Below are 55386 nucleotides of genomic sequence, written 5' to 3'. Positions count from 1 at the left end.
ATATCACCGTGCCCGATGCACCCGGTCTGGGGATCGAAGTGGACGAAGAATTGGCCCGCGCCAACCCGTTCACCGGATATGGTCTCCACCTCGAGGCGCAGCAGGCCCCGGTCAGCTATCACGAGGAAAACGTGTTCGAAGGGGGGGCACCGGTCAAAGCCTGACCGGCGCCTATTCCCTTTTCTCGGCGCGGACCCTAGAATTGAACGCAGTTCAAAATCAGGGGCAGCCATGGCACGCAAGACCGAAGAACGCCGCGCGGCGCTGCGCGAGACGCTGATCGACATCGCCGAGCGGGTGATCCGTCAGGACGGGATCGGGGCGCTGAAGGCCCGTGACCTTGCGAAAGAAGCGGGTTGCGCCCTTGGCGCGATCTATAACGTCTTTGGCGATCTCAATGACCTTGTGCTGGAGGTGAACGCCCGCACCTTCCGCCGCCTTGGCCTCACCGTGTCCGAGGCTCTGGCAGAGGCCCCTGCCGAACCTGTGGCGCAGCTGATCGCCATGTCGCGGGGATATCACCGGTTTGCCGAGGCCAATCGCCCGGCCTGGCGCGCGATGTTCGATATCGACCGCCCCGCCGGACAAAGCGCGCCGGACTGGTATCTGGCCGAAATGGCGCGGCTGTTTGCCTATATCGACGCGCCGCTGGCCGTGCTGTTCACCGATCTGGCCGTGGACGACCGGCACCTTCTGGCCCGCGCGCTGTTTTCATCCGTCCACGGGATCGTCGCCCTTGGACTGGACGAAGCCAGCGCCGGGGTGCCCCCGGAACAGATCGACCGGATGATCACGCTGATCCTAGAACGGATGACGGCCTGACGGACCGAGCGGCTTTCGCTGCAAGCGTACTAATGGCGGCTTTGAAGTCTCCGTCTCCCTTACCTTTCACTTGCTTTGGAGTGAGCGACAATGCCATTTTCAATCAGATGAAATTGCTTATTTGAGCGATGTGAGATGTACATTTTTTCAAACGTTTTTGCTGGGAGTGTGCGTATCGTTGATCGGCTCGTGTTCGGTAAGAAAAATTTGACCACGATGCAGATAGACCTAAGAACACTCGCATGTTTTGTCGGCTTTGTGATTGCTCTACTTGCTGGCCTAGGTGCGGTGAGTGATATGCAATCCGATGCAGCCTCATTCTTCGTTTGGCTTGCCATTAGCTATCCTTTGGCTTGCTTGTTCATCGCGAGACACCAAAGAAGTGGCCGCTGAGTTTCTTTTCTTGCCGCGCTCAATAAGTAGACTTTGGTGTGCAGCGCAGCATCCCGCATTGTGGGCTCGTAGCCGCTGATCGCTACTTTCACATAGAAAGCTTGGTTTAAGATGCGATCGGGCTATCCGACGGGTTACACTCTCCCGCTGACACTGTGAACGCTGTTCAATTTTCTCTTGAACGAATCGCACAACGCTCTTATTTCCGCATTATGAACGATGTTCACGAAAGGACGCGACGATGTTCAAGACACTTGCAACCCTGATCAACGGGGCGAATGCACGGGCCGAAGACCGGGTCCGCGATGCCTTTGCCATCGAATTGATCGACCAGAAGATCCGCGAGGCCGAGGCCAGCTTGAAGGCCGCCAAGGCAACGCTGGCCACCCTGATCCAGCGCCAGCGCTCGGAACAGAAACAGCGCGACACGCTGAACGGCCGGATCAAGGATCTGACCCGCCGCGCTGAAGAAGCGCTTGAGGCCGGGCGTGACGACATGGCCGAGGAAGCCGCCCGCGCCATCGCCACGATGGAAAACGAACGCAGCATCCGCGATGGCACGCTCGACCGGCTGGATCACAAGATCCTGCGCCTGCGATCGTCGATCGAAGCCGGGCACCGCCGCATCATCGACCTGAAGCAGGGTGCAATTCAGGCCCGCGCGGTCCGCCGCGAACAGCAGATCCAGACCCGGCTGAACACCACTATCGGCCAATCGGCCGCCGTGGACGAGGCAGAGGAACTGATTTCCCGCGTACTGGGCCGCGACGACCCGTTCGAACAGTCCGAGATCCTGCGCGAGATCGACCGAGACCTGTCGAGCGATACCTTGGTCGACCGGATGGCCGACGAAGGGTTTGGCCCGTCCGACAGGACCACGGCCAGCGACGTTCTGAACCGCCTCAAGGCGAAAACGAAGAAGTAAGGAGCACATCCCATGTTCAACGCAACCCGCAACGAAAATTCCGTCATCATGAACTTCAACCTTTTCGGCGTCATCATCGCCTACGGCATGCTGGGCCTGTCCCTCTACATGTCGCCGGACGTGCCGCTGTCGACCAAGGGTTACTGGGGGATCGGTATCCTTCTTCTGACCCTCAGCCTTGTGAACTTCGTGAAATACCGGTTTGACGAGCGCCTGTCCGAAGACCGCCTGCAGCGGCTGGAAGACGCCCGCAACGAGAAACTGCTGTCCGACTATGTCGGCCGCGACGAGGACGTCTGAACCAAGACAGGGGGCTGGACATTTCCGGCCCCTTTTCCCTTTTCTTGGCGGCCCAGTCAGGCCAAGGTTTCCCCATGATCACCAGCAACCCCACCCTTCGCCGGATCGCGGCCCGCTTTGTCGGCCACTCCATCCGACTGTTCGCGCGTTTCACCACCGCCGTCCGGGCGGATTGGAAAGGGATTGAACCGGTCCAGCGCCAAAGGGTCTATTTCGCCAATCACGTGTCGAACGGGGACATGCCGATGATCTGGTCGGTCCTGCCCCCGGCCCTGCGCCGCCAGACCCGCCCCGTGGCGGCCGCCGACTACTGGCTGAAGACCCCGCTGCGCGCCTTCATCGGGCCAGAGGTGTTCAACTGTGTCCTGATCGACCGGCGGCCAGAGGTGGATGACAAGCCAATGGACAAGATCATCGCCGCCATCGACGAGGGCGCCAGCCTGATCATCTTTCCCGAAGGCAACCGCAACATGGGCGACGATCCCCTGCTGCCGTTCAAGGCGGGGCTGTATAACATCGGGCGGCTGCGCCCTGATGTGGACCTTGTGCCCACATGGGTCGCCAACCTGAACCACATCATGCCGAAGGGAGAGGTCGTGCCCCTGCCGCTGATCTGCACGGTCACTTTCGGCACCCCGATTCATGTGGGCCCCGGGGAAGACAAGGACGCCTTTCTTGACCGGGCGGCGCAGGCGCTTTTGGAGACGCGGCCGGAGGATCGGGTATGAGCACCACCGGTGAACTGATCCTTCTGACACTCGGCGCCTTCGGAGTGCTGATCGTGATGACCGTGATTGGCGATGCGGCCCGCCTGCGCATGCCGCAGGGGCGTACCAGCGTCATGGTCGAAACCTATATGACCCGGGTCCAAAGCTGGTGGGCCATGGTGATCCTTTTGTCGCTGGCCCTGCTGTTGGGCGTGGCGGGGGTCAGCCTTCTGTTCGCCGTCGCGGGCTTTGCCGCCCTGCGCGAATTCCTGACGCTGACCACGAAATCGCGGGCGGATCATTGGGCGCTGGCGCTTGGGTTCTTCGTGGTGCTGCCCTTGCAGTTCATCTTCGTCGGCTTTGGCTGGGCCGGGCTGTTCACGGTGTTTGTGCCGGTCTATGCCTTCCTTCTGTTGCCCGTCATCTCGGCCCTGCGGGGCAATTCCGACAGGTTCCTGATGCGGGTGGCCGAAACCCAATGGGGGCTGATGATCGCCGTCTATTGCCTGAGCCACGTTCCGGCGCTGATGACGCTGAACATTGACGGCTATGGCGGGCGCGAGGTGTTGCTGATCGCCTTTCTGGTGATCGTGGTGCAGGCGGGCGATCTGGTCGATCTCTACTTTGGACGGCGGTTCGGAAGGCGCAAGATCGCGCCCGGCATCAGCCCCAAGACGGTCGAAGGGGTGCTGGCCGGACTGGCCGCCGCTGTTGCCATCGGTGCGGTCCTCAACTGGATCACGCCCTTCGGGCTTTGGGGGGCCATCGGCATGGCGGCTGCCGCTTCGACCTCGGGCATGGCGGGCAATATCGTCTTTGCGGCGATCAAGCGGGACCGGGGCGTGAGGGATTGGTCGCATCTGATCCCGGGTCAGGGCGGGCTGATCGACCAGCTGGACAGCGTCATCTTCGCCGCGCCGATCTTCTACCACCTGTCGCATCTGGTCTGGACCTGAGCCACGGGTTGCCGGGGCACCGCCCTTGACTTATCGCCGCTTTCGGCCTGTTTTGCGCTAACACTGACATCCCGGAGGCCCGCATGACCCATATCCTTGCCATCGACCAGGGGACCACATCCAGCCGTGCGATCGTGTTCGACAAGGACATGCGGATCAGCGCCAGCGCGCAAGAGGAATTCGCCCAGCATTTCCCCGACAGCGGCTGGGTCGAACACGACCCCGAGGAGATCTGGGCCAGCACCGCGGGCACCTGCCGCGCGGCGATTGAAAAGGCCGGGCTGGCCCCGGCGGACATCGCCGCCATCGGCATTACCAACCAACGCGAAACCACGCTCGTCTGGGACCGGGCGACCGGCAAACCGGTCTACCGCGCGATCGTCTGGCAGGACCGGCGCACGTCGGCGTTCTGCGCCGAGTTGCGGGCGGCGGGCCATGACAAGACGATCACCGCCAAGACCGGGCTTCTGGCCGATCCCTATTTCTCGGGGACGAAGCTGAAGTGGATCCTCGATCATGTCGAGGGCGCACGCGACAGGGCGCGTCGGGGCGAACTCCTGTTCGGCACCGTCGACACCTGGCTGATCTGGAAGCTGACCGGTGGGGCGGCCCATGTGACCGACGCGACCAACGCCGCACGCACGATGCTGTATGATATCCACAATGGCCGCTGGTCCCGCACCATCTGCGACCTGTTCGATATCCCGATGGACATGCTGCCCGAGGTCAAGGACTGTGCCGCCGATTTCGGCGTGACCCGGCCCGACCTGTTCGGGCGCGAAATTCCGATCCTTGGGGTCGCCGGCGACCAGCAGGCCGCCACGGTCGGGCAGGCCTGTTTTGAACCGGGGATGCTGAAGTCTACCTATGGCACCGGCTGTTTCGCGCTGCTGAACACCGGCGACACGCCGGTGACTTCGAACAACCGCCTCCTGACGACCATCGCCTATCAGTTGGACGGCAAGTCGACCTATGCGCTGGAAGGGTCGATTTTCATCGCGGGCGCGGTGGTGCAGTGGCTGCGCGACGGGATCAAGATCATCCGCGAAGCGAAGGAAACCCAGCCACTGGCCGAAAGCGCAGATCCCCATCAGGAGGTGATCCTTGTGCCTGCTTTCGTGGGCCTTGGCGCGCCCTATTGGAACCCCGATTGCCGGGGCGCGATTTACGGGCTGACCCGTGGGTCCGGCCCGGCCGAATTCGCACGCGCGGCGCTGGAAAGCGTGGGTTACCAGACCCGCGACCTGCTGGAGGCGATGCAGGCCGATTGGAAGGCAGAAGGCGCACAGCCGACCCTGCGGGTCGATGGCGGCATGACGGCAAGCGATTGGGCAATGCAGTTCCTGTCGGATATCATCGACGCGCCGGTCGATAGGCCCGAAGTTCTGGAAACCACCGCGCTTGGCGCCGCATGGCTGGCCGGACAGCGGGCGGGCGTCTATCCGGGGATGGAAGAATTCGCCAGCGGGTGGATGCTGGACCGGACCTTCACGCCGACGATGGATGATGCCACCCGCGACCGGAAATACGCAGGCTGGAAACGGGCGGTTCAGGCCACGTTGTCGGTGTGATCTGACCCGGCGGCGTGGCCCGCCGCCCCGTCCAGAAGCGCCCGGTTGTCGCGGATGAAATCGCCGATCACGCTGGTCAGCCGCCCGGTTTCATGCCCCTTGGCATAGGCAAAGCCTGCGCTGGCCCCGATCAGCCCGCCGACGCTGTCGACGATCAGGTCCCACATCGTGTCCACGAGGCCCGATTTCTGCATGTTCAGCCCGAACATCTGGTCCATCGCGAATTCAAAGATTTCCCAGACCGCACCGATGGCGATGGCGAAGGACAGGGAAAAGATAAAGATGAAGAATGGTGTCGCCGCCAACCTGCGCCCCTGCGCCATCATCAGAACGATGACGGTTCCGATCAGCCCGAACCCGACGGCCGAGCCAGAGTGCAACATCACGTCCCACCACCAGAACCGTTCGTAGAAATCCCCGACCTCGCCCAGAAACAGCGTCCCGACGAGGAAGAAGATGATCGCGGCGACGAAACCCGGCGGAATGCGAATACCCGACCAGCGCTGAAACAGGATCGGCACCTGTGTCACGCCCAGTGTGACCAGTGACACGAAGGCCACGCTCCACCGTCCGGTCAGAAGCGCCGCGAGGGCGGTCAGCCCAAGCAGCCCCCAAAGGATCAAGGTCAGCCAATGGTGTTCACGCCGCATATCGGGCCTCCAGTCAGGTTCCGCAGAAGGTTGTATAGGGGCCGAAACTGTCGGGGGCGGGTGCGGCAAAAGCCTCAAGCCCCGGTCGTTCGGTATAGGGTTCGGCCAAAACCTCAAGCAGGGTTCTGAAGGGTCCGAAATCGCCCCCCGTGGCGGCGCTCAGCGCCTCTTCAACCTTGTGGTTGCGGGGGATGTAGATCGGGTTGGCCCGGTTCATCGCCGCGATCCGTTGGGCAGGGTCGGCGCGGTCGGCATCGAACCGCGCCTGCCAATGCTCCAGCCACCCGTCGAAGGGGGCGGGATCAAGGAACAGGGCGCGGGCGTTGTCGGGCTGCCCGCCTGCCGCCGCAGCCAACCGCCGAAACGCCTGCGTAAAATCGACCTGCTGGCCCTCCATCGCCGCGAAGAACCCGTTGGCCAGATCAAGGTCGGCCAGTTCGTCGCCGGTCAGCCCCAGTTTGGGCCGGACGCGGTTCAGCCATTTTTCCTGATAGATCGCGGGAAACTGTTCCAGCACCTCGGTCGCCTGCGCGACACCCCGGTCAAGGTCATCCGGCGCGATCAGCGGCACAAGGCACTCTGCCAATCGCGCAAGGTTCCATTGGGCGATCTTGGGCTGGCTGGCGTAGGCATAGCGCCCGTGGTGGTCGATCGAACTGAAGACCGCGTTCGGGTCGTAGATGTCGATAAAGGCGCAGGGGCCGTAGTCGATGGTTTCGCCCGAAATTGTCATGTTGTCGGTGTTCATCACGCCGTGGACAAAGCCCACCAGCACCCATTGCGCCAAAAGGTCCGCCTGACGGTCCTGCACCCGTTCGAAGAACCGCAGATAGCGGTCGGGCGCGCCGGTCAGATCCGGATCATGCCGGGCAATCGCGTAATCGGCCAGTTGCCGCAGCTTGTCCATCTCGCGCCGGGCCGCGAAAAACTGGAACGTTCCGACCCGCAGGTGCGAGGCGGCGACCCGCGCCAGGACCGCGCCAGGCTGCGGCCCATCCTGCCGGACGATGGTTTCGCCGGTGGTGACGGCGGCCAGCGCCCGAATGGTCGGGATACCCAGCGCATGCATCGCCTCGCCGATCAGAAATTCGCGCAGAACCGGGCCAAGCACCGCCTTGCCGTCGCCGCCGCGGGAAAACGGGGTGCGCCCCGACCCTTTAAGGTGGATATCGCGCCGCTTGCCGTTCCGGTCGATCACCTCGCCCAGAAGCAGCGCCCGGCCATCGCCCAGCTGCGGGGAAAAGCCGCCGAACTGATGCCCGGCATAGGCCATCGCAAGGGGGTGCGCCCCCAGCGGCGCGGTGCTGCCCGACAGGATCGCAGCCCCCTCAGACGTGTCCAGCGTGGCACCGTCCAGCCCCAGTTCCCCGGCCAGCCCGTGGTTGAACGCCACGATCTCCGGCCCGGGAACCTTGGCCCCCTCCCACGGGACATAAAGCCCGTCAAGATCGCGGGCATATGAGTTGTCGAAAGGGAACCGAATGGCCATCGCCGCCTATTCCGCCGCGTCGCGTTTCGGCAGGACCCATCCCGCGCGGGGGAAGTGGCAGGTATATCCACCCGGATGCCGGATCAGGTAATCCTGATGCTCTGGCTCGGCCTCCCAGAAATCACCGACAGGCTCCACCTCTGTCACCACCTTGCCGGGCCAGAGACCGGATGCGTCCACATCGGCAATGGTGTCCAGCGCGACGGCCTTCTGCGTATCGTCCACATAATAGATCGCCGACCGGTAGGACATGCCAAGGTCGTTGCCCTGACGGTTGCGGGTCGTCGGGTCATGGATCTGGAAGAAGTATTCCAGAATCTGCCGGTAGCTGGTCTGGTCGGGGTCGAAGACAATCTCGATCCCCTCGGCATGGGTGCCGTGGTTGCGATAGGTCGCGTTCGGGACATCCCCGCCGGTATAGCCGACGCGGGTGTGCACGACCCCCGGCTGTCGCCGGATCAGATCCTGCATCCCCCAGAAACAGCCGCCCGCAAGAACCGCGCGTTCTTCTGCCATGATCTAGCCCTCCACCTGGTCAAGATAGTCGCCATAGCCCTCGGCCTCCATCTCCTCTTTCGGGATAAAGCGCAGGGAGGCGGAATTGATGCAATAGCGCAGCCCGCCCATGTCGGACGGTCCGTCGGGGAAGACGTGGCCAAGGTGGCTGTCACCGTGTTTCGATCGGACCTCGACCCGGACCATCCCGTGCGAGGTGTCCCGCACTTCGATGATATTGTCATCGACGATGGGTTTGGCAAAGGCGGGCCAGCCGCATCCGGAATTGTATTTCATGGACGAAGCGAACAGAGGTTCCCCGGACACGATATCGACGTAAAGTCCGGGTTCGAAATGGTGGTCATATTCACCTGTGAACGGGCGTTCGGTGCCGTTTTCCTGGGTGACGCGATACTGTTCCGGCGTCAGGCGGGCGATGGCGTCGTCGGTCTTGGCAAATCGGCTGGTCAAGGACACCTCCTCTTGGGCTTTGTGACAGGACCCAGATGTGGGGGCGACCTTGGCTAATGTCCACAAATGTTTCAGCGGGCAGCGGCCCGGTCACATCCGGGTGATCCAAGCCCGGCAGCACAAGGGAAATGGCGATCCCTCGAGGACTCGAACCCCGAACCTGCTGATTAGAAGTTGGGGTCAGGCGGTTTCTCTGGCCTTCGCCAAATTTCGCTGAACTACGAAAAATGTCATTGATTCATATATTTACGTTGACGCGCGCTGCGCCCGACGCGCACAAACTACTCCAGATTTTGCTGCACGGTGCTTCCGTATTGCTTCCGGCAGAAACCCCCGATCTGGAGATGTTCTCGAATGTTCCGCCTGACAAAACGCTCCGTCGAAGCCCTCGCGATCCGCGACCGGGATTACCTGCTCTGGGACGGTGACGTTCCCGGCTTCGGTGTCCGGGTCTATCCCTCGGGCAAGAAGACCTACCTTGTTCAATATCGGAACGGGCGACGAACCCGGCGCTATACCATCGGCTCGCACGGCGTTCTGACCGCTGACCAAGCCCGCGCGGAGGCAAAGCGGCTTCTGGGCGATGTGCTGCGCGGAGAGGACCCTTCCGCCACCAGACAGGAGCGAAGGCAGGCCCCGACCGTCACGGCGCTCTGCGAGCGGTTTCTGCGCGACTACGCAGCGATCCATTGCAAGCCTTCAACCAATCGCTCTTACGAAATGCTGATCCGGCTGCACATCCGGCCCGCGCTTGGCCCGATGTTGATCAATGACGTGACCCGCGCCGATGTGGCCGCACTTCACCTGAAACTGAGCACCGACGCGCCCTATCAGGCCAACCGGGTGCTGGCATTGATCTCGAAGCTGTTCAACACGGCGCAGGATTGGGGGCTTCGCGCGGAAGGGTCCAACCCCGCGCACCGGATCAAGAAGAACCGCGAAGAGGAGAAGAAGCGCTATCTCTCGGAGGAAGAGCAAACCCGCCTTGGCCGCGTCTTGAACGAATGCCTCCAAGACGAAAGCGAAACCGTGTTCGTGATATCCGCGATCATGCTCTTGATGCTGACCGGGTGTCGCAGGAATGAGATAACCACCCTTCGGTGGGACTATATCCACTACACCCACCTCGACCTTCCCGACAGCAAGACCGGGCGGCGGCGTATCCCCCTGCCCCGCGATGCATACGATATCCTGATGAGTCTGCCCCGGCGTGACGGAAACCCCTACGTGATCCAAGGCATCACCCCGGACGGTTATCTAACGGATCTGGAACGGCCTTGGCGACGCATTCGGGAACGGGCCGGTCTGGAAGACGTGAGGCTTCACGACCTAAGGCACACCTACGCCAGTGTTGCCATGCAAAGCGGGATCGACCCGTTCACACTTAAAGAGATCATGGGGCATCGGAACCTGCAAACGACCCTGCGCTATGCCCACCTTGCGGACGACGCGGTTCAACGGGCGGCGGGGTCTGTCGCGGCGCGGCTTGCCGCCTCTATCGGCAGACAGGGCGGCGAAAGCAGGAAGCTACGTATCGTTACGTAGGGGGCCAGTCGCCCTATGTAACGTTATATAAGGGGCCGGTTGGCTCCAGCCGTTTCCTATATAATCTATATAAAGCCACCCCGACGATTAAGGCCCGAAGGATTTCAGAGTTGAGAAAGTTTCCGAAAGTGCAAAACGACCCTACCCGCGCAATCAGTTTGAACGAAGCGTTCTGGCGAACCGGGTGCTTCATGTTCCCGGATGAATGGGAAGGGATCGAAGCGTCCTATTATGATAAGTCCGTCACGGAATCCGCTGACTTGATTGCCGAGAAAGACCGCCTTGAGAGGACCCTCCGTCGCCTTTCAGATCAGGGACTGAATCTTGTCACCATGGGTACTTCGGAGATGTCAGAGGACGCAAAACAAGTCCACCAAGAGACCTTGGAGAACGTCCAAGACGCGATACGGAAGGCTCGAGCTGAACGTGACAGGTTTGGTGAGACCTTCGACTGTCGTTTGATCGACGCAAAACGGTACGAGCGGCGCGTTGCGGTTGAGGAGAAGCTCACAACAGGCCTCCTTAATGGTGAACTCAAATTGGTCTCCCTCAATTCATCCAGCGCCATGATCGACGACAAATCTCTCTGCTTGAATCCCGATTTCGAACTTTCCTTCGCGTTCTCTTGGGTAAAGTTCCCTGACAGGGACGGAGGGCTACGTTGTGCAGTTGGGTTTGACAGAGATGAATTCGATATATGGGCGGCACCCTTTGAACTGCCCTTGATCCCGAAAAGGGAGGATTCCATTCAACAAAGGACAGTGGATTGGCTCCGCTGCTATCAGCTTGAACTTGCCAAGACGACCAAGGTGTCAACCAGAGGAGACGTCAAAGAGGCTCATTCGGTAGCGTTCTCTGGTGAAGGTCGAAGCCACTTTGATTGCGCTTGGACACTCTTTACTCTTGAGAAAGCAAAGGCTCCCGGCAGGAAGAAATCGGCCGATACCAAAACCTCATGAGGTTTTCCCGACGAAAGGCTAGGTTCAAATTCTTCTTCCGCCCAACCAGTTGAAATTCAACAACTAAAGAAACCACCCCAAGATTTCGAAGCAAGTTTTCTTGCCCTTGGGAAGTTTTTCTGCGGGCAACGCTCTTCTACTTTGGCTGCACAGGCACGACGCCAGAACAGCCAAGAGAGGGCAGAGGAATGACCGACCAAACCACCCATCATGACCCTGACGACTTGGATCGTCTGATGACCGAAGTCGAGGCCGCAGATGTGCTTTGCTACACCGTCCGCGCCCTCCAGAACTGGCGGCATCGCGGGGGCGGCCCGAAGTTCGTGAAGGTTTCGGCCAGGTCGGTTCGCTACCGTCGGCGCGACCTCCTCGCGTGGATCAATGACCGGACGGTTCAACACACGTCCGAGGCCGCTCACTAACAGGTTTTGCCCCTGAGGGCTTGGCAGCACCTCAGGGGATTTTGGGGCCGAAAGGCTTTCAAACGGGCGCGGGGTTTCGCGACCTCGCGCCCTTTCTTTGTCTGCCGCCAACCAAAGTTGAAAGGAAACACCATGCCGAAACTTCCGGCTCACAAGTTCCGTATCGGAGCGATCACCGCGACGATCTGGGACAATGACGGGTTCTACACCGTCGATATGTCCCGGTCCTACAAGGACTCCGCTGGCCAATGGCAGACCACGTCAAGCTTTGCCCAAGCCGACCTTCTCAACCTCTCCAAACTCGCCCAACGGGCCGAAAGCTGGATCGCGGGGCAGTCAAATGCAGCCTAAGAAGACAACAAACCCCGCCCCCATTCGGCCCCAAAACAAAAGCTGCCCCGCCGGAGGCACAAATTCCCCCTGTTATGGTGAAGCCTCCCCGCCCGATCCGGCCCAAAGGGGGGTGTGTGTAGCACCCCCCTCATCAAATACATCCCACACCGAATGGCCCGTCCTGCACCGTGGCTTTGACACCGTCACGCTGTCGATCAAGGCGACCCTCCCGGCGGAGCTTTATCAGCACCTCCAAACGGACAAGGCGCGGGCCGAAGAGCTTCGTGACGACGTTCTGACAGAATACAACGGGGTCAAACTTCTCCTGCAAGCTCACGGCGGCGGCGGCTACGCCTTCCTCGCGAAAGGTGGGCCACAAGGCGCAAACTGGGCCTTCAAGAAACCCAACCCCAAGGACCCTTGGGGCATCCGGGTGACTCTGGGGTCGGAACTCCTCGCCACATTTGGTTTGGGTGGCGCAAGGGGGCGCATGGAAGCAGTCTTGGACAAGCTGGGTATCCACTACCAGCCAACCGATGTCAGCATTGCCCGCGTGGATGTCTGCGTTGACATTCTGGCCCCGGATTTCGGGCTGGTGCCAGAAAACTTTATCATGCCTGCCGCAACCAATCGGCGCGACTACCTGAGCGAAGAGCCTATGAAGGTCATTGGCAAGTCGGGTCGGGTCACGTCTGTGACCGTGGGCAGTCCGAAGAACCGACAGGTCATCATCTACGACAAGCGGGCGGAGGTGATCAAAAAGCACAAAGAACATTGGTGGACGATTTGGCAAAAGCGCTTGGACGATTTGGCGGGCATGGAGATCGACCTTCCAGCTCTCAAGCTTGAAAAGAACGATCCGGCCAACAGCCGCATTTGGAGGGTGGAAATGCGGGCCGGGAAAACGCTCCTGAAGGACCGATGGAACATTCGAACTTGGGAAGACCTGTTCGACCGCTTCGGCGACCTCTGCCGCCAAACCTGCGAAACGATCCGCTATTGCGACCCCACACCCGGCGACAGCAACCGCGCCCGGTGGCCGAACCACCTCCTATGGGAAATCGCCTGCGCGGAAATCAACGACGACCTGACAGAACTACGAAGCGGCGTTGCCCCGCAAGCAATGAAAGAAGTGCACCGGGAAACGCATATCGGCATCCTGACAAGGAACATCTTTGGGACTGTGGTGACATTGGCGGCATTGGAGGGGCGGCAGGTTGAGGAGCTAGATGCATTCCTACCGGAACTGTCCGACAAACTTCGCAATCACGCCAAAAGCGACCCTCACAGGGTGAATTCACAGATGAAGGCGGCAAAGGAAAGGTACATCTTTATAGTCGAAAATGGCTCCCACTAGATCTGCCCAAAGAGGAGTAGGGCGGGCGGGAAGTGTGAATTCGCGGCGCTGCACTCAAGGTTGTGGTGAGCATACCAAGCCGGACATTCATCATAAAATGTCTAGTCCGTGCCGTCTCAGCATCGATCTTCGGGCCGGGTTCGTGGCGAATATCTCTGAAAGTTGGGGATTCCTATCGACGTGACTAGGCGGCTGATCTAGAGTTGAGGTTGATTTGTTCCTCAAATGTTCCTATCTGGGCGGACAGGAGGTGGTAATTGGGCAAGCTAGTCGCGGCGATACTAGGGGCGATAATCGGTGGGTTTGCCGCCGTCGCCGCAGTCGTGTTCTGGTTCGGATGGGGGCTCCCGGCGGAGGGCCAAGCTGCCCACATCGACCCAACGAGGGCAGACTACGTTGACCTGCTGCTGACCGTGGCGACGATATTCCTTGGTGCTGTTGGCCTCGCGGTAACGGTCGGTGCGTTGGTGATTGGTCTGGTCGCACTCAAGACCTTGCGCGAGATAAAGGACGAGGCGGCAAGCGAGGCAAAGACCGCCGCCGCCACTAAGATCACCGAGACCATGGAAGCGGACCTTGACCCAAAGGTGGACAAAAAAGTCCGCGAGATTTTGCCTTTGGGTTTGCAGGTGGTGCTTGCTGACGATGAACACAGAGACGAAATCCTCAAGGCACTCGTGCGAACGGGCGCCCTTGATGACGCAGTTGGAAGGGTTATCGACCGGATAAACTCGGGTGGGCCAGTGATGGACCCTCAAGACGTGGTTGAAGGTGGTGACCAAGACTAAAGCAAAACAGGAGGGAGAACAAATGGACGGAAGTATGCACCGAATAGCGGCTTCAAACGGTTGGGAAGTCAAATCGCCTTCCAACGAATACCTGAACCTTGCGCCAGAGGTGCGGGCAGAAATCGACGAATATCTGGCCGAGTATCCGGTAAAGCTGGGTGCCATCGCCAAGCGGCTTGGCGTGAAGGTCCTTTTGTCTACTTTACCTCGCGGCACCTCCGGCCAGATCGGCCAGGAAAATGGAGACTTCGTGATCCGCATCAACCGACACGAGGCGAAGCACCGTCAGCGCTTTACGCTTGCACACGAACTTGCTCATTTCTTGCTCCATCGAGAACGAGTTGAGGCGGCAAATGGATGGTCTGAGAACGTGTTGCTGCGGGCTCCAGATCAGCCGATGCAGATTGAATACGAGGCGAACCGGCTTGCATCTGATCTCGTCATCCCATCAGCGCAGCTTGCGGAGGCCACTGCCGAATATTCCGGGCCTATGACGCCCGAGGTGATCGAGGATCTCGCCCGCCGCTTTGGCGTTTCCACTGCGGCGATGGAAATCAAGCTACAGATGGTGTGAGGAGGCGGGGCAGGAAATGGATGTTCAGGAGTATCTGGTAACGTTGGGCATCCGTCCCGCCGAACTGAGCGGGCTCAAAGAGCTGCCGGGGACAACCAAAGATCGGCTCACACCTCTTGTGCTGTTGGCTCCTTGGCTGGCGACTTCGCCTCTCTCTCGCGCTCTGGACAAGTTTGAGGAATCATACTCGTCGCGCCCGTATTTTATTGACGTGGACACCTACTACCGGGTGAACGACAAGCCAAATGAGGCAAAGGAGCAATGGGCGCAGTTGGCCGCTAAACCGGCGGACTTGGATATGTGGTGGGGCCTGCTCTCGGACTATCCGAACGCCAATCCCTGTCTGCTCATGGCAGAGCGCACAATCGACAGCGCGCGTGAACAGATCGCTTGGGCACGGGAAAATGGCCGGACGTTCTGCCTTCGGATGAACCTTGCCGAGGGTATCGGATCAGGTATTCCGCAATGGATGCCTGCTCTGGTGGCAGAACTGGCCGCAGAGGGGGCGAACGACTATGCTGTGGTGTTCGAGTTTGGCTGGGTATCGGACCCGCTCCAAGTGGCCGCCCTTGCCAGCGGCTATACCAACAGCTTCTTTGGAACGATACCGCCAGAAGTCCCGATTGCCATTTCCTGCACCTCGTTTCCGAAGGACTTCACACCATTTGATGGGACAGGTGTTTACGGCTTCACTAACCGTGACCTCCTAGCCCAAGTGCAACAGGCGACCAACCACCCAAGGGTAATCTACGGCGATTGGGGCACCACCAAGCCCCGGAGCTATGGCCATGCCAGTCAGCCCAAAAACCGTATCGACTATCCCGCAGACACCTCATGGATTTTCGCGCGCGACAAGGATGACGAAGTATCGTTCCAAGTTGCAGCTCAACGAATTTTGGACAGTGGCTATTGGGCTGGGAACCTCGGGATTTGGGGTGAACAGCTAATTGAAGGAACTGCCGCAGGACAAGCGTTCGCAATCGACACAATGCCCAAAATGTATTCTGCGCGGATCAACATTCACCTTCACCGGCAAGCCTTCTATGGCCACTTGCCGCCACCGGCGGCGCTTGACGAAGAGTGGAGCGATGACGACTTCTGAAGCGTGGCTTTGGCGGGAGATCTCAAGCTCTTCTCAATCTTGCCAGCGTTTGCGCGTTCAAAGACATTCATGCTACCTGCATCGATGACGCAGACGGCCACAGGCCGCAGCGAATGTCTCCGCGGACGCGCCATATCGCAGCGAAGGGAGAGCACGATGAATGTCTCATATGAGTCGATTGTGTTGAAAAAGTCGGCACGCCAGTGGCGGTGATGATACCTCGTGACAGGGCGCACGCCCTTTCGATCACGCCGGACGGGCGGTCAAGGGGCACCAGGAGGAGCATTGCGAGCTTCCTGAGGTTCTGGGCGGTGGTGGAGAGGTGGAATTCATCGCATGCGCCGCATGGACCGCGCAATCGGAGCCGGTTCAGACCGAGGATTGGTTGGGTTCATTCCTAATCTTGGGTTTGTTGGGCGACTTCGGGAGCTGGACGACTGGATTGATCCGCGAATAGCATGAAAGCGACGATTGTTGCCGCCCCAATAAGAAATATCCGTGTCCACACTCTTTCGCTAGTCGGAATGATCGACTTTGATCGATCCATCTTGTCTTCATAATGACGCTCGAAACCGACAAAGGAGCTGTCTTTCTCATAACGCAGTTCCACGTCGCGCAGATACTCGATGTGAACCTTGATTTTGTTATTCGTGGCTTCGGTCGAAAGAAGACCGACCAAGATTATTATCCAAGGCGTTGCGATTAGGAACGGGAGACCATCTAGAGCGGTAGCGCCGTCCCCAAGCAACCAGACTACGACTGCGACTGCAAAGACAACTGAGCCTAGCGCAGTCTGTCTACGGAACCGGATGTGTTCCAGCATTTCCTGCCGGATGTGGTAATAGGTGTTCTCCGCGAACCGCACGCGTTCTTCACGTCCTAATCTCACTCCGCCGCCTCCTGTTCAGCTTCTGCCACGCTCATGTGGGCCCCGTTGGTTGGGGTGCCAAGGTCGCCACATGCCAAGAACGATAGGGGTTCACAGGGTGCTGGTGAAGAGCGATTTGGCCCCTCATTGTGCGAGCTCCGCCCCCCAAACTTTGCCCTGCAGCGAATGACTGCTTCGACGGACCGCACCGCAGCAATCAACATGTGAAGTGAACGGCAGTTTGGGGCCGTTGCACGGCACAAAGCTATGAGTATGTTCGATTGGCCATGTTCGGAGTCTTATCTTTGGAATGAAAACCTCACTAGCTCCCAAAATGTTCCGCTGGGACTTTGTAAGAGGGATTGCTGACAACGACTTTACCAAAGTCGTGCTTCTGATCCCTGTTGCTGGCTACCTGATCCTATTTAATGACGAAATCGCACGTCTAGCGTCCTTCGATGTCCTCGCAGGGGTTGATGTGAATGCCCCCTCCCCGTTTGTGTTTGGTGGGCTTGCTAAGCTTCGGATGGTCTTTTTTGGCAGCCTAGCGATACTTCTCTCCTACGTGATCTACCGCCTGTTTCATCCCACCGAACTGGACGTGTCGAAGAATGAACTTGAGTTTGCGGAACTCGTGCGCCAGCGGTACAGCGTCTACGAACTTGCTGCTATGGAAGAACGGGTTCACTCGCCCGAATGGGCCGAACGAACCGACGAGTTCTGGTTCATCCTCGGAAACCCGCGTTCAAAGCGCAAAATTGTATCGGGCTATAGACCGGATGTCCGCGCCTACATGTTTCGTGAACATGCCGACTACATTGGATACCTAGCCCGCGAATGGTGGGCCGGGCAGATGCACCGCTATCCGGCTGCACGCTATTCATCACTCGCTCTTGGCGCGGTTGGCTACGTCCTGCTCGCCCTACCGACGTCCGACATCGCCCAAGCGGTTCTTGTGCACCTTCTTCTTCAATAACTCACCTTGGGTGACCCCAAAGGCCGAAAGGTTCCGCCGAACCCGCTGCCTTGGCCCGCTGATTGCGGCGGGAGGCGGCAAATCTGACGGGAACCTCATTCGGGCACCGTGTATCACTCACAGGACCTATTGCAGGTCCGCAACGGTCGGATTCGGTGTCGCGGTGCTTCCGTATTGCTTCCGGCGGCGTGGGCGGGGGATAACCGCCAGAAGCGCGGCCCTATAAGATTCTGTTATTTAACGATAAAATGGCGATCCCTCGAGGACTCGAACCCCGAACCTGCTGATTAGAAGTCAGCTGCTCTATCCAGTTGAGCTAAGGGACCGCTGGCCCCGTCTTAGCGGCGGGGTGCGCGGGCTGGCAAGCCTCTAGTGGGTCCAGGCACCGCGCCGGCCGGTGGCGAAGTTTTCGCCGTAGCCCATGGCGCGCAGGTTGGGCTTGCGGGTCTTGGGTTCGGCCACGACCGCGTCGATCCCGTTCTCGGCGGCGTAGTCGACCGCGGCCTTTTTCGTTTCGAAATAAAGCCGGACCTGCGCCTGCGTGTCGGTGGAAGAGGTCCAGCCCATCAGCGGATCAACCTCGCGGGCAGAGGCGGGGGCGAACTCCAGCACCCAGCGCTTTGTCTTGGCGGTGCCGGACGACATGGCGGTCTTGGCGGGGCGGTAGATTCGTGCGCGCATCGGCCTCTCCTTCACTTTGGCCCCTTATCCACAAAGGCGGGGCGGCATGCAAGAGAGAGGGCGCATCCACCCTAGAGCATAGCGGCAGCCACCCGCCGCTCAGGACTTGGACAAAGGCAAACCGTCCCACCCATCGATCAAGAGCGAGCGTTGCAGATCAAAGGTCCTGCGCAGCCAATCGCTGTCACATCGCCCATCCCTAAGCTTCAGGGACGCAATATGAACAATCTGGTATGGGTCGAATTTCAAATCAGATGGCCCGTTTATGACCATAGCGCCGAAATTCACATCGTTCCTTGGGGCCCGAATGTTCTGTTCCCAGACGATCAACGGCGAAGAACTGACCAAGCATTCGCCCATGTAAATCCCGATATCGAAAAGTATCGAGAGATCTGTCGGGGACTCCGACCACTTTGGGTCCGCTTTCAAGACGTCGCTGCCCCATTCGCTTAGCCGATCAAGGCTGGATAGCGAGAAATCCGTGGGCCAGTCACCAAAGCCCCGAGATAATCTGACCAGAGACCGCAGCTGATTAAGCCTTGGCGGGACGCTGATCTCGAACCAAAACCGATAGGCTTCAAGCTCCTTCTTCGACATTTCACACAAGGGTTTCGAGATTGGCGGTTCGGCAAGTCTATACGCCATCGTGGATCAACCCTTTCTGCAAACAACTAGCCAAAGCCGCATTCCCGGCAAGGATTGGGTCGGGTTTGGTCCCGCAACAGGTAACCGGCCACCGTCTTGTTTCAGACCTTTTCAACTCTGCTCCAAGGTTCTGGTTTGAAAACTGCGCGCGCCAATCACAGTGCAGGCCCCGTAAACCGGCTCGATCTCAAGCAGAAAGATTTCCCCGGCATCGACTTCGCGCCAAAGCTTCTGGAGATGATAATCCGGCACTTTGCTCAGAAGGTGCAAACCCCAGCCTGAGAAGACCTTTCGGGCCGTTCTCTCGCTCCCTCCCTGTCCGGGTTGTTCGACGTCACACCATGTCACTCGGTCGATGATGTTGACGCGTCCGACATTTCCAATCTCCAGGAACGCGACCTGATAGAAGGTTATCTCAAGGAGGACATTTTCCACATTCGACCAGAACTCCAGCCGCAGGTCCGACCGGCGGCGCGGAAATCTGATCGAAATGAGCTCCGCTTCTACCAGCCAGCGGCTCAATTCCGACTTCTCTTCAGGCGGATGCCTGCCATGATCTAAACTCGTCTGTCTTTCTAAATCATCCATCTTTGCTTGGCTTCTGAAGGCTGTGTGAAAGTGCCGAGATGCGGCCTCGAAAGCTCATATCAAACACCTTTCTTTCGGAACGTACACCTTCTACCAAGGCGATCAATGGAGGTAGTCACGTGAAGACTCTAGCTACACTGCTTTTGTCCCTATTACCTTTGGTCTCATGCTCTAAGACTCAAAGCGTAGAATTCTTCGTACGCATTGGAGGTGCGGAGGCATATCGAATGGAAGAAAGGCACACAGAAAACGCGACCTATACCGACGGAAGCTTGGTCACTCCTTTCATATATTATTCCGCGGATTTCTCACGGCAATTCGAGGGGGTGGAAATCAAATCTGCTTCGCTTGCAACCAATAGCGAGTTTGACTGGAGCACTGCGGGCTCTTGGGAACTAGAGGCGATTGATGGATCCGAGCACATATCAAACCTGCCTGTATTCTTCATGCTAACTGACTCGCAAGGCCATCGAGTATACCTGACCATAACCGTTTCGCGGTTTAGCCATGGCGGAGAAGAATTGCCTGAACGGAAGATCCTGGACGCAATTCTCTACCAGTCCCGACTGGCCATTTGTGTGGATAAAGGTAATCAAAACCGTTGCGTAACCTTAGAATCGTAGCTTTCCAACATGGGGGCACGACATCCTATCGGCCGCGCCGCCGTCTGAGCAACGAGACAGCGACTGCGGCGACGCAGATTACAATAAAGGTCGCCGAGATGATCGCATTTTCAATAAGCACAAGCCCCGCTTCGCCTGACTGGGACGACGGGTCTCCTGACCAAGAAGGATGTTCCAAAACGAAGGTCGGAGCGGGCAGGCTCAAGCCACCAGGCAAGACGCTGTACATGGAATACTTTATCCAAATGGTCGAGATGACGAGCCAAAGGATGAGCCACCCCAAGCCCCCCATCAATGCACCAAGAATTTTTGAGATATTCATTGGCGCATTTCCTTCCTTGCATCCCATGCGGGACTTGGGGAGGTCGGGCTGAAGTAGGGGTCCGGGTGGCTCAAAGCAAAAATGCCCTACCGTTTAAGCTTCTCGGCAACAAAGAAAGCGGCGACCATCGCCGAATATCCGACCAAATTGGTCCGAGCTAGGAAGCTGAACATATTCCAGAATGTAGGTTCTTGCATAGCAATCCCAATTTCCAATCCTTGGACATGCGCGAGAATAGCGCTTGTCATTGCAGCTACAAATTGAATGGCCAAGACCAAGAGTAATCCATGAACAAAGCGGACCATGCCCTCAGCCCAAGCACTTGCGACAAAAATCACAGAAATTGTCGAGAAAAGGGCCGATGACCTTCAACACAAGGGGCGCGCCCTGATCTGCCATTTCTGCACCTGACATCTTCTCACCCGCCTCCCTTCGCAACCCTAGGTAGCCGTCACCGCAAGAGGCCGTTCTTCCGGCGCGCCGTCAAGTCCGCCCTGCCCGTACCACCCCGTTGAAATCCCGCCCTGACACCCCTTGAAAGTTTCCGATCCTCGCCTTTGGGGCGTCTTTTGGCCGATTTTCCCCCTGAAACCGCGCCGTGCCGTCCCCATCTGTCCTTGGGGCGCTTGCAAATCCGCGTCCCGGCGGCCTAAACCCCCGCAACCCCGTTTCGGCGGCCCAGACAGGAGGAGCCAGCCCATGCTTGATCTCGCCCCTATCCGGCAGGAACTTCAGGCCCAGTACGACCTTGCCCCGAGCCCCGACCTCGCCGCGGCGATGTCGGACCGATACGCCCGGATGGACCGGGTCGTGACCCCGGCGGACTGGGCCATTCACGCTCCCTATGTCGCGGCCATTGACAGGCTGAAGGCCGAGCGCAACGCGGTCATCCTTGCCCACAACTACATGACCCCGGATATCTACCACGGGATCGCGGACGTGGTGGGCGACAGCCTGCAACTGGCGGTCGAAGCGACGAAGGTTCAGGCCGATGTGATCGTCCAGTGCGGCGTGCATTTCATGGCCGAGACCTCGAAGATCCTGAACCCGTCGAAAACGGTGCTGATCCCGGATATGGAGGCGGGCTGTTCGCTGGCCGAAAGCATCACCGCCGAGGGGATCGCCCAGATGCGGGCGAAATACCCCGGCGCGCCGGTCGTGTCCTATGTGAACACCACAGCCGAGGTGAAGGCGGCGTCGGACATCTGCTGCACCTCGTCGAACGCGGCCCAGATCGTCGCGGCGATGGAGGGCGACACGGTCATTATGACCCCGGACAAATACCTTGCCCAGAACGTCGCCCGGCAGGTGCCGCAAAAGCGGATCGTCTGGTGGGACGGGTCCTGCATCGTGCACGAACAATACACCGCGCAGGACCTGCGCGAGTTCCGCGAGTGGAACCCCGGCACCCGCATCATCGCCCACCCCGAATGCCCGCCTGACGTGGTGGACGAGGCGGATTTCTCGGGCTCGACCAAGGGCATCATCGACTATGTCACCGCCGAGAAGCCGGAAAAGGCGATGCTGGTGACCGAATGTTCGATGGCATCGAATATCGCCGACGCCCTGCCCGAGGTGGATTTCGTCGGCCCCTGCAACATGTGCCCCTACATGAAGAAGATCACGCTGGAAAAGGTGCTGTGGTCGCTGCACACGATGACCGCCGAGGTCGTGGTGGACCCGGAGATCGCCGCGAAGGCCCGCGTTGCCGTGCAGCGTATGATCGACCTGTCGGCATAGGATCGGGCCGGTGATCGAAACGACGCGCGTTGTCATTGTCGGTGCCGGGCTTGGAGCGCTTTACGCGGCGCTGGAGCTGGCCCCGCGCCCGGTGCTGATGATCTCGCCCGAGCGGTTGGGCGAAGGCGCGTCTTCGGCCTGGGCGCAGGGGGGCGTGGCCGCCGCCATGGCCCAGACCGACAGCCCCGAGGCCCATGCGGAAGATACCGTCGCGGCGGGCGCGGGCACCGTTGACCCGCGCGTCGCCCAGATGGTCACCGCCCATGCCCGCGACCACATCCTTGACCTGACCGATCTTGGCACCCCGTTCGACCGGGATGGCGCGGGCGGCTATGTCATGAGCCGCGAGGCCGCCCATTCCGCCGCCCGCGTTGTGCGGGTGAAGGGCGATCAGGCGGGCAAGCAGATCATGGAAACCCTCATCGAACAGGTCCGCGCGACCCCGTCGGTGCAGGTGATCGAAGGGGCGTTGGCGCTTGGTCTGGAAACTGCGGGCGCGCGGGTGACAGGCGTCTGGGTGGAACGGGCCGACACGCCGTCTGCCCCGGTGCTGATCCGCTGCCCGGCTGTCCTTCTGGCGGGGGGCGGGTCCGGCGGGCTTTACGCCCATACGACCAACCCGCCGCGCATTCGCGGGCAAGTCATCGGTTTCGCGGCCCGCGCTGGCGCGCTGATCGCCGATCCGGAGTTCGTGCAGTTCCACCCCACCGCCTTTGACATTGGTGAAGACCCGGCGCCGCTGGCGACCGAGGCGCTGCGCGGCGATGGCGCGGTCCTGATCAATGCCGATGGCGAGCGGTTCATGCTGGATGTCCACCCGGATGCGGAACTGGCCCCGCGTGACATCGTTGCCCGCGCGATCTTTGCCCAGACGCAGGCGGGCAAGCGCCCGATGCTGGACACCCGCGCCGCCTTGGGGCCCGAGGTCTTGACCCGCTTTCCGTCGGTTGCGGAAACCTGCGCCCGCGCCGGGATCGACCCGGTGGAAGACCCGATCCCGGTCGCCGTTGCCGCGCATTACCACATGGGCGGGGTCGATACAGACCTGAACGGGCGGTCTTCGCTGGACGGGCTTTGGGTCTGTGGCGAGGCATCGTCCACCGGGCTGCACGGGGCGAACCGGCTGGCCTCGAACGGGCTGCTGGAGGCGCTGGTCTATGCCCGCGCCGCCGCCTCGGATCTGGCCGAATCCATCGCCGAAAGTGACGCCGCGCCGGTTCTCATCGACTGGCCCGATGGGGGCGATCCGATAGATCCCGCCGCCGTGGCGGAACTGCGCCAGACCATGACCGACCATGTCGGCGTGCGCCGGACCGGCGAGGGGCTGCGGACCGCGTTACGCACCATCGCCCGGTTGGAAGAGGACAACCCCGCCGAAGGGTTCCACAACATGACCGCGACGGCGACCCTGATCGCCGCTGCCGCGCTGATGCGCGAGGAAAGCCGCGGCGGCCATTTCCGCGACGATTTCCCGACCCCCGATCCGGCGCAGGCCAGCCGTACCCGGATTACCCTGACCGATGCGCTGGCGCTGCGCGCCGCCGTTGTGAAAGAGGCCAAGTAATGTCCCATGCCCCCCTGCCCGACCTGATCCTTGAACCGCTCGTCCGGGCGGCCCTGATGGAAGACCTTGGCACCTATGGCGATGTGACCACGCGGGCGGTCATCCCGGCGGGGACCACCTATCAGGCGCGGCTGAATGCCCGTCAGGCGGGGGTCGTTTCGGGGATGCAGATCGCGCGGATCGCCTTTCATCTGGTTGATGCGGGGTTGAAGGTGAACACCCTCAAGACGGACGGGGATGCCGTTGCCCCGGGCGACACGCTGATGACCATCGAAGGGGCCGCCGCGTCGATCCTGTCGGGGGAACGGGTCGCCCTGAACTTTGCCGGGCGGCTGTCGGGGATCGCCACGCTGACCGCTTCCTTTGTTGCCCAGACGAAAGGCACCGCCACCCGCGTCACCTGCACCCGCAAGACCACGCCCGGCCTGCGGATCGTTGAAAAACAGGCCGTGGTGCACGGCGGCGGGTTCAACCACCGCTATTCCCTGTCCGACGCGATCCTGATTAAGGACAACCACATTGCCGCCGCCGGCGGGGTCCGCGCCGTGCTGGAGGCCGCGAAGTCCAGCGCCAGCCACATGATGAAGGTCGAGATCGAGGTCGACCGGCTGGACCAGTTGGAAGAGGTGCTGGCCGTGGGTGGGGCGGATGTGGTCCTTCTGGACAATATGGACACGGACACGCTGCGGCAGGCCGTCGCCCTGTGCCGGGGCCGGATCGTGACCGAGGCCTCGGGCAATATGACCCTGCCGCGCATTGCCGAAGTTGCGGCAACCGGGGTCGACTACATCTCTTCCGGGGCGCTTACCCATTCTGCGCAGACCCTGGACCTTGGCCTTGATTTCTGACCGGCGGTTTCGCCGCATTGTTGGGAACCGGACAAGGCGCTAGGTCTGTGCCAGACCCAAGTGGAGTGTGACGATGGCCGAACCCAGCAAACAGAAATCAAATGGCCGGATGATTGCCGTGATCGCGGTTCTGGCCGCTGTTGTCGCCGCCGCCGGGGCTGGCTGGGCCTTTCTGGGTCATGACAGCTTTGCCCGGATGGTGATGGACCATGACCGGCTGCATGCCGAACATATGGCCAGCGGCATGGGCCATGATGAAACCGTGATGCCCGGCCTGCGCGGTCGCGATGCGACGCCAGAGGAAAGCACCGAACTGGCGGTGATGTTCCAAAACTTCGACACAATCACCCGCGAGGTCGAAAACCTGCCTGACGGCATCCGCACGATCACCCGGTCCAGCGATCCGGAGGTGATGGATGTGCTGGTCAGCCATGTGGTCGGCATGATCGCCCGCGTCGAAGAAGGACGCGACCCCGGGATCATCATTCAAAGCCCGACGCTGGACATCTTCTTTGACCGCCCCGAGGCGATCGAAACGACGATCGAGGTGTCGGAGGACGGCATTGTCGTCGTTCAGACATCCACCGACCCCGACATCGTCGCCGCCCTGCACACCCATGCCGCCGAGGTCAGCGCCATGGCTGATCGTGGCATGGACGCCGTGCACGACATGATGGCGGCGCGGGCCGGAAACTAGGGTGCGCCGGGCCATCGGCACCTGCCGGGTGGCTTGACTCCCTCGCCGCGCGCGCGTAGAGACCGCCCAACATCCGGAAAGCCTGACTTTCCGGTCCTCGTGCATTTTGCGGGGATCGCCGTCCACCAGCGCGTTGCGCCCGTGGGCGCCGTTGTGATTTGAGCGTTCGACCCTATCTGGATCGGACAGGTGGTAACGGGTCTCAGGAGGGCCGAAATGTTTGAAAATCTGTCAGAGCGCCTGTCAGGCGTCTTCGACCGGCTCACCAAACAGGGCGCGCTGTCCGAGGAGGACGTGAAGACCGCCCTGCGCGAGGTTCGCGTTGCCCTGCTCGAGGCCGACGTCTCGCTTCCCGTCGCCCGCGATTTCGTGAAGGCGGTTCAGGCCAAGGCCACCGGTCAGGCCGTCACCAAGTCGATCACCCCCGGCCAGCAGGTCGTTAAGATCGTCCACGACGAACTGCAGAATGTCCTGACCGGCGAAGGCGACCCCGGCGCGCTGAAGATCGACAACCCGCCCGCGCCGATCCTGATGGTCGGCCTTCAGGGCTCGGGGAAAACCACCACCACCGCCAAGCTTGCCAAACGGCTGAAGGAACGCGAAGGCAAGCGGGTTCTCATGGCCTCGCTTGACGTGAACCGCCCGGCGGCGATGGAACAGCTGCAAATCCTTGGCGCCCAGATCGGCGTGGATACCCTGCCGATCGTCAAGGGCGAAAACCCCGTGGCGATCGCCAAGCGGGCCAAGACCCAGGCCAGCCTTGGCGGCTATGACGTCTATATGCTGGACACCGCGGGCCGGTTGCACATCGACGCGGAACTGATCCAGCAGGCCGCCGATGTGCGCGACGTGGTCAACCCGCGCGAAACCCTGCTGGTCGTTGACGGGCTGACCGGTCAGGACGCGGTGAACGTCGCCCAGGAATTCGACGACAAGATCGGCGTGTCGGGCGTTGTCCTGACCCGGATGGATGGCGACGGGCGCGGCGGCGCGGCCCTGTCGATGCGCGCTGTCACCGGCAAGCCGATCCGCTTTGTCGGTCTTGGCGAAAAGATGGACGCGCTGGAAACCTTCGAGCCGTCCCGGATCGCCGGTCGCATCCTTGGCATGGGCGACATCGTGGCCCTTGTCGAAAAGGCCCAGCAGACGCTGGAGGCCGAACAGGCCGAGCGCATGATGAAACGGTTCCAGAAGGGCCGGTTCAACATGAACGACCTGAAGATGCAGCTGGAACAGATGATCAAGATGGGCGGCATGGAAGGCCTGATGGGCATGATGCCGGGCATGGGCAAGATGGCCAAGCAGATGGAGCAGGCCGGCTTTGACGACAGCATCCTGCGCCGCCAGATCGCCCTGATCAATTCCATGACCAAGATCGAACGGGCCAACCCCGACCTGCTTCAGGCCAGCCGCAAGAAGCGGATCGCCAAGGGCGCGGGTCTTGAGGTGTCCGAACTGAACAAGCTTCTGAAACAGCATCGGCAGATGGCCGACATGATGAAGAAGATGGGCAAGATGGGCAAAGGCGGGATGCTGAAGCAGGCCATGAAAGGCATGTTCGGCAAGGGCGGGATGCCCGGTGGCCTGCCGGGTGGAATGCCCGACTTGAACGACCCCAAGGCGATGGAAGAGGCCGCGAAGGCGTTGCAGGGCAAGATGCCCGGCGGGCTGCCCGGCCTTGGCGGCGGCGGCGGCCTGCCCTCCGGCCTGAGTGGTTTTGGCAAGAAGAAGTAAGGTGACCGGCGCGACCGTTCATATCCCGACGCTGGCGACAGACCGGCTGACCCTCGGGGCCTTTACGTTGGCCCATTTCGAGGCGTTTGCCGATTTCTGCGCGACAGAGCGGAGCCGCTTTCTGGGCGGCCCGATCACCGAGCGGCGGGACGCGTGGGACAGTTGCATGATCCACAATGGCCAATGGATGGCCCGTGGCTATGGCGCCGTCTGGGCCACCGAAACCGCGACAGGCGCCCCGGTCGGCCGGTTCAGCCTGTGGCACCCGATCACCTTTGACGAGCCGGAACTGTCCTGGGTGGTCTTTGATGGGTTCGAGGGCAAGGGCTATGCCGCGGAAGGCGCGGCCGCCTTGCGCAACTGGGCCTTCGCGGAAAAGGGCATCGGCCCGCTGATGTCGCTGATCGCCCCGGAAAACGCCCGGTCGGTCGCGCTGGCCCAGCGCCTTGGCTGCGCCGAGGAAGGCCGGCAAGCCTACAAGTCCGGGGCCGAGGTCATCCGGTTCCGCCACCCTGATCCGCGGCGGGTGGCGTGATGGAACGGCTGGATACCGCGAACCTTGTGCTGCGCCGCCCGGTTGGGGGCGACTGGCCCGCTGCGCGCACCTTCTTCATGTCGGACCGGGCCAAGGGCATCGGCGGGCCGCTGTCCGAAGGGCAGGCCTGGCGCGCACTGGCGGCCGAGATCGGCCATTGGGACATTCGCGGCTATGGCATGTGGGTCGTCACCCGGCGCGGGGCCGAGGATCAAGCGCTTGGCATGATTGGCCCGTGGTATCCCGCCGACTGGCCGGAAACCGAAATCGGCTGGATGATCTGGGACGAGGGCATCGAAGGCACCGGCATCGCGACCGAAGCTGCCCGCGCCGCGATCCTGCACGCCTGGACCGCGCTGGGGTGGACCACCATCGTGTCCTACATCGCGCCCGACAACGCCCGGTCGATCCGGTTGGCCGAGAAGCTGGGCGCGGCGCATGACCCGGACGCGCCGCAACCGAAACCGGATGTGCCTTGCCTTGTCTACCGGCACCCAAAACCGGAGGGGCTGTGATGGGAACCGCGTGGACCACCCCCGCCACCGCCAAGGCTGCTACCATTGCGGCCGGCCTGCGCGCGGCCCTGCCCCGGATCGAGACCGAGCGGCTGGTGCTGCGGCCCTGCCGGGGTGACGACTGGGCCGTGCTGGAGCCGATCTGGACCAGCGACCGCGCCGTCCACATCGGCGGCCCGATGACGCCCGAGGAGGCATGGCTTGATTTCACGCAATGCGTGGCGGCGTGGTTCATTCAGGGAACCGGCCCCTTGGCCATCACCCTGAAGGGTGACGACCGTCCGCTGGGCCTTGTCCTGATCTGCGCCGAATATGGTGACCCGAGCCCGGAGCTTGGCTGGCTGTTGACCGCAGAGGCCGAGGGCAAGGGTTATGCGACCGAGGCCGCGAGCGCCCTGCGCGACTGGGGCTTTGGCGTTCTGGGCCGGGGCGGGTTTCAAAGTTTCATCGCCGAAGACAACGCCGGGTCCGTCGCGGTTGCCGAACGTCTGGGCGGCCGTCCGGTGGGAACACACCCCTTGGCCGGTGATTGCCTTGTTTATGCCTACGACCAGAAGGAGGCAGCCCAATGACCGATGCGATCCAACGCGCGGCGGAACTTCTCAAGGAACATCGCCAGTCCATCGACCGGCTGGACGCGATCCTTGTCTTCACGCTGGCCGAACGCTTCAAGCACACCCAGTCGGTGGGCAAGCTGAAGGCCGAACATGACCTTCCCCCGTCCGATCCGGCCCGTGAAGCGGCCCAGATCGCGCGGCTAACCGATCTTGCGAAAGAGGCCAATCTGGACCCCGAATTCGCCAAGAAATTCCTGAACTTCATCATTCAGGAAGTCATTCAACACCACAAACAACAGCAATCCTGAGGGACATCCCTCGCCTGCCATTACCCAAGGAGAAAACCAAATGGCCATGAAAATTCGTCTCGCCCGTGGCGGCTCCAAGAAGCGCCCCCACTACGCCATCGTCGCCGCCGATTCGCGCATGCCGCGCGACGGCCGCTTCATCGAGAAGCTGGGCACCTACAACCCGCTTCTGCCGAAGGACAGCGAAGACCGCGTGAAGATGGATGTCGAGCGCATTCAGTACTGGCTGGGCCAGGGCGCTCAGCCGACCGACCGCGTTGCCCGCTTCCTCGAAGCTGCCGGCGTTGTCGAAAAGACCGCCCGCAACAACCCGAAGAAAGCCGTCCCGGGCAAAGCCTCGCAGGAACGCGCCGAAGCCAAAGCCGCCAAGGCCGCAGCTGCCGCTGCTCCGGCCGAGGAAGCTGCTTCGGAAGAAGCCGCCGCTGAATAAGCGACTGGATCGGGGGTGTCCGGGCCGCTACGGTCCGGGCACCCTGCCCCCAAATCGGGGCTTTTTCGCAAAGGCCGCAGCCACACCCGGCCTTCGCCAAGGAGCATGACCCCATGAGCAACGACCGTGTCATCGTCGGAAGTTTCGCGGGCGCCTTCGGGGTCCGGGGCGAAACCCGGATCAAGTCCTTTTGCGCCGACCCCGCGGCCATTGCCGATTATACCCCGCTTTACACAGAAGACGGCCGCAGCTTTACCACTGTCGTGCTGACCGGGCAGGCCAAGGGCGCCCTGATCGCGCGTGTCGACGGGATCGTGACCAAGGAAGATGCCGACGCGCTAAAGGGTGTGAACCTGTTCGCGGACCGGTCCCATCTGCCCAACCTTCCGGACGACGAATACTACCACGCCGACCTGATCGGGCTGGAAGTGGTCGATACCGGCGGCACGGTTCTGGGCCATGTGAAATCCGTGCAGAACCACGGGGCTGCCGACCTTCTGGAAATCCACGGCCCCGGTCTGAAGACCACGGTCCTGCTGCCCTTTACCCTTGCCGCCGTGCCCACCGTGGACCTTGCCGCGGGCCGGATCATCGCAGACCCGCCCGACGGGTTGTTCTAGGGCCGGATCGAATGCGGCGCGTCTTCCTGCACACCGGGTTCCACAAGACCGGCACCACATCGGCGCAGGCCTTTCTGTTCGCCAACCGCAAGAAGATCTGGCCACATCACGCAATGATCCTGCCGTTTCGGACCCGCGCCAACCGGACCCGCATGGCCGCCACCTATCATTCCTCTAGCCGCGATCCGATTTCGCTGGATGAATTCCGCTTTCGCTTGCGCGGCATGTTCGCGGAAATCGACTTCAAGTCGGACCGGGGCCTGATCATCAGCGACGAGAATTTCAGCGGGCTTCGCCCCAGCCTCAACTCTGACCCCGGTTATCCCGCTGCCGCCGATCTGGCCGAGGCGCTGGTGGACGAGGTGCACGCCCTGTTTCCGGGCGAAGAGGTGAATATCACGCTCTACCTGTCCACCCGAGCACCCTCTGCTTGGCTGCGCAGCCTTTGGGCGCATGAGGTGCGCAAGGGTTGGACACCGCTGGGGCTGGACGAGTTTTCCGAACAGTTCGCGGCCCTCTCGGACCTGTCGCAAACGGTGCACGCCATTGCCGACCGCCTGCCGGGGTGCACGGTTGTGGAACACCGGCTTGAAGTGCTGTCGCTGCTGCCTTTCGGCCCGGCGACCCCCTTTGTCGATTTCCTTGACCTGCCCGAAGCCGAGCTTGCCAGCTTCGACCGCCCCGCGCCGGAAAATCACAGCCCCCCGACAGAGGTTCTGCAACAGTTGCTGGAACTGAACCGGATGGACCTCCCCCTTGAGGAGCTGAAGGAGCGCAAGCAGGCCGTGCTGCGCGCCCATTGGAAAAAGGCCAAGTCATGACGACCGAAAAGCCCGCGAAATCCATCGGCCGCAAGGCCATCCGACCGACATTCAAGCCGCGCGAGTTGATGACAGACAAGCCGGACCTTGCCGGGGCGTGGAAGGCGCAGATCATCACCCTGTTTCCGCAGGCCTTTCCCGGTGTTCTGGGTGAGAGCCTGACCGGCAAGGCGCTACAGGACGGGCTGTGGCAATTGGAGACCATCGACCTGCGCCCCTTTGGCATCGGCAAGCACCGCAACGTCGATGACACCCCGGCGGGGGGCGGCGCGGGTATGGTCCTGCGGGCCGATGTGCTGGGTGCCGCGATTACCGAGGCGCGGGCCGGGGCGCGGGGCCGGATGCCCTTGGTCTACCTGTCGCCGCGCGGCGCGCCCTTTACCCAGGGCATGGCCCGGCGACTGGCGGCCTGTGATGGTGTCACCATGCTGTGCGGTCGCTTCGAAGGGGTGGACCAGCGGGTTCTGGACCACTTCGACATCGAGGAAATCAGCCTAGGCGATTTCGTCCTGACCGGGGGCGAAATCGCGGCGCAGGCCATGCTGGATGCCACCATCCGCCTGCTGCCCGGTGTTCTTGGCAACGCCGCCTCAACCGAGGAGGAAAGCCATTCCAACGGGCTTCTCGAACATCCGCAATATACCCGTCCGGCGAGTTGGGAAGGGCATGACATTCCCCCGGTTCTGATGTCCGGCAACCATGGTGAGATCGAAAAGTGGCGCAAGGCCCAGTCAGAGGCCCTGACCCGCGACCGCCGTCCGGACATGTGGGCCGCCTATGAGGCGCGCAAGACCCGCTAGCGCTCCAACGCGCCTTTCCCGGCCATGATCTTGTCCCGGAACTTTGCGATCCGGTTGAAGCGGGTCGCAGAGGCCTTGGCGCTGTTGAGGTTGTGTAGATAGCTGCGCTGCCGCCCCGGGGTCAGCGCATGAAACGCCTCGGCCAATTCGGGGTCGGCGTCCAGCGCCTCGGTCAACTCGTCAGGCCATGGGATGTCACGCTCGACCTTTGGCGGCACGATCCCTGCCTCGGCATAGCCCATCGCCTCGGCCAGATAGGCGGCGATGATCGGCTCTTTCTCGATCACCTCGGCGGCGGAGGTCAGGCAGATCATGTCGGGGTTCTGCGTATTCTCGCCCTGACGTTCCAATATCCCCTCTGGGTCTTTCATCAGCGCGGCCTTGAAAAAGGTCAGTCGGAAATCACCGCGAAAGGCGCCGATGATCACGATATTCCGGCCCGCGTGCATATAGCAGGGATGACCCCATTTCACGGTTTCCTCCAGACCGGCGGCCAGACAGATCCGGCGCAACTCGTCCAGACCGGCAGACCAGATGCGGGCCGAACAGTCCGGCGTGTCGAACCGTTTGCAGCGGCCGCAGCCCTTGGTGAAGAAATCCTCGATCTCGGTAATCATCTCAAACTGTCCCCCAGCGCAGCAGGAGCGCCTGTTGCAAATCGCGGGCTTTGCGGTTCCAGGTGCGAACACCTGCCGGAACCTCGTCACCCGATTGTTTCGACGCCGCGCGCCGATCCAGATCGGCGGCGAAAATGGCAAAAGCCCGGTCCCCGCCGCCCTCTGTCCGGATATAGCCCGCAAGGGTCGACACGAAATTCAGCGTGCCGGTCTTGGCCACAACCTGCACCGGATGGTTCGGGATTGCGCGGTTTTCGGCATCTCGGATCGGGATATCCTTGAGAAGCGGGCGCAGCCTGCCCGCGACTTCGGGCCGGGACAGGAAGCGGACCATGCCACTTGCGGTGATCCGGCTGGCATCGCCAAGGCCAGAGTGATCGACCATCCGCGCTGCGACGCCCTTGTCCGACAGAAGCCAGCGGTTCATCTCGGCCGCCGAGGACCGGATCGATCGCGCCATGCCGGTGCGGGATTGGGTTGTTGTCAGGCCCAGAACCTCGGCCGTCAGGTTGACCGAGTATTTCAGCATATCCTGCGCGATCTCAGTCAGCGGCCCGCTGGTCAGGGTGGCAAGGACCGTCCCGCCCGGAATGGCCGAGGCGCGTTCCGGGGCCGACAGGGTTATCCCATGGCTTCGGGCAAAGGTGCGGAAGACATCACCCGCATAGAGTTCTGGGTGCCGCACCGGAAGCCATCTGGCCCCGCCATTGCCCAGCGCGCCGCGCGCAACGGTCCAGCGGTCTTCGGTCCCGCCGTCTTCATAGGTATAGACAGGCAGATCCCGGTTGCTGACTTCCATCCGGGCCATGTGGACATCGGGGCGATACTTTTCGCTGCGGGCGTCCATCGTCACCCGATAGTCGCCCCCGTTCCGCGCCCATTCAAAATGAACCCGGTTGAAATTCAGGTTCAGCCCGGACAGCGCCGGGTTATAGCCCAGATGCTCCATCTGATCGGGGTCGATCAGCGGCTGGTAGGGCAAGGCCCCGTTCCAGACAAGAAACTTGCCCCGCACTTCGCGCAGCCCCGCCGCCTTGGTCCGGGCGGCGGCGTCGGCAAGATGATCGGTCAGCAGGGTCGGGTCACCACCGCCCACCAAAATCAAATTACCATCCAAAATACCATCTGAAATGGTTCCATCGGCAATTACCCGTGTAATGAACCGATGATCCGCCCCAAGATGTTCCAATGCGTATTGCGCGCTGAACGTCTTGCCCACGCTTGCAGGGGGCAATGGCCGGGCGCTGTTGTGCAAGTCGAATGCCGCCCCGGTTTCAAGGTCCGCAACCGCGACCCCAACCACCCCGCCAAGACCTGCGCGGGCGACGACCTCGTCGATGGCGTCCCGGACAACCGGCGCGGGCGCACCCGGCCGCGCCACCGGGCGCAGCGACCGCAGTGGCGGCTCGGCCAGGGCCGCGGTCGCAAGCGCAGAGGCCATCCCGCCAAGGGCGGCCCGACGGGTGAGGGTCGTCTTCATAAGCGCAGTCTAGGCAGGCGGCCCCAAGAACCGCAAGCGGGCTTAGCCCCAATCGCCCCGGTCACGGATCGCGGTCGAGCTTTCGGGGGTCATGGGCATGTTCAGGAAGGTCCATGCGGGGGCGTCCGCCCGGCCCAGTTGCGCGGCGGCCTGCCCGTGCAGTCGGGCATCGCGGTAGATCCGCGCCGCTTTGGACATCCGGGCCGCGATCCTGTCACCGGGCCGGGCAAGGACACCGACCGGCACCCGGTGCATGATCTCTTCCCAATCCTGCCAGCGGTGGAACTGGGCCAGATTGTCCGCCCCCATCAACCAGACGAAGCGGACGCCAGGATAGATCGCCTGCAACCGCGCCAGCGTTTCGGCGGTGTATCGGGTGCCGATCCGCGCCTCGATATCTGTGACGGTGACGCGGGGGTGGTCCATGACCTTACGCGCCGCAGCCAAGCGCGCGGCAAGCGGTGCGGGCCCGCGCGATTTGAGCGGGTTTCCCGGGCTGACCAGCCACCAGACCCGGTCCAGCCCGAACCGTTTCAACGCTTCGCGGGTGATATGGGCATGGCCTGCGTGGGCCGGGTCAAACGACCCGCCCAGAAGTCCGATCACCTGACCTGGCCGCGCCACTGGAAAACCCTGCATTCCCTGCCCCTACTGGTTTCGGTCCAGCCTATAGCCTGTATCGGACAAAGGCGAAACGATCGGATTGCGGCGACCAGCAGGGGACATTGATGCTGCCCTGCCCGCCGGTGAAGCGGAAAAGCTCGCGGCCCGGCCCACCGTTGGCGGGCATCAGGCACAGGGCGACGTCCAGATTGGCCGGGTGTCCTTTCGTCCCGTCCGGATAGGCCAGCCACAAAAGGTGCCGCCCGTCCGGGGACGGATGCGGGAACCAGTCAACCGTCGGGCCGTCGGTCATCCGCTCCAGCCCGGTGCCATCGGGATGCACGCGCCACAGGTCCACCTGCCCGTCCCGTTCCCCGTTGAACCAGATCCAGTTGCCATCCGGTGTGTAGTCCGGCCCATCGACATGGTCGAAGCCACCGACCAAAAGCCGTTCATCCGACCCGTCGACCGCGCAGGTATAGGGCAGGATCGGCCCCCCGTCCCGCGCCGCCACATAGGCCAACCGCGCCCCGTCGGGCGACCAGCCGTGCCACCAGCTTGGGACCTGTTCCGTCACGCGGGCGGGCGTGCCGCCCCCGATGGGCAGGGTATAGATGCAACTGCCCTTGGTCGCGCTGCTGTCGGAAATCACAAGGGTCCGGCCATCAGGTGAAATGCCATGGTCGTTGTTGCAACGCGCCGCCGCGCCGGTGTCGATCGGCTCCAGCGCGGGGGCGTGAAGCGGCACCCGAAAGAGCCGCCCGCCGCCATTGACGATCAGGTATCCTTCCGGGTGCCAATTCGGTGCCTCGATATGCCCGTCATGCGCCAGCAGGACGCTTGCGCCCTTGGTCAGGTCAAACAGGCAAAGTTCCGAAATCATTCGTCGATTTCGGCGGACTGCGCCCAAAGGTTGACCTTTTCCTCATCGGCGTATTCGTCGATCAGGGCCAGTTCCTCGGCCGTGAAGTCAAGGTTTCCGACCGCGCCGGCGCAATCCACCACCTGGCTGGGCTTTGATGCGCCGATCAGAGCGCTGGTGATCCCGCCTTCGCGCAGAACCCAGGCAATGGCCATCTGGGCAAGGGTCTGGCCGCGCGCTTCCGCGATCTCGTTCAGCTTGTTCAGGTTGGCGACCGCCCGGTCCGAGATCATCGTCGGATCAAGGCTCTTGCCCTGCGTCGCACGGCTGCCGTCGGGGATCCCGCCAAGATATTTCCGGGTGAGCATCCCCTGGGCCAGCGGCGTAAAGGCGATGGACCCGACGCCCAGTTCCGTCAGCGTGTCCTTCAGCCCATCCCGTTCGACCCAGCGGTTCAGCATGTTGTAGCTGGGCTGATGGATCAGACAGGGCGTGCCAAGGTCGTTCAGGATCGCAACCGCCTCGCGCGTGCGTTCGCTGTTGTAGCTGGAAATCCCGACATACAACGCCCGGCCCGACCGGACGATGTAATCCAGCGCGCCCATTGTTTCCTCAAGCGGGGTGTCGGGATCAAACCGGTGGGAATAGAAGATATCGACGTAATCCAGCCCCATCCGCTTCAGCGACTGGTCGCAGGAGGCGATCAGGTATTTCCGGCTGCCCCATTCCCCATAGGGGCCGTCCCACATTTCGTATCCGGCCTTGGACGAGATGATCAACTCGTCCCGGTAGGGTTTCAGATCTTCCGCCATAATCGACCCGAATGCATGTTCGGCGGACCCCGGCGGCGGGCCGTAGTTGTTGGCAAGGTCGAAATGGGTGATCCCATGGTCAAATGCCGTCAGGCAGATATCGCGTTTGACCTGATGGGGGGTGTCGTGTCCAAAATTGTGCCACAGGCCCAGCGACACGGCGGGCAGTTTCAGGCCAGAGTTGCCACACCGGCGATAGACCATACGGTCATAGCGGTTTTCGGCAGCGGTATAGGGCATCGGGATCCTCCTTGGTTTGGGGACATCTAGACACCTGTTAGCGGCAACAGTCAAACCGCGCGGCCGGACCGGCAACCGATTGCCCCCGCCCCCCTTGATCGCTATCTAGGGCCAAACCGAAATTCCCTGACGGAGCCGCATTCCAATGGCCAGCTACCAGTACGTTTACTTCATGGACGGAGTGTCCAAAGCCTATCCGGGCGGCAAGAAGGTGTTCGAAAACATCCGCCTCAACTTTCTGCCCGGGGTGAAGATCGGCGTCGTCGGCGTCAACGGCGCCGGGAAATCGACCCTGTTGAAGATCATGGCCGGGATGGACAAGGATTTCACCGGCGAGGCATGGGCAGCCGAGGGCGCCAAAGTTGGCTACCTGCCGCAGGAACCGCACCTGGACGAGAGCCTGAACGTCCGCGACAACGTCATGCTGGGTGTGGCCGCTAAAAAGGCCAAGCTGGACCGCTACAACGAACTGGCGATGAACTACAGCGACGAAACCGCCGACGAGATGGCCCAGTTGCAGGACCAGATCGACGCGGAAAACCTGTGGGATCTCGACAGCCAGATCGACATCGCGATGGAGGCCCTGCGCTGCCCGCCGGACGATGCCAATGTCGCCACCCTTTCGGGCGGGGAGCGGCGCCGGGTCGCCCTGTGCAAGCTGCTTCTCGAAGCGCCCGACATGCTGCTTCTCGACGAACCGACCAACCACCTTGACGCGGAAACCATCGCCTGGCTGCAGCAGCACCTGATCGACTACAAGGGCACGATCCTGATCGTGACCCACGACCGTTACTTCCTTGATGACATCACCGGCTGGATTCTCGAACTCGACCGGGGCCGGGGCATCCCCTACGAAGGCAACTATTCCGCCTGGCTGGAGCAGAAAGCCAAGCGGCTGGAACAGGAAGCGCGCGAAGACAAGTCCAAGCAGAAGACGCTGGAACGCGAATTGGAATGGATGCGCGCCGGGGCCAAGGCCCGTCAGGCCAAGCAGAAGGCCCGGATCAACGCCTATAACGAACTGGCCAGCCAGTCCGAGCGGGAAAAGATCACCCGCGCCCAGATCGTCATTCCGAACGGCCAGCGGCTGGGCGGCAAGGTGATCGAGGTCGCAGGACTGAAGAAGGCGATGGGCGACAAGCTTCTGATCGAAGACCTGTCGTTCGACCTACCGCCGGGTGGGATCGTCGGTGTGATCGGCCCCAACGGCGCCGGGAAATCGACCCTGTTCCGGATGCTGACCGGGCAGGAACAACCTGATGAAGGCACGATCACGCTGGGCGAAACCGTGCAGCTGTCCTATGTGGACCAGTCGCGCGATGCGCTTGATCCCAACGCGACCGTCTGGGAGGAAATCTCGGGAGGGGCCGAACTGATCAAGCTGGGCGATGCCGAGGTCAACAGCCGCGCCTATTGCGGGTCGTTCAACTTCAAGGGCGGCGATCAGCAGAAAAAAGTGGGCCTGCTGTCGGGCGGGGAACGCAACCGCGTGCACATGGCCAAGCTGCTGAAAGAAGGCGGCAACGTGCTGCTGCTTGACGAACCGACCAACGATCTGGACGTGGAAACGCTGCGGGCGCTGGAAGACGCGCTGGTGGATTTCGCGGGCTGCGCCGTGGTCATTTCGCACGACCGTTTCTTCCTTGACCGGATCTGCACCCACATCCTCGCCTTCGAGGGCGAGGCCCATGTGGAATGGTTCCAGGGCGATTTCACCGCCTATGAGGAAGACAAGAAACGGCGGCTGGGACCGGACGCGCTGGAACCGAAGCGGATCAAGTACAAGAAATTCACGCGCTGATCGGATCGATCATTCGGGAACGAGGGGCGGCCAGTGGCCGCCCTTTTTCTTTTGACGTCGTGTTGGCCCGCGCGTCGCCTGCCCGTGGGATGGCGATGCACCGGGCGGACGGGGTGCTTTATCGTGGCATCCCGAAAAAGATCCGGGGTCTGAACTTCCCCAACCAGATCGCCAGCCCGCCGGAACGGGCAGGCGATGCGCGGGCGGCCTTCGGCCTTGTTTCCGCGCTTTGCGACTAACCTTCTACCGGCCTCGGCCGCCCGCCATCATCGATCGCGACGAAGGTGAAGGTGCCTTCGGTCACCTTTTCCTCTTCGAACCCGGCAAGGTGACGCAGCGCCCAGGCCTCAATATGGATGCCCATCGACGTGCGACCGACCCGTTCGACCGTGGCATAGACCGACAGAACATCGCCCACCCGCACGGGCCGGATGAACTGCATCGCGTCCACGGCGACAGTGGCGACCCGGCCCTTGGCCCGTTCGCGCGCGACGATCCCGGCGGCGATGTCCATCTGCGACATGACCCAACCGCCGAAGATATCGCCGTTCACGTTCACATCATTGGGCCGCGCGGGCACTTTCAGGACGGGCGGGGCCTTGGGCGGTGTGTCGGACATGGGCGGGCCTTTCGGGCGGGATTCCTTGCCCGCAGGATCGGCGGTTCAGTCGGCGGGGGCAAGGGGGCTGTCGTCGGGCTCCACAACCCGCGCCCCGATCTGCCGCAGCCAATCATCGACCAGCGCGACCTCGGCGGGCGTCAGCCGTTGGTGCCGGGGATAGCGCGGCGCGGCGCGGTCCATCAGGATCGGTGCATCCCAGCCGTGGGTGGTTTCAAAGAACCGTTCAACCGCCGCCTGCCCCAGCGTGTGCAGAAACCCCTGCACCACAACGTCCAGATAGGACAGGTAGACCGGATGGGTCAGGGTCGGGGCGGCAAGGTGCCCCTCTTCCACCTGATAGACCGCGGTTTCCCCCCGGGCCCCGTCATGGTCGACCAGATGGGACACGTCGTGCCGGGCATAGGCCCGTTCGCGCAGGTCCAGCGCCGCCCAATCCGCCCCAGGAACGGCGGCGATCACCCCGTCGATCACCGTCGTGTCGCAGGGTTCGACCGACAGGAATGCCGCGGGCCGCAGCGAGGTATGCCGCCACACCCGCCGCCAGCCGCGCAGCCGCGCGGGCCGGGCGTCGGGGTAGTCATGGGTTGCGAGGTTCACAAGCGACCCATAGCCGAAGAATCGTGGGTGTCCGTTCATTCCCGCGCCCTTAGCACCTGTGCCGGTTTCGCGCCAAGGGATCTCAGAGCAAACCCCAGCCCCGCCAGCATCGTGGCAAGGATGCCGCCCACAACGATCCAGAGCGCGTTGCCCCAGATCACCGTGAAATCGCTTTCCATGATAAAGGTCATCACCGCCCAGCCCCCGGCGATCCCGGCAAAGAGCGCCACTGCACCCGCCGCCGCGCCCAATAGGGCCGCCCGCAGGGCAAAGGACGACAGGATCCGCGCCCGTGTGGCGCCAAGGGTTTTCAGAACCGCCGCCTCGTAGGTGCGGGCCTGTTCGCCCGCGGCCGCCGCGCCGATCAGCACAAGGAACCCGGTGACCAGCGTGGCCAGCGCCCCATATCGGACCCCGGCGGCGATCCCCTGCACCAGTTCCATCACCTGCCCGATGGCATCGCGGATGCGGATCGCGGTGATGTTGGGATAGGCCCCGGCAAGGTCACGCAGGATCGCCGCCTCTGCCTCGGGTTCGGAATAGACGGTGGCGATCCAGCTGTGTGGCGCGCCCTGCAGCGCACCGGGGTTCATCAGCATGACAAACCCGATCCCCATGGTCTCGAAATTCACCTCGCGGAAGCTGCTGATCGTTGCGGTGATGTCGCGGCCAAGGATATTGACGGTAATGGTGTCGCCGATGCTCAGGCCGATTTCTGCCGCTTCTTCGGCTGAGAAGCTGACCAGCGGCGGGCCGTCATAATCGCGCGGCCACCAGTTTCCTTCGGTCACGGTGGTGTCTTCGGGAATCCCGGCGGAATAGGTCACGCCCCGGTCACCCCGGATCACCCAATGGCCGCCCGCGACCTCCTCGGCCGGTTGGCCGTTGATCCGGGTGATGATGCCGCGCAGCATCGGGGCCGCGTCCACATCGCTGACCGCCGGGTCATCGGCAAGCCGTGCCTTGAACCCGTCGATCTGGTCGGGCTGGATGTCGACGAAGAAATACGACGGCGCGACGGCGGGCAATTCATCGGCAAAGGCGTTACGCAGGTTGCCGTCAATCTGCCCGACCGAGGCAAGCACCGCCAGTCCCAACCCCAGCGACAGAACGACCGAGGTCGTTTCACCGCCCCGTGCCCCGATCGCGCCCAGCGCCAGCCGCAGCGCGGGCCGTCCCCGGGCTGCCCGCCCGCTGCGCCGCGCCACGATGCGGGCCAGAACGGCGGTAAAGGCCAGTACCAGTAGCGCGCCCGCGATCCCGCCCGCCGTCCAGAGCGTCAGGAAGGCCGTGCCCGACAACCAGACAGCCGCCCCCAGCAAGACCGCCAGCAGCAAGACCGTGAGCCAGACCCAACGCCAGCGCGGCAGGGTCCGCCCCGCCGCCACCGCATCGCGGAACAGGGTCGCGGCGCGAATGTCCTCGGTCCGGGCCAGCGGCCAAAGGGTGAAGATCGCCGCCGCCATCACCCCATAAAACGCAGCCTCGATCAGCGGGCCGGGGTAAAGGGCGAATTCGGCGGGGACAGGCAGTTGCGCAAGGATCAGGGGCGCGAACAGGAGCGGCAGTCCGGCCCCGAGGATCAGGCCCAGCGCGACGCCGAGGATTGTCAAAACCCCGATCTGGATCGCGTAGGTCTGAAAGATCACGGACCGGGTCGCGCCAAGCGTCTTTAGCGTGGCGATGGTTTCGGTCTTGCGCGACAGGTAGGCGCGGACGGCGGCAGAAACCCCGACCCCGCCCACGGCCAACCCCGATAACCCCACGAGGATCAGGAAGGCCCCGATCCGGTCGACGAACCGTTCGGTCCCGCCCGCGCCCCGGCGGCTGTCGCGCCAGCGCATCCCGTCATCGCGGAATCGGTCTTCGGCCTGCTGTTCCAGCGCGGCAAGATCCGTGCCAACGGGTAGGTCGAGCCGGTAGTCGGTGGAGAACAGCGTTCCTTCGGCGATCAGCCCCGAATTCGCAAGGTCACGCGTCAGGACCAACGTGCGTGGGCCCAGCCCGAAACCCGCCGAGGCGTTATCGGGGTAGCGGTCCAGGATCGCCGAGAGGACAAAAGTCTGGTTGCCCAGCTTGAACTGGTCCCCGGGGGCAAGGCCCAACCGGTCGGCCAGAACCCGCTCCATCGTGCCGCCGGGCAGCCCGTCCGCCCCGGCAAATGCGGCGGCAAGGTCCATCGGCGGGTCCAGCCGCACAGCCCCCACCAAGGGATAGGCGTCATCCACCGCGCGCACCTGTGTCAGCGCCCGTTCCGGTCCACTGTCGCGGTCGACGACGACCATCGACCGGAAATCGACGGTCTCGGACAGCCGGTCCGAAATGTTCTCAAGAAAGGCGCGTTCCTCGTCGCGGGCGAAACGGTAGGTAAAATTCGCTTCGGCATCGCCCCCCAAAAGCGCCGCGCCTTCGGTCTGAAGCCCGGTGGTGATGGCGGTGCGGACGCTGCCCACGGCGGCAATCGCCGCAACGCCCAGCGCCAGACAGGCAAGAAAGATGCGAAACCCGCGCAACCCGCCGCGCAATTCGCGCCGGGCCAGCCGGGCCGACAGGCGCAGGGTCATTCGGCGGCCCTCGCCTGATCCTGGGTATCGATCCGCCCGTCGCGCAGCCGGATCACCCGGTCACAGCGCCGGGCCAGTTCGTTTGAATGGGTCACCATCACCAGCGACGCGCCGTGCCGGTCGCGCAGCCCGAACAACAGGTCGACAATCGCCTGTCCGTTCGCCTCGTCCAGATTGCCGGTGGGTTCATCTGCCAAAAGGATACGCGGGCGCGGTGCCGCAGCGCGGGCCAGCGCCACACGCTGCTGTTCGCCGCCCGACATCTGGCTTGGGTAATGGTCGGCCCGGTTGGCCAGCCCCACCGCCGCCAGTTCCGCCGCGGCCCGGTCAAACGCATCCGTGACTCCGGCCAGTTCCAGCGGCGTCGCCACGTTTTCCAGCGCGGTCATGGTGGGGATCAGGTGGAAAGACTGGAACACCACCCCCATATTATCCCTGCGAAACCGGGCAAGCTGGTCTTCGGACATGGTTGTGAGGTCATGGCCCAGCGCCCGCACCGATCCGCCGGTGGCCTGTTCCAGCCCGCCCATCAGCATGAGGAGCGATGATTTGCCCGACCCGCTTGGCCCGATCAGACCGAGGCTTTCCCCTTCCTTCACCTCTAGCGAAATGCCATGCAGGATTTCGACCGGACCGGCGTTGCCCTTCAGGGTCAGCGCGGCATCGGTCAGGGAAAGGATGGGGTCAGACATGAAACGGGCCTTCAAAAATGTGGTCTCTCTTGGATATGGGGCGGCGCGCGGCCTGCGCAAGTTTCCATTTCTGCTCATCCCCCTTGCCGCCGCCGCACAGGCCGAGGATCTGACCATCGCTGCGCTTGGGGACAGTCTGACCCAAGGCTATGGCCTGCCGGTTAACGAAGGCTTCGTGCCGCAGATGCAGGCCTGGCTGGATGCGCAGGGGGCGGGGATCACGCTGATCAACGCGGGCGTGTCGGGCGACACGACGGCGGGCGGGTTGGCACGCGTCGGCTGGACCCTGACGCCGGATGTGGATGGGATGATCGTGGCGCTGGGGGGCAATGATTTTCTGCGTGGCGTCGCGCCTGAAGTCAGCCGCGCCAATCTGGACGGCATTCTACAGGCGGCCGAGGCGGCGGGCGTCAGTGTCATGCTGGTCGGCCTTGAGGTGTCGAACAACTATGGCCCCGACTACAAAGCGGCCTTTGACGGGATGTATCCGGATCTTGCCGCCCAATATGGTGCAACCTTCTACCCGACCTTTTTCGAAGGGCTGCTGACCGAAGGCGACATGGCCGAGGCGCGCGCCGCCTATCTTCAGCCCGACGGGCTGCACCCGAACGCCGAAGGGGTCGTGCAAATCGTGGCCCATATGGGACCGGTCCTGCTGGAATTTGCCGAAGGGCTGCGCGCCGGTCAGTAGGCTTCGCTTTTCAGGATGGCCCGGTAGGTATAGCTTTGCTTGATCGCGCCCTCCGGGCCGGGCACGAAATTCGGGTCCATCGGCAGGCAGCCGATGCCGCAGACCTGAAAGGCGATCATTTCCGAACTGTCGATATACCACAGCCGCCCGCCGGGCGTGGCGACCCAGCCGTCGATCCCGTCTTCTTCGTCGGTTTCCATGTCGATGGACGACGGGACTTCGGAATCGTAGTCGGGGCTGTAGGTGGAATGAGTGTGGAACGAGGCGATCACCTCCATCCCCGCGGGCCAATTGGGAAGATAGCAGGCGGCTTCTTCGCCCTCCATGATCCGGGTGATGTCCAATTCGCCGGCGCGGTTATAGCCGACGTAGCCGCACAATTCCTTGTTCAAGGCAAAGGACCGTTCCTGAATGCGGGAGAACACCTTGGTGACAAAGGCGATCTCTTCCTCGATCGGAAGGGTCTGGGCGGCTGCGGGCGTGGCCAGCAAGGCGGCCGCAATCAGGGGGGCAAAACGAAACATGGGCCCGAGTTTCCCCGGACCCATGCCCCAGATCAAGTCTTTCGCGATCAGGCGAGAGAAATGTTCACCGCCGACTCGCGGCCGTCACGGCCGGCTTCGATGTCGAAGGTCACTTTCTGGTTGTCAGCCAGGCCTTCCAGGCCCGAACGCTGAACGGCAGAGATGTGCACGAACACGTCTTTGCTGCCGCCCTCGGGGGCGATGAAGCCATAGCCTTTGGTGGTGTTGAACCATTTCACGGTGCCGTTAGCCATCCGTAGTCTCCTTAGTTTAACCGCTCGCACGATGCAGCGGGTCGGCTCGTCAGTCGCTGATCGAAGAACTGAGGCCGTTGGTCGGAGACAGGGTCGATAGTGGTAACGTCGCGGGAAACGATATGGGGCGAGATCAGATTCGTATCAAGGGGTTTGTCACAACTTGACAGAGAACGGGGCGAGCGCCATATGCGCTCAAACCCCTTGTGAGCCTCGCGAAACGCGCCATGCGCCTGCCCCTGTCCTAGACAACCGACTGTCCCGACCGTCACTGTCTTTTGCCCTTTTTGCAGGCCCCTCATGTCCCCCATTCCGAATGGATCGTCCGGCGATCTGAATGCTGACCGGCGGCTAATGTTCGCCGATGCTCTTCTTGCCGAAGGCGACCCGGCAGCCGCTGCCGCGCTGATGTCCGAAACCCTTCCCGACTTCCCGGACTGGGTGGCGGGCTGGATGCGTCTGGGCGAAATGGCCGAAGCGGCAGGCGATGTGCCACAGGCCATTGCCGCCTATGAAACCGCCCTGCGCCTTGACCCGGCGGACCTGCATGGTGCCGGGCTGCGCCGCGACCTGCTGCGCCCCGTGCCAGTGGCAGAACAGATGCCCCCCGCCTTTGTAGAGGCGCTGTTCGATCAATATGCCCCCGGCTTTGACCGGTCTCTGGTCGACGGTCTGGCCTATTCCGGGCCCGAGCAGCTCGCCGCCTGCCTGCCCGGCCCCTATGTCCGGGCGCTGGACCTTGGCTGCGGCACCGGGTTGATGGGAGCGGCGATCCGGGACCGCTGCACCTGGCTGGAAGGGTGGGATATCTCAACCGGGATGCTGGAACAGGCGCGGGCCAAAGCGATCTATGACCGGCTGGACAAACAGGACATCGGGGCGCTGACCCCGGTACAACCGCAATTCGATCTGATCGTGGCCGCTGACGTGTTCATCTATATCGGCGCGCTTGAACGGATCATGGGCTGGGTTGCGGCGGCCCTGGCGCCGGGCGGAACCTTTGCCTTTACCGTAGAGGCGACAGAGGACCCCGGATTTGTCCTGCGCCCGTCCCGCCGATACGCTCATGGTCAGGCCTACCTGTCTGATCTTCTGGCGACCGCCGGGTTTGTCGGGATGACACTGGACCGGCGCGTTCTGCGCAAGGATCGGGGCGAGGATGTCGAGGCCCTGATCGTGACCGCGAAGGCCCCGGCCCTGCGCCGCGACACCACCGGCGAAGAGGCCGAATTCGCCTGAAGCCTTGAACGGTCATTCGTGAATTCATATCTTGTTTTCAAGATATGTTATGGAGGCCGGGATGGCTGGATTGAAGATGACCTGTTTCGATTGCGGGCAGGTGAACCGGGTGCCAGACGACAAGCTGTCGGCAGGGCCAAAATGCGCGGCCTGTGGTGCAAAACTGATCACCGACAAGGCGGTCGAGATCGACTTGCCGACCCTGCAAAAGGCCGCCAAGACCGACGATGTGCCATTGGTCGTGGATTTTTGGGCTCCGTGGTGTGGCCCCTGCCGGATGATGGCGCCAGAGTTTTCAAAGGCCGCGGCGACCCTGAAGGGCAAGGCCCGGCTGGTGAAACTGAACACCGAGGCCGACCAGAAGGCGGGCATGGTCTATGGCATTCGCGGCATTCCGACAATGGTCAAATTCAAGGGCGGGCGCGAGGTGAACCGGCAATCGGGCGCGGTTCCGGCACAGGCCATCGTGTCGTTTTCGCAGGGATAACGAAAAAGGGCGGCCCATTGGCCGCCCTTTTCAATCTCTCCGTTCCCTTTCGGGAAAGGCTTAGGCCAGCGCCAGGTTGATCGCGCTTTCGCGGCCGTCACGGCCGGACTCGATGTCGAAGGTAACCTTCGCGCCATCGGCCAGACCGGTCATGCCGGAACGCTCAACAGCGGAGATGTGCACGAACACGTCCTTGCTGCCGCCTTCGGGCTCGATGAAGCCGAAACCTTTGGTGGAGTTGAACCATTTCACGGTGCCATTAGCCATCGTGTGTCTTCCTTATATGTTTGCCACCCGCGGAAGTGCGGTAGCCCGGCTTGGTCAGTCTCAGATCGAAGAACTGTAAGCCGATGAAGGAAGACAGGGTCGAGATAGAATAACGGTTGCAGGGCGCGTATGGGGCACCGGCACCGATATAGCAAGACAATTCGACAGGGCCCCGGGAACCGGCGATGTTCCGCTACCAGTCGACCGGCGCCCCGGCATAGTCAAAGAACCCCCCGGTCTGGTCCGGCGAAAGTGCGTCCAACACCGCCACAAGGTTGGCCGCAGCGGTGTCCGCGGTCACGGTCTTGTGCCGCCCGGCGTAGTGGGCGGTGAACGGGGTGGCGACTGTGCCGGGGTGCAGTGCGACGCAGACCGATTGCCGATGCGTGCGCCGCAGTTCGATGGAGGCGCCGCGGATGATCTGGTTCAACGCCGCCTTAGACGCCCGGTAGCTGTGCCAACCGCCGATCCGGTTGTCCCCGATGGACCCGACCCGCGCCGACAGGACACCCACCCGACAGGGCCGGTCCTTGGGCAACAGGCGCGGAAGGGCCTTGAGAAGAAGCGCCGGACCGATGGCGTTGACCGCGAAGACCTGTGCCATCTGATCAGCATCAATTGCCGAGAGCGATTTTTCCGGGCTTGCCTCTGCGGTGGTCAGCACTCCGGTCGCCACGAAGACTGTATCAAACACCCCCGAAAGCGTGCCCATCGCCGCGTCAATCGAGGGTGGGTTGCGCAGGTCCAGCCCGTGTTCGCTGCGGGACAGGCCCAGCACCTCTGCCCCCTGCCCGCGCAAATGCTGGCACAGTGCGGCGCCGATGCCGCCGCTTGATCCGATGACAAGCGCGCGTTTCATGGCGGAGGAGCTAGCAGCCTTCGCGCCCAGATCAAGCCTTGGCAAACCGGCCACCGAAAGTGCAAACTTGTCCCATGCAAAAGCCGATCATCTACCACATCCCCGTTTGCCCCTTTTCCCAAAGGATTGAAATTCTTCTCGAACTCAAGGGCCTGCGCGATGCCGTCGATTTCGATGTCGTCGACATCACCAAACCGCGCGAAGACTGGCTTTTGCAGAAAAGTCGGGGAACGACGGCCCTGCCTATTCTGGAGACAGAGGACGGCAAGATCCTGAAGGAAAGCCTTGTCATCCTGCGCTACATCGAAGAACGGTTTCCCGATCCCGCCGTTGCCCGGTCCGATCCCTATGAGCGGGCGGTGGAACGGTTCTTCATCACCGGCGAAGGTCCGTTTGGCATGGCTGGCTATGTGATGGTGATGAACCGCGACCGCGCAAAGACGGAAGAAAAGCGCGAGGCGCTTCTGGCCCGCTATCGCTGGATGAATGATCAGCTGATGCAGCATAACCCCGATGGCCTATGGTTGTTCGACCGGTTCGGGCTTGCCGAATGTGTCTATACCTCGCTGATGATGCGGTTCTGGTTCCTTGACTATTACGAGGGGTTCGACCTGCCCAAGGGACCTGAATACGACCGTGTCGCGCGTTGGCGCGATGCCTGCCTTGCCCATCCCGCAGCGCAGCAGGTCAGCTTCGACGAGATCGTGAAACTGTATTACGACTATGCGGTCGGGGCCGGGAACGGGGCCCTGCCCGAAGGCCGCAGCCGGTCCAGTTTCGTCTTTGATCCCGACTGGCGCGGACGCCCGATGCCACCGAAGGACAAATACGACAGGATCGCCACGGACGCGGAACTCGGCCTCGTCTGACACTTTTGGTCTTTTCCTCGGGAAAACTTGTCGTATAGTCCGGCCCCATGACCAAGGACGCCCATATCCCCACTTCGGCCCGTGACGGGCTGCGTCTGCTGGAGCTGCTTCTTAGCCGCCTCTGAGCGTGCCATTCGGCGCGACCGCTCAGAGGGGACAATCGCGCCGGACTACACCCAAGGCTAAGAAACAACAGGAATACCGACATGACCGACAAGAACCGTGTGTTGATTTTCGACACGACGCTTCGCGATGGGGAACAATCCCCCGGCGCGACCATGACCCATCAGGAAAAGCTCGACATCGCCGAGATGCTGGACGACATGGGCGTGGATATCATCGAAGCGGGCTTTCCCATCGCTTCAGAAGGCGATTTTCGCGCCGTTTCCGAAATCGCGGAGCGGTCGAAGCAATCGACCATCTGTGGTCTGGCCCGTGCTAACCTGAAGGATATCGACCGCTGCTGGGAAGCGGTGCGCTACGCGAAGTCGCCGCGCATCCACACCTTTATCGGCACTTCGCCCCTGCACCGCGCCATTCCGAACCTGACCCAGGACGAAATGGCCGAGAAGATCCATGAAACCGTGACCCACGCCCGCAATCTTTGCGACAATGTGCAATGGTCGCCGATGGATGCCACGCGGACCGAATGGGACTACCTGTGCCGGGTGGTCGAGATTGCGATCAAGGCCGGTGCGACCACGATCAACATTCCCGATACCGTCGGCTATACTGCGCCTGCAGAAAGCGCCGACCTGATCAAGCGGCTGATCGACACCGTGCCCGGCGCGGACGAGATCATTTTCGCCACCCATTGCCACAACGACCTTGGCATGGCGACGGCCAACGCGCTGGCCGCGGTGGCCGGTGGCGCGCGGCAGATCGAATGCACGGTCAACGGCCTTGGCGAACGGGCGGGCAACACCGCATTGGAAGAGGTGGTGATGGCGTTGAAAGTACGCCACGACATCATGCCGTGGCACACGGGCATCGACACCACCAAAATCATGAACGTCAGCCGCAAGGTCGCCACCGCGTCGGGCTTTCCAGTGCAGTTCAACAAGGCGATCGTCGGCAAGAATGCCTTTGCGCATGAAAGTGGCATCCATCAGGACGGGATGCTGAAGAACCGCGAAAACTTTGAGATTATGCGGCCCGAGGATATCGGCCTGTCGGGCACCTCTTTGCCCTTGGGCAAGCATTCCGGCCGCGCCGCGCTGCGCGACAAGCTTCAGCACCTCGGGTTCGAGGTGGGCGACAACCAGTTGAAGGACATCTTTGTCCGGTTCAAGGAACTCGCCGACCGCAAGAAAGAAGTGTTCGACGACGACATCATCGCGCTGGTCCGGGTTGGTGAGGATGCCGAGAACGACGCGCTGAAGCTCGTGTCGATGCGGGTTGTCTGCGGCACCGGCGGCCCAGCGGAATCCACCGTCGAGATGGAGATCGACGGCAAGGATGTGTCGGCCACCGCGCATGGCGACGGGCCTGTCGATGCCACCTTCAAAGCGATCCGCGTCCTGCACCCCAACAGCGCCCATCTGGAACTGTATCAGGTGCACGCCGTGACCGCAGGCACCGACGCGCAGGCCACCGTTTCGGTCCGGCTGGAAGAGGACGGCAACATTGCAACCGGCCAGTCCGCGGATACGGATACGGTCGTCGCCTCGGCCAAGGCCTATATCCATGCGCTGAACCGGCTTTTGGTGCGGCGGGGCAAGACCGGCGAGGACCACAAGGAAATCAGCTATCGCGATCTGGCCTAGGCGGGATCAGCGACAAACAACGCGGAAGGCGGCCACTTGGCCGCCTTTTCGTTTTCAAAGCTCCAGAAAGTCCCGGTAGTAGCGGCGCAGGAACAGGACCCCGATCACGGCAAGGATCAATGCGATCCCCACGACGTATCCGGGCGAAATATAGTCCGGCCGGTAAGAGTAGTAGAACCCGGTGCGCGAGAGCGCCATGACATGGACCAGCGGGTTCCATTCCAGCCAAGTGCTGAACGGTTCGGGGAACCGCTCGATCAGGAAGATTACGTTCGACAGGAAGATCAGCGGACGGGTGATCACCGCCCAAAGCGATCGCCAGATCGGGAACCGCGTCATCAGAACCGCGTTCATCAGCCCCACCCCCAGACCAAGAAGCGCCGCGAGAGCGAAGGACAGAAGGATCGGCGGCAGATCAAGGATCGTGCGGGTATCATAGACGTACAAAATGAAGGTCAGGATGATCATGCTGACCAACGCCCGCGTCAGCAGCGTCAGGATCAGCCGCGCAAGGATCGCATCCATAAAGGTGACACGCGGATAGCTGAGCAATTGTCGGGAATAGCTGAGCGATTGGGCGGTTCGGTTGGCGACATCGCTGTAGAGGTAGAAGGGCAAGAACCCGGTCGCCATGAAGATCGCGAAATTGGTGCCAAGCGCGGGGGTCCGAAAACCCGCCGAAAAGATCAGGGCCAATACCATGATCATTGCCGCCGGTTCGATAATCTCCCAGATGTAGCCGCCCCAATGCCGTCCGTAGGTCGATGACATCTCGCGCAGGATCAGGGCCCCGATGGACCGGCCGGTCGCAAGCCGCGGCAGGCGGTGGACGGGTCTGAGAGGTGGGGCATCGGACACGTGGGGATTAACCTGTTGCTAATATCCTGCGGGTCAGCATTTCACCAATGGGGCAGCAACTCAAGAACCCGCCGATGTGCAAAAGCAGGGGAACTTGACCCGCTGCATTCCCCGTGACACCAGCAATCAACAAGATGAGTTAGCCTTTGCAGCGCTGCAAACGGAGTTGAAACAAGGATATGGCCTCTACCAAGCCCGACATCCTTCCGCAGATGGTGACGACGCCGGTCAAGGGTGCGTTGCGGGCAATCGTGCTTTGGCTGGATTGCCCCACCGCGATTGGTCCGCAGCCGGACACCGCTGCCCTGCCCGAGGCGATCGCAAGCGGCGGAAATCTTGCGGTCCTGACCGCGACGGTCATGGGGCCGGGGCTGGACACCATGATATCCGAAGCACTTGCCGCGCTGGACCGGGCCCGGCAGCAAGCACGCGAATCCGGTGCCCGTCTTTACCTCATGGCGGCCTCTGTCGGGGCGGTCGTCCTGTTGGAGACCTTGCGGCGATCGCCCGCTGGCGTGTCTGGTGCCGCGCTGATCAACCCGATCCTTGACACCGGCCCCTTCGGGTTTCGCAACGCAGCTATCACGGACGGCTCCGGGCCATCTGTGTCGCCGATGTCGGCTTGGCAGAACGAGGAACCCGCGTCCCGCAGCTTCAAACTGTTGATCGTTCAGGGGCGCGCAGATCAGGTTGCGCCCGCCAACGCCGCCCGCCGGTTTGCCGAGGGATGGGGGACAGGAAAGATCCGGTTGGTCGAGGTCGCCAACGAAGGGCACCTGTCCCTGATGTCGCCCGGCAACGCTGGCCGGGTCGCGGCACTGGTGCGGGATCTGGCGTTGCGTGCATGGCGCCCCAAGACCACCTACCTGCCGAAGGGCACCAGCCTGCTTTATGGAATCGGGGCTCAGAAGGCCGGGACAAGCTGGCTGTTCGATTACCTGAAAGACCATCCAGACTGTCATGTGCCGGAACTGAAGGAACTGCACTATTTCGACGTGCTGTATGGCGACAAGGAGGAGGCCCACCGCGACCGTCAACTGGACCTGATCCGTGAGACGGTGGCCCGGCTTTCACCGCCATTCGATGCGCAGGACGGTCGGGAGTTGGAAAAGGTCGCGACCTGGGCGCGTCACCTGCGCATCTATGCGGACGGCCCAAGGGTCTTTCGCCGGTACGTGCAATACCTGAGCCACGGCAGGCAGGACGAAAAGCTTCTGACGGACATTACCCCGTCCTACATGACCCTTGATGCGGAAACTTTCCGCACGATGGATCGGGTTGGTCCGGCAAAATTCCTGTTCATCCTGCGCGACCCCGTGGATCGGCTGTGGTCCCAGATACGAATGGACGTGGCGAACGAGGGTGACGGACTGAGCCCGGATGCGTTTGAAGCCGCCTGCGCCGCCCGCGCCACACAGATGTGTGGTACCGGGCAGGTGAGCCGCATCCCTCGCGCCGACTATGACCGCACGCTGCGAGAACTGGAGTGGGCCATTCCGGCGGACCGCATCAAATACGTGTTCCACGAACCGACGTTCAGCCAATCCACCTTGGACGAAATCTGCGATTTTGCCGAGATTGCGCGCAAATCGGTTCCGCCCACCCGCAGTGACCTTCGCGGACGCGATGCAACACTTCCGTCTGAAATCGAGAGTCTGCTGCACGAGGCGCTTGCCCCGCAGTATCGGGCCATGGCCGCGCGGTTCGGGGCCTTGCCGGAAAGCTGGCGACGGGAACCCACGCCACGTCTGTCGCGGCAGATCAACTCTGCCCCCCTGCCCCGCCGCGCCAAGGGTGCCAATGGCCCGACGATTGCGTTCCTGCATATCCCCAAGACAGCCGGCATGTCGGTTATTTCAGAGATCCGCCGGATCGTCGGGGAAAAGGCATCCAGCCCGATCACTTTGCACACCCAGGCAAATCGCGGGCGGCAAATGCCCGAGGGCTACAGGTTCTATGCGGGCCACCTTGACTGGGAGGAGGTCGACAGCCTTCCGAACGACAGGTTTGTCTTTACGGTCTTGCGCGACCCGAAAGAACGCATCGCCTCCTTCTATTTCTATTCCCTACGCGAGGCGCAGAAATGCTCGGCAGAGGAATTGCAAAGTCCAGAGCGCACAAACATGCGCCTGATTTCGACGCTTTCTGCGGATGAGTATTTCTTTGGGGGCACGCCGGAATGGCAAAGGTTCATCCGGGATCAATACGACAATTTCTACTGCACCTACCTTGCGACCCGCAAAATGCGGGCCTCCGCCCGGATGGAAGGGCTTTCAACCGATGAACGTTTGCGCCTGGCACTTCGCAACGTTGACAAGATCGACCGCATCTACATGGTCGATGATCTGGGCCCGCTTGAAGCCGATCTTGGTGCGGTTCTTGGCAGCCCGGTCCGGCTTCGCAAGAACTTCAAGAACGCTGGGCCGAAGGCCGGGCAGACAAGCCGTTGGGCGGAACTGGCCGCGCGGTTTGAAAAGGATGACAGTTTGCGGCGGCTGGAGCAATTCGCGGTTCACGATGATGCCCTTGTGCGGGCGCTCGGGTTCGGGGGCAAGGATGGCTAGCCAGCGCGAAACCGCGCCACTACTATCCCCCGCAAGCCCTAGGCCCAATTGGCAGGAAATTTGCACGTGACATCCACAGCTGAAGATCAACCCAATCCGGGCGAAAAGGCGCAGAACGACCCACGCGCGGCAGAGCGCGTGGCACTTCAGGAAGAGATGGAAGAGCTGAAGCTTGCGCGACTGCGGAGCCGGGTGAAAGGGTTCCGAACAGAGATCGAGCAAGAGCAGGAGGCGATGCAGAAACAGGCCGCGCGCGCCGAAAGCGCGGCCGATGCAGCGCAGGACCCGGCACTTGCAGCGGTGCCGACGGCCCGGTTCCAGCGGCGGCACACCGTCGGCATTGTCGCCTTCGTTGCGATTGTGATCCTCCCCGTCGTTCTGGCCGCTTGGTATCTGACCGAAAGGGCGACGCCCGCCTACACCTCTCAGGTCGGGTTCTCGATCCGGAAAGAGGAGGTCGGATCGGCCTTCGAACTTCTGGGCGGGGTGGCCCAACTGTCCGGGTCGTCCTCCTCTGACACCGACATCCTTTATGACTTCATCCAAAGCTCGGAAATGGTGCGCAAGGTCGATGCACGGGTCGGGCTTACCGACATTTGGGCCAAGGCCTCGCCAGACAGCGACCCTATTTTTGCCTACCACCCTCCCGGGACCATCGAGGATATGACCGCCTATTGGCAGCGGATGGTCGATGTGCATTCCGACAGCGGCACCGGGCTGATCAATGTCGAGGCAAGAGCCTTTGCCCCGGGCGACGCACAGGCGATCGCAACTGCGATCTACGAAGAAAGCAGCCTGATGATCAACCGGCTGTCGGCCATCGCGCGCGAGGACGCGACCCGCTATGCGCGGGACGAGTTGGACCAGTCCGTTGAACGTCTGAAACAGGCGCGCGAGGCCCTGACCCGGTTCCGCAACGAAAACCAGATCGTCGATCCGGCCGCCTCGATCCAGAGTCAGATGGGGTTGCTTTCCTCGCTGAACACGCAGCTGGCAGAGACGATGATCGACATCGACATGCTGTCGGAAAGCACCAACCAGAACGATCCCCGACTGGTGCAGGCCCGGCAGCGCGCCGATATCATCCGAGCCCGGATCGAGGAAGAACGGGGCAAACTGGGGCTGGGGTCCGCCGCGCCGCAAGGGGCGGGCGAACAGGTTTTCGCGGATGTTGTCGGGGAATACGAACGGCTTGCGGTCGAACTTCAGTTCGCGGAACAATCCTATACCGCCGCCCTGGCCACCTATGATGGTTCGGTGTCAGAGGCCCGGCGACAGAGCCGCTATCTCGCCGCTCATGTTGCACCGACCCTGCCCGAAAGCCCAAGCCACCCGCAGGTGGTCGAGACAACCCTGATTGTCGCGCTGTTTGCCTTTCTGATCTGGGCGTTTTCCCTTCTGGTCGGGTATTCGCTGCGCGATCGGCGCTAGGGGCATTGGCGTGATCGTCCTGCGCAATCTGACAAAGGTCTTTCGCCACGGGGGGCGGCGCAAGGTCGTCGCCGACAACATCAACCTGACGATCCCCAGCGGTGTCAGCGTCGGCCTGTTGGGTCGGAACGGTGCCGGAAAGTCCACCCTGATCCGGATGATCGCGGGGCTGACCGCACCGACATCGGGCGAGATCCTGACCGACGGCCAGATCTCTTTTCCCGTCGGCATCTCGGGGGCGATCCATCCGGACATGACCGGGGCACAGAACACGCGGTTCGTTGCGCGGATCTATGGGGTAGAGACCGACGCGCTGGTCCGGTTCGTCGAGGATTTCGCTGAACTGGGGGACCACTTTCACATGCCGGTTCGGACCTATTCGTCTGGCATGCGGGGGCGGCTTGGCTTCGGGATCAACCTGGGCATCCAGTTCGACACCTACCTGATTGACGAGGTCACGGCGACGGGGGACGCGGATTTCGTGGAAAAGAGCCGCAAGCTTTTCAGGGCGCGGACCGAAAAGGCCGGCGCGATCTTCGTCAGCCACTCGATCCCGCAGGTCCGACAGATGTGCGACGCGGGCGCGGTGCTTTCCGGGGGCAAGCTCTACTACTACCCAGACGTTGAAGACGCGATTGCCGCCTACGAGACGCGGGCCCATGGATAAGTTTGCGGTTCTGGCTTGATGGTGGTCTCGTTTTCGGCCGCAGCGACGACGCTGTATCTAATATCCGCCCGCCGCTTTTGCTTCCACAATGCTTCCAGTGCTGTTTATCCAACACAAGAAGCCCCGCGTGATGCGAGGCTTAAGGCTTTGTTATTGTTTGGTATCTTTGGTTGCGGGGGTAGGATTTGAACCTACGACCTTCAGGTTATGAGCCTGACGAGCTACCGGGCTGCTCCACCCCGCGGTGCTTGAGGATTTGATCGATTAGAGAGAGATTTATGATGTTCTT

General features: G+C 62.1%; 62 protein-coding genes and 2 tRNA genes (1 of these 64 only partly in view). 39 read left to right on the top strand and 25 right to left on the bottom strand.

All coding sequences use genetic code 11. From position 1 onward, the window contains the following. The 7 genes from EU803_RS11365 to glpK all read left to right on the top strand — a co-directional run. Positions 1-164: the final stretch of a mandelate racemase/muconate lactonizing enzyme family protein gene (locus EU803_RS11365; RefSeq protein WP_129682895.1), read on the top strand. It extends 1066 nt beyond the left edge of the window; the window shows 164 of its 1230 coding nt (coding positions 1067-1230); its start codon lies beyond the left edge, outside the window; the stop codon is at positions 162-164. Between the two features lie 67 nt (positions 165-231). Next, positions 232-822 (top strand): TetR/AcrR family transcriptional regulator, encoded by a 591-nt coding sequence (locus tag EU803_RS11360; RefSeq protein ID WP_129682893.1) that lies wholly within the window; start codon positions 232-234, stop codon positions 820-822. 634 nt (positions 823-1456) lie between these two features. Then, positions 1457-2140, top strand: a complete 684-nt coding sequence (locus EU803_RS11355; RefSeq protein ID WP_129682891.1) for a PspA/IM30 family protein — start codon at positions 1457-1459, stop codon at positions 2138-2140. Positions 2141-2152: 12 nt separating this feature from the next. Further along, positions 2153-2440, top strand: a complete 288-nt coding sequence (locus tag EU803_RS11350; protein WP_129682889.1) for a hypothetical protein — start codon at positions 2153-2155, stop codon at positions 2438-2440. Positions 2441-2514: 74 nt separating this feature from the next. Next, positions 2515-3168 (top strand): lysophospholipid acyltransferase family protein, encoded by a 654-nt coding sequence (locus EU803_RS11345; protein ID WP_129682888.1) that lies wholly within the window; start codon positions 2515-2517, stop codon positions 3166-3168. Next, positions 3165-4103: a phosphatidate cytidylyltransferase gene (locus tag EU803_RS11340; RefSeq protein WP_129682886.1), complete on the top strand. Its 939-nt coding sequence runs from the start codon at positions 3165-3167 to the stop codon at positions 4101-4103. Before EU803_RS11345 ends, EU803_RS11340 begins: the two co-directional genes overlap by 4 nt. Positions 4104-4186: 83 nt before the next feature. Next, complete coding sequence (gene glpK, locus EU803_RS11335) at positions 4187-5674, top strand: glycerol kinase GlpK (protein ID WP_129682884.1); 1488 nt, start codon at positions 4187-4189, stop codon at positions 5672-5674. On the opposite strand, the gene EU803_RS11330 is transcribed toward glpK, so the two are convergent. From EU803_RS11330 to msrB, 4 genes are read right to left on the bottom strand one after another with little or no spacing between them, the layout of a single operon-like run. Further along, positions 5653-6324: a hypothetical protein gene (locus EU803_RS11330; RefSeq protein ID WP_129682882.1), complete on the bottom strand. Its 672-nt coding sequence runs from the start codon at positions 6322-6324 to the stop codon at positions 5653-5655. The two genes, glpK and EU803_RS11330, sit on opposite strands and share 22 nt — an antisense overlap. A gap of 13 nt (positions 6325-6337) precedes the next feature. Continuing rightward, on the bottom strand, positions 6338-7807 hold the full coding sequence (locus tag EU803_RS11325; protein ID WP_207209203.1) for a protein adenylyltransferase SelO: 1470 nt from the start codon (positions 7805-7807) through the stop codon (positions 6338-6340). A 12-nt stretch (positions 7808-7819) separates the two neighbouring features. Next, positions 7820-8329 (bottom strand): peptide-methionine (S)-S-oxide reductase MsrA, encoded by a 510-nt coding sequence (msrA, locus tag EU803_RS11320; protein WP_129682878.1) that lies wholly within the window; start codon positions 8327-8329, stop codon positions 7820-7822. Positions 8330-8332: 3 nt separating this feature from the next. Further along, positions 8333-8779 (bottom strand): peptide-methionine (R)-S-oxide reductase MsrB, encoded by a 447-nt coding sequence (gene msrB / locus EU803_RS11315; RefSeq protein WP_129682876.1) that lies wholly within the window; start codon positions 8777-8779, stop codon positions 8333-8335. A 354-nt stretch (positions 8780-9133) separates the two neighbouring features. Here msrB and EU803_RS11310 point away from each other — a divergent pair, with 354 nt between their 5' ends. From EU803_RS11310 to EU803_RS11275, 8 genes are all read left to right on the top strand, one after another. Then, the gene (locus EU803_RS11310) at positions 9134-10324 is read left to right on the top strand and encodes a site-specific integrase (protein ID WP_129682874.1); all 1191 of its coding nucleotides are present in this window, start codon (positions 9134-9136) and stop codon (positions 10322-10324) included. A gap of 191 nt (positions 10325-10515) precedes the next feature. Beyond that, complete coding sequence (locus EU803_RS11305; RefSeq protein ID WP_129682873.1) at positions 10516-11283, top strand: hypothetical protein; 768 nt, start codon at positions 10516-10518, stop codon at positions 11281-11283. 188 nt (positions 11284-11471) lie between these two features. After that, on the top strand, positions 11472-11705 hold the full coding sequence (locus tag EU803_RS11300) for a helix-turn-helix domain-containing protein (RefSeq protein ID WP_207209192.1): 234 nt from the start codon (positions 11472-11474) through the stop codon (positions 11703-11705). Between the two features lie 132 nt (positions 11706-11837). Further along, complete coding sequence (locus tag EU803_RS11295) at positions 11838-12056, top strand: hypothetical protein (protein ID WP_129682871.1); 219 nt, start codon at positions 11838-11840, stop codon at positions 12054-12056. Continuing rightward, the gene (locus EU803_RS11290) at positions 12046-13395 is read left to right on the top strand and encodes a hypothetical protein (protein WP_129682869.1); all 1350 of its coding nucleotides are present in this window, start codon (positions 12046-12048) and stop codon (positions 13393-13395) included. The genes EU803_RS11295 and EU803_RS11290 overlap by 11 nt, the downstream gene beginning before the upstream one ends. A gap of 257 nt (positions 13396-13652) precedes the next feature. Further along, positions 13653-14183 carry a hypothetical protein gene (locus EU803_RS11285; protein WP_129682867.1) on the top strand — a complete coding sequence of 177 codons (531 nt, stop codon included), beginning with the start codon at positions 13653-13655 and terminating at the stop codon, positions 14181-14183. Further along, positions 14170-14757, top strand: a complete 588-nt coding sequence (locus EU803_RS11280) for an ImmA/IrrE family metallo-endopeptidase (RefSeq protein ID WP_242494352.1) — start codon at positions 14170-14172, stop codon at positions 14755-14757. The genes EU803_RS11285 and EU803_RS11280 overlap by 14 nt, the downstream gene beginning before the upstream one ends. A gap of 16 nt (positions 14758-14773) precedes the next feature. After that, entirely contained in the window at positions 14774-15859 is a 1086-nt protein-coding gene (locus tag EU803_RS11275; RefSeq protein WP_129682865.1) for a beta family protein, read from the top strand. A 397-nt stretch (positions 15860-16256) separates the two neighbouring features. Here the strand turns inward: EU803_RS11275 and EU803_RS11270 are convergent, their stop codons facing one another. Then, positions 16257-16748 (bottom strand): hypothetical protein, encoded by a 492-nt coding sequence (locus EU803_RS11270; protein ID WP_129682863.1) that lies wholly within the window; start codon positions 16746-16748, stop codon positions 16257-16259. A gap of 313 nt (positions 16749-17061) precedes the next feature. On the opposite strand from EU803_RS11270, the gene EU803_RS11265 reads away from it, so the two are divergent. After that, the gene (locus EU803_RS11265) at positions 17062-17703 is read left to right on the top strand and encodes a hypothetical protein (protein WP_242494351.1); all 642 of its coding nucleotides are present in this window, start codon (positions 17062-17064) and stop codon (positions 17701-17703) included. Positions 17704-17952: 249 nt separating this feature from the next. Here EU803_RS11265 and EU803_RS11260 read toward each other — a convergent pair. The 5 genes from EU803_RS11260 to EU803_RS11240 form a co-directional block, all read right to left on the bottom strand. Further along, positions 17953-18029: transfer RNA gene (locus EU803_RS11260), tRNA-Arg, on the bottom strand. 43 nt (positions 18030-18072) lie between these two features. Beyond that, on the bottom strand, positions 18073-18384 hold the full coding sequence (locus tag EU803_RS11255; protein ID WP_129682859.1) for an ETC complex I subunit: 312 nt from the start codon (positions 18382-18384) through the stop codon (positions 18073-18075). A 99-nt stretch (positions 18385-18483) separates the two neighbouring features. Continuing rightward, positions 18484-18981: a hypothetical protein gene (locus tag EU803_RS11250; protein WP_129682857.1), complete on the bottom strand. Its 498-nt coding sequence runs from the start codon at positions 18979-18981 to the stop codon at positions 18484-18486. A gap of 159 nt (positions 18982-19140) precedes the next feature. Then, positions 19141-19617 (bottom strand): hypothetical protein, encoded by a 477-nt coding sequence (locus tag EU803_RS11245; RefSeq protein WP_129682855.1) that lies wholly within the window; start codon positions 19615-19617, stop codon positions 19141-19143. A 648-nt stretch (positions 19618-20265) separates the two neighbouring features. Next, on the bottom strand, positions 20266-20562 hold the full coding sequence (locus EU803_RS11240) for a hypothetical protein (RefSeq protein WP_129682853.1): 297 nt from the start codon (positions 20560-20562) through the stop codon (positions 20266-20268). 699 nt (positions 20563-21261) lie between these two features. Here EU803_RS11240 and nadA point away from each other — a divergent pair. The 13 genes from nadA to trmD all read left to right on the top strand — a co-directional run bounded on the left by nadA (position 21262) and on the right by trmD (position 31731). Then, entirely contained in the window at positions 21262-22302 is a 1041-nt protein-coding gene (nadA, locus tag EU803_RS11235) for a quinolinate synthase NadA (RefSeq protein WP_129682851.1), read from the top strand. Positions 22303-22312: 10 nt separating this feature from the next. Continuing rightward, positions 22313-23866: an L-aspartate oxidase gene (locus tag EU803_RS11230; protein ID WP_129682849.1), complete on the top strand. Its 1554-nt coding sequence runs from the start codon at positions 22313-22315 to the stop codon at positions 23864-23866. Further along, positions 23866-24714, top strand: coding sequence for a carboxylating nicotinate-nucleotide diphosphorylase (gene nadC, locus EU803_RS11225; RefSeq protein ID WP_129682847.1), 849 nt, complete (start codon positions 23866-23868; stop codon positions 24712-24714). Before EU803_RS11230 ends, nadC begins: the two co-directional genes overlap by 1 nt. 73 nt (positions 24715-24787) lie before the next feature. Next, on the top strand, positions 24788-25411 hold the full coding sequence (locus EU803_RS11220; protein WP_242494350.1) for a hypothetical protein: 624 nt from the start codon (positions 24788-24790) through the stop codon (positions 25409-25411). Between the two features lie 216 nt (positions 25412-25627). Continuing rightward, positions 25628-27145 carry a signal recognition particle protein gene (gene ffh, locus EU803_RS11215; protein WP_129682845.1) on the top strand — a complete coding sequence of 506 codons (1518 nt, stop codon included), beginning with the start codon at positions 25628-25630 and terminating at the stop codon, positions 27143-27145. A 1-nt stretch (position 27146) separates the two neighbouring features. Next, entirely contained in the window at positions 27147-27680 is a 534-nt protein-coding gene (locus EU803_RS11210) for a GNAT family N-acetyltransferase (protein WP_165352825.1), read from the top strand. Continuing rightward, positions 27680-28195, top strand: a complete 516-nt coding sequence (locus EU803_RS11205; protein WP_129682841.1) for a GNAT family N-acetyltransferase — start codon at positions 27680-27682, stop codon at positions 28193-28195. Before EU803_RS11210 ends, EU803_RS11205 begins: the two co-directional genes overlap by 1 nt. Continuing rightward, the gene (locus EU803_RS11200; protein ID WP_129682840.1) at positions 28195-28767 is read left to right on the top strand and encodes a GNAT family N-acetyltransferase; all 573 of its coding nucleotides are present in this window, start codon (positions 28195-28197) and stop codon (positions 28765-28767) included. The genes EU803_RS11205 and EU803_RS11200 overlap by 1 nt, the downstream gene beginning before the upstream one ends. Further along, on the top strand, positions 28764-29060 hold the full coding sequence (locus EU803_RS11195; protein ID WP_129682838.1) for a chorismate mutase: 297 nt from the start codon (positions 28764-28766) through the stop codon (positions 29058-29060). The genes EU803_RS11200 and EU803_RS11195 overlap by 4 nt, the downstream gene beginning before the upstream one ends. A gap of 40 nt (positions 29061-29100) precedes the next feature. Next, positions 29101-29490: a 30S ribosomal protein S16 gene (gene rpsP, locus EU803_RS11190; protein WP_129682836.1), complete on the top strand. Its 390-nt coding sequence runs from the start codon at positions 29101-29103 to the stop codon at positions 29488-29490. A gap of 113 nt (positions 29491-29603) precedes the next feature. After that, complete coding sequence (rimM, locus tag EU803_RS11185; protein ID WP_129682834.1) at positions 29604-30110, top strand: ribosome maturation factor RimM; 507 nt, start codon at positions 29604-29606, stop codon at positions 30108-30110. Between the two features lie 11 nt (positions 30111-30121). Then, positions 30122-30931 (top strand): hypothetical protein, encoded by an 810-nt coding sequence (locus tag EU803_RS11180; RefSeq protein WP_129682832.1) that lies wholly within the window; start codon positions 30122-30124, stop codon positions 30929-30931. Continuing rightward, positions 30928-31731 (top strand): tRNA (guanosine(37)-N1)-methyltransferase TrmD, encoded by an 804-nt coding sequence (gene trmD / locus EU803_RS11175; protein ID WP_129682830.1) that lies wholly within the window; start codon positions 30928-30930, stop codon positions 31729-31731. Before EU803_RS11180 ends, trmD begins: the two co-directional genes overlap by 4 nt. On the opposite strand, the gene EU803_RS11170 is transcribed toward trmD, so the two are convergent. The 5 genes from EU803_RS11170 to mgrA are packed head-to-tail and all read right to left on the bottom strand — an operon-like array spanning position 31728 to position 36345. Beyond that, on the bottom strand, positions 31728-32348 hold the full coding sequence (locus EU803_RS11170; protein ID WP_129682828.1) for a YdeI/OmpD-associated family protein: 621 nt from the start codon (positions 32346-32348) through the stop codon (positions 31728-31730). The two genes, trmD and EU803_RS11170, sit on opposite strands and share 4 nt — an antisense overlap. Before the next feature lies 1 nt (position 32349). Then, on the bottom strand, positions 32350-33828 hold the full coding sequence (dacB, locus tag EU803_RS11165) for a D-alanyl-D-alanine carboxypeptidase/D-alanyl-D-alanine-endopeptidase (protein WP_129682826.1): 1479 nt from the start codon (positions 33826-33828) through the stop codon (positions 32350-32352). Between the two features lie 42 nt (positions 33829-33870). Next, the gene (locus EU803_RS11160; RefSeq protein ID WP_129682824.1) at positions 33871-34467 is read right to left on the bottom strand and encodes a nicotinate-nucleotide adenylyltransferase; all 597 of its coding nucleotides are present in this window, start codon (positions 34465-34467) and stop codon (positions 33871-33873) included. A 28-nt stretch (positions 34468-34495) separates the two neighbouring features. After that, entirely contained in the window at positions 34496-35314 is an 819-nt protein-coding gene (locus EU803_RS11155; RefSeq protein WP_129682822.1) for a PD40 domain-containing protein, read from the bottom strand. Next, positions 35311-36345, bottom strand: coding sequence for an L-glyceraldehyde 3-phosphate reductase (gene mgrA / locus EU803_RS11150; RefSeq protein WP_129682820.1), 1035 nt, complete (start codon positions 36343-36345; stop codon positions 35311-35313). The genes EU803_RS11155 and mgrA overlap by 4 nt, the downstream gene beginning before the upstream one ends. A gap of 145 nt (positions 36346-36490) precedes the next feature. Here mgrA and ettA point away from each other — a divergent pair, with 145 nt between their 5' ends. Continuing rightward, on the top strand, positions 36491-38146 hold the full coding sequence (gene ettA / locus EU803_RS11145; RefSeq protein WP_129682818.1) for an energy-dependent translational throttle protein EttA: 1656 nt from the start codon (positions 36491-36493) through the stop codon (positions 38144-38146). Positions 38147-38208: 62 nt separating this feature from the next. Continuing rightward, entirely contained in the window at positions 38209-38385 is a 177-nt protein-coding gene (locus EU803_RS11140) for a hypothetical protein (RefSeq protein WP_165352824.1), read from the top strand. On the opposite strand, the gene EU803_RS11135 is transcribed toward EU803_RS11140, so the two are convergent. From EU803_RS11135 to EU803_RS11120, 4 genes are read right to left on the bottom strand one after another with little or no spacing between them, the layout of a single operon-like run. Next, positions 38382-38765 carry an acyl-CoA thioesterase gene (locus EU803_RS11135; protein ID WP_129682813.1) on the bottom strand — a complete coding sequence of 128 codons (384 nt, stop codon included), beginning with the start codon at positions 38763-38765 and terminating at the stop codon, positions 38382-38384. The genes EU803_RS11140 and EU803_RS11135 overlap by 4 nt on opposite strands. Before the next feature lie 45 nt (positions 38766-38810). Then, positions 38811-39404, bottom strand: a complete 594-nt coding sequence (locus tag EU803_RS11130; protein ID WP_129682811.1) for a gamma-glutamylcyclotransferase family protein — start codon at positions 39402-39404, stop codon at positions 38811-38813. Beyond that, positions 39401-41929: an FtsX-like permease family protein gene (locus EU803_RS11125; protein WP_129682809.1), complete on the bottom strand. Its 2529-nt coding sequence runs from the start codon at positions 41927-41929 to the stop codon at positions 39401-39403. Before EU803_RS11125 ends, EU803_RS11130 begins: the two co-directional genes overlap by 4 nt. Continuing rightward, positions 41926-42621, bottom strand: coding sequence for an ATP-binding cassette domain-containing protein (locus EU803_RS11120; RefSeq protein ID WP_129682807.1), 696 nt, complete (start codon positions 42619-42621; stop codon positions 41926-41928). The genes EU803_RS11125 and EU803_RS11120 overlap by 4 nt, the downstream gene beginning before the upstream one ends. On the opposite strand from EU803_RS11120, the gene EU803_RS11115 reads away from it, so the two are divergent. Beyond that, entirely contained in the window at positions 42620-43312 is a 693-nt protein-coding gene (locus EU803_RS11115) for an arylesterase (RefSeq protein ID WP_129682805.1), read from the top strand. The two genes, EU803_RS11120 and EU803_RS11115, sit on opposite strands and share 2 nt — an antisense overlap. On the opposite strand, the gene EU803_RS11110 is transcribed toward EU803_RS11115, so the two are convergent. Both EU803_RS11110 and EU803_RS11105 read right to left on the bottom strand, forming a co-directional pair. Beyond that, the gene (locus EU803_RS11110; protein ID WP_165352823.1) at positions 43306-43836 is read right to left on the bottom strand and encodes a DUF4329 domain-containing protein; all 531 of its coding nucleotides are present in this window, start codon (positions 43834-43836) and stop codon (positions 43306-43308) included. The two genes, EU803_RS11115 and EU803_RS11110, sit on opposite strands and share 7 nt — an antisense overlap. Positions 43837-43883: 47 nt before the next feature. Then, complete coding sequence (locus EU803_RS11105) at positions 43884-44090, bottom strand: cold-shock protein (protein WP_129682801.1); 207 nt, start codon at positions 44088-44090, stop codon at positions 43884-43886. 300 nt (positions 44091-44390) lie between these two features. Here EU803_RS11105 and EU803_RS11100 point away from each other — a divergent pair, with 300 nt between their 5' ends. Continuing rightward, positions 44391-45329: a methyltransferase domain-containing protein gene (locus tag EU803_RS11100; RefSeq protein WP_129682799.1), complete on the top strand. Its 939-nt coding sequence runs from the start codon at positions 44391-44393 to the stop codon at positions 45327-45329. Positions 45330-45390: 61 nt separating this feature from the next. Further along, positions 45391-45816: a thioredoxin TrxC gene (trxC, locus tag EU803_RS11095; RefSeq protein WP_129682797.1), complete on the top strand. Its 426-nt coding sequence runs from the start codon at positions 45391-45393 to the stop codon at positions 45814-45816. A 60-nt stretch (positions 45817-45876) separates the two neighbouring features. Here the strand turns inward: trxC and EU803_RS11090 are convergent, their stop codons facing one another. Next, positions 45877-46083: a cold-shock protein gene (locus tag EU803_RS11090; RefSeq protein WP_129682795.1), complete on the bottom strand. Its 207-nt coding sequence runs from the start codon at positions 46081-46083 to the stop codon at positions 45877-45879. A gap of 193 nt (positions 46084-46276) precedes the next feature. Further along, a complete protein-coding gene (locus tag EU803_RS11085; protein WP_129682793.1) occupies positions 46277-46942 on the bottom strand; it encodes an SDR family NAD(P)-dependent oxidoreductase in 666 nt (221 codons plus the stop codon). A gap of 74 nt (positions 46943-47016) precedes the next feature. On the opposite strand from EU803_RS11085, the gene EU803_RS11080 reads away from it, so the two are divergent. Next, positions 47017-47811 carry a glutathione S-transferase family protein gene (locus EU803_RS11080; protein ID WP_129682791.1) on the top strand — a complete coding sequence of 265 codons (795 nt, stop codon included), beginning with the start codon at positions 47017-47019 and terminating at the stop codon, positions 47809-47811. Between the two features lie 206 nt (positions 47812-48017). Then, entirely contained in the window at positions 48018-49577 is a 1560-nt protein-coding gene (locus EU803_RS11075) for a 2-isopropylmalate synthase (RefSeq protein WP_129682789.1), read from the top strand. 54 nt (positions 49578-49631) lie between these two features. Here the strand turns inward: EU803_RS11075 and EU803_RS11070 are convergent, their stop codons facing one another. Continuing rightward, positions 49632-50435 (bottom strand): ABC transporter permease, encoded by an 804-nt coding sequence (locus tag EU803_RS11070; protein WP_242494349.1) that lies wholly within the window; start codon positions 50433-50435, stop codon positions 49632-49634. Between the two features lie 179 nt (positions 50436-50614). Here EU803_RS11070 and EU803_RS11065 point away from each other — a divergent pair, with 179 nt between their 5' ends. The 3 genes from EU803_RS11065 (at position 50615) to EU803_RS11055 (ending at position 55097) form a co-directional block, all read left to right on the top strand. After that, positions 50615-52999, top strand: coding sequence for a sulfotransferase (locus EU803_RS11065; RefSeq protein WP_129682787.1), 2385 nt, complete (start codon positions 50615-50617; stop codon positions 52997-52999). 66 nt (positions 53000-53065) lie between these two features. Further along, on the top strand, positions 53066-54430 hold the full coding sequence (locus EU803_RS11060; RefSeq protein WP_242494348.1) for a capsule biosynthesis protein: 1365 nt from the start codon (positions 53066-53068) through the stop codon (positions 54428-54430). 10 nt (positions 54431-54440) lie between these two features. Beyond that, positions 54441-55097, top strand: coding sequence for an ABC transporter ATP-binding protein (locus tag EU803_RS11055; protein ID WP_129682783.1), 657 nt, complete (start codon positions 54441-54443; stop codon positions 55095-55097). Between the two features lie 167 nt (positions 55098-55264). On the opposite strand, the gene EU803_RS11050 is transcribed toward EU803_RS11055, so the two are convergent. Further along, positions 55265-55341, bottom strand: a tRNA-Met gene (locus EU803_RS11050). Positions 55342-55386 lie beyond the last annotated feature (45 nt).

The organism is Loktanella sp. IMCC34160, assembly GCF_004145845.1.
Lineage (GTDB): Bacteria > Pseudomonadota > Alphaproteobacteria > Rhodobacterales > Rhodobacteraceae > SELP01.
This window is presented reverse-complemented; position numbering and strand designations above follow the sequence as displayed.

Bases quoted from the DNA above. Each gene is read 5' to 3' on its own strand.
- EU803_RS11360 (WP_129682893.1), top strand. From the start codon at position 232: ATGGCACGCAAGACCGAAGAACGCCGCGCGGCGCTGCGCGAGACGCTG.
- EU803_RS11355 (WP_129682891.1), top strand. From the start codon at position 1,457: ATGTTCAAGACACTTGCAACCCTGATCAACGGGGCGAATGCACGGGCC.
- EU803_RS11350 (WP_129682889.1), top strand. From the start codon at position 2,153: ATGTTCAACGCAACCCGCAACGAAAATTCCGTCATCATGAACTTCAAC.
- EU803_RS11345 (WP_129682888.1), top strand. From the start codon at position 2,515: ATGATCACCAGCAACCCCACCCTTCGCCGGATCGCGGCCCGCTTTGTC.
- EU803_RS11340 (WP_129682886.1), top strand. From the start codon at position 3,165: ATGAGCACCACCGGTGAACTGATCCTTCTGACACTCGGCGCCTTCGGA.
- glpK (WP_129682884.1), top strand. From the start codon at position 4,187: ATGACCCATATCCTTGCCATCGACCAGGGGACCACATCCAGCCGTGCG.
- EU803_RS11330 (WP_129682882.1), bottom strand. From the start codon at position 6,324: ATGCGGCGTGAACACCATTGGCTGACCTTGATCCTTTGGGGGCTGCTT.
- msrA (WP_129682878.1), bottom strand. From the start codon at position 8,329: ATGGCAGAAGAACGCGCGGTTCTTGCGGGCGGCTGTTTCTGGGGGATG.
- EU803_RS11310 (WP_129682874.1), top strand. From the start codon at position 9,134: ATGTTCCGCCTGACAAAACGCTCCGTCGAAGCCCTCGCGATCCGCGAC.
- EU803_RS11305 (WP_129682873.1), top strand. From the start codon at position 10,516: ATGTTCCCGGATGAATGGGAAGGGATCGAAGCGTCCTATTATGATAAG.
- EU803_RS11300 (WP_207209192.1), top strand. From the start codon at position 11,472: ATGACCGACCAAACCACCCATCATGACCCTGACGACTTGGATCGTCTG.
- EU803_RS11295 (WP_129682871.1), top strand. From the start codon at position 11,838: ATGCCGAAACTTCCGGCTCACAAGTTCCGTATCGGAGCGATCACCGCG.
- EU803_RS11290 (WP_129682869.1), top strand. From the start codon at position 12,046: ATGCAGCCTAAGAAGACAACAAACCCCGCCCCCATTCGGCCCCAAAAC.
- EU803_RS11275 (WP_129682865.1), top strand. From the start codon at position 14,774: ATGGATGTTCAGGAGTATCTGGTAACGTTGGGCATCCGTCCCGCCGAA.
- EU803_RS11265 (WP_242494351.1), top strand. From the start codon at position 17,062: ATGTTCCGCTGGGACTTTGTAAGAGGGATTGCTGACAACGACTTTACC.
- EU803_RS11255 (WP_129682859.1), bottom strand. From the start codon at position 18,384: ATGCGCGCACGAATCTACCGCCCCGCCAAGACCGCCATGTCGTCCGGC.
- EU803_RS11250 (WP_129682857.1), bottom strand. From the start codon at position 18,981: ATGTCGAAGAAGGAGCTTGAAGCCTATCGGTTTTGGTTCGAGATCAGC.
- EU803_RS11245 (WP_129682855.1), bottom strand. From the start codon at position 19,617: ATGGATGATTTAGAAAGACAGACGAGTTTAGATCATGGCAGGCATCCG.
- EU803_RS11240 (WP_129682853.1), bottom strand. From the start codon at position 20,562: ATGAATATCTCAAAAATTCTTGGTGCATTGATGGGGGGCTTGGGGTGG.
- nadA (WP_129682851.1), top strand. From the start codon at position 21,262: ATGCTTGATCTCGCCCCTATCCGGCAGGAACTTCAGGCCCAGTACGAC.
- nadC (WP_129682847.1), top strand. From the start codon at position 23,866: ATGTCCCATGCCCCCCTGCCCGACCTGATCCTTGAACCGCTCGTCCGG.
- EU803_RS11220 (WP_242494350.1), top strand. From the start codon at position 24,788: ATGGCCGAACCCAGCAAACAGAAATCAAATGGCCGGATGATTGCCGTG.
- ffh (WP_129682845.1), top strand. From the start codon at position 25,628: ATGTTTGAAAATCTGTCAGAGCGCCTGTCAGGCGTCTTCGACCGGCTC.
- EU803_RS11205 (WP_129682841.1), top strand. From the start codon at position 27,680: ATGGAACGGCTGGATACCGCGAACCTTGTGCTGCGCCGCCCGGTTGGG.
- EU803_RS11200 (WP_129682840.1), top strand. From the start codon at position 28,195: ATGGGAACCGCGTGGACCACCCCCGCCACCGCCAAGGCTGCTACCATT.
- EU803_RS11195 (WP_129682838.1), top strand. From the start codon at position 28,764: ATGACCGATGCGATCCAACGCGCGGCGGAACTTCTCAAGGAACATCGC.
- rpsP (WP_129682836.1), top strand. From the start codon at position 29,101: ATGGCCATGAAAATTCGTCTCGCCCGTGGCGGCTCCAAGAAGCGCCCC.
- rimM (WP_129682834.1), top strand. From the start codon at position 29,604: ATGAGCAACGACCGTGTCATCGTCGGAAGTTTCGCGGGCGCCTTCGGG.
- EU803_RS11180 (WP_129682832.1), top strand. From the start codon at position 30,122: ATGCGGCGCGTCTTCCTGCACACCGGGTTCCACAAGACCGGCACCACA.
- trmD (WP_129682830.1), top strand. From the start codon at position 30,928: ATGACGACCGAAAAGCCCGCGAAATCCATCGGCCGCAAGGCCATCCGA.
- EU803_RS11170 (WP_129682828.1), bottom strand. From the start codon at position 32,348: ATGATTACCGAGATCGAGGATTTCTTCACCAAGGGCTGCGGCCGCTGC.
- dacB (WP_129682826.1), bottom strand. From the start codon at position 33,828: ATGAAGACGACCCTCACCCGTCGGGCCGCCCTTGGCGGGATGGCCTCT.
- EU803_RS11160 (WP_129682824.1), bottom strand. From the start codon at position 34,467: ATGCAGGGTTTTCCAGTGGCGCGGCCAGGTCAGGTGATCGGACTTCTG.
- EU803_RS11155 (WP_129682822.1), bottom strand. From the start codon at position 35,314: ATGATTTCGGAACTTTGCCTGTTTGACCTGACCAAGGGCGCAAGCGTC.
- mgrA (WP_129682820.1), bottom strand. From the start codon at position 36,345: ATGCCCTATACCGCTGCCGAAAACCGCTATGACCGTATGGTCTATCGC.
- ettA (WP_129682818.1), top strand. From the start codon at position 36,491: ATGGCCAGCTACCAGTACGTTTACTTCATGGACGGAGTGTCCAAAGCC.
- EU803_RS11135 (WP_129682813.1), bottom strand. From the start codon at position 38,765: ATGTCCGACACACCGCCCAAGGCCCCGCCCGTCCTGAAAGTGCCCGCG.
- EU803_RS11130 (WP_129682811.1), bottom strand. From the start codon at position 39,404: ATGAACGGACACCCACGATTCTTCGGCTATGGGTCGCTTGTGAACCTC.
- EU803_RS11125 (WP_129682809.1), bottom strand. From the start codon at position 41,929: ATGACCCTGCGCCTGTCGGCCCGGCTGGCCCGGCGCGAATTGCGCGGC.
- EU803_RS11115 (WP_129682805.1), top strand. From the start codon at position 42,620: ATGAAACGGGCCTTCAAAAATGTGGTCTCTCTTGGATATGGGGCGGCG.
- EU803_RS11120 (WP_129682807.1), bottom strand. From the start codon at position 42,621: ATGTCTGACCCCATCCTTTCCCTGACCGATGCCGCGCTGACCCTGAAG.
- EU803_RS11110 (WP_165352823.1), bottom strand. From the start codon at position 43,836: ATGTTTCGTTTTGCCCCCCTGATTGCGGCCGCCTTGCTGGCCACGCCC.
- EU803_RS11105 (WP_129682801.1), bottom strand. From the start codon at position 44,090: ATGGCTAACGGCACCGTGAAATGGTTCAACACCACCAAAGGCTATGGC.
- EU803_RS11100 (WP_129682799.1), top strand. From the start codon at position 44,391: ATGTCCCCCATTCCGAATGGATCGTCCGGCGATCTGAATGCTGACCGG.
- trxC (WP_129682797.1), top strand. From the start codon at position 45,391: ATGGCTGGATTGAAGATGACCTGTTTCGATTGCGGGCAGGTGAACCGG.
- EU803_RS11090 (WP_129682795.1), bottom strand. From the start codon at position 46,083: ATGGCTAATGGCACCGTGAAATGGTTCAACTCCACCAAAGGTTTCGGC.
- EU803_RS11085 (WP_129682793.1), bottom strand. From the start codon at position 46,942: ATGAAACGCGCGCTTGTCATCGGATCAAGCGGCGGCATCGGCGCCGCA.
- EU803_RS11080 (WP_129682791.1), top strand. From the start codon at position 47,017: ATGCAAAAGCCGATCATCTACCACATCCCCGTTTGCCCCTTTTCCCAA.
- EU803_RS11075 (WP_129682789.1), top strand. From the start codon at position 48,018: ATGACCGACAAGAACCGTGTGTTGATTTTCGACACGACGCTTCGCGAT.
- EU803_RS11065 (WP_129682787.1), top strand. From the start codon at position 50,615: ATGGCCTCTACCAAGCCCGACATCCTTCCGCAGATGGTGACGACGCCG.